58 protein-coding genes, 1 tRNA gene and 1 other RNA gene (2 of these 60 cut by a window edge) are annotated in these 56,183 nt (G+C 65.9%); 20 read left to right on the plus strand and 40 right to left on the minus strand.

Going from position 1 to position 56,183, the window contains the following annotated elements; all coding sequences use genetic code 11:
* Positions 1-316: the 3' portion of a hypothetical protein gene (locus EXQ71_00295; GenBank protein MSO85943.1), read on the plus strand. Its footprint begins 113 nt before the window's first position; 316 of the gene's 429 nt are visible here — the last part of the coding sequence; the start codon falls outside the window, past its left edge; the stop codon is at positions 314-316.
* Here EXQ71_00295 and EXQ71_00300 read toward each other — a convergent pair.
* Positions 313-888, minus strand: a complete 576-nt coding sequence (locus tag EXQ71_00300) for an ATP-dependent Clp protease proteolytic subunit (protein ID MSO85944.1) — start codon at positions 886-888, stop codon at positions 313-315. The two genes, EXQ71_00295 and EXQ71_00300, sit on opposite strands and share 4 nt — an antisense overlap.
* Before the next feature lie 84 nt (positions 889-972).
* Between EXQ71_00300 and EXQ71_00305 the strand changes: the two genes are divergently transcribed.
* Both EXQ71_00305 and EXQ71_00310 read left to right on the plus strand, forming a co-directional pair.
* Positions 973-1,060: transfer RNA gene (locus tag EXQ71_00305), tRNA-Leu, on the plus strand.
* Between the two features lie 29 nt (positions 1,061-1,089).
* Positions 1,090-2,094, plus strand: coding sequence for a metal-activated pyridoxal enzyme (locus tag EXQ71_00310; protein ID MSO85945.1), 1,005 nt, complete (start codon positions 1,090-1,092; stop codon positions 2,092-2,094).
* A 43-nt stretch (positions 2,095-2,137) separates the two neighbouring features.
* Here the strand turns inward: EXQ71_00310 and rdgB are convergent, their stop codons facing one another.
* From rdgB to EXQ71_00330, 4 genes are read right to left on the minus strand one after another with little or no spacing between them, the layout of a single operon-like run.
* Positions 2,138-2,689, minus strand: coding sequence for an RdgB/HAM1 family non-canonical purine NTP pyrophosphatase (gene rdgB / locus EXQ71_00315; protein ID MSO85946.1), 552 nt, complete (start codon positions 2,687-2,689; stop codon positions 2,138-2,140).
* On the minus strand, positions 2,689-3,429 hold the full coding sequence (locus EXQ71_00320) for a ribonuclease PH (protein ID MSO85947.1): 741 nt from the start codon (positions 3,427-3,429) through the stop codon (positions 2,689-2,691). Before EXQ71_00320 ends, rdgB begins: the two co-directional genes overlap by 1 nt.
* Positions 3,430-3,455: 26 nt before the next feature.
* Entirely contained in the window at positions 3,456-4,262 is an 807-nt protein-coding gene (locus EXQ71_00325) for a glutamate racemase (protein MSO85948.1), read from the minus strand.
* A gap of 9 nt (positions 4,263-4,271) precedes the next feature.
* The gene (locus EXQ71_00330; protein MSO85949.1) at positions 4,272-4,865 is read right to left on the minus strand and encodes an N-acetyltransferase; all 594 of its coding nucleotides are present in this window, start codon (positions 4,863-4,865) and stop codon (positions 4,272-4,274) included.
* Here EXQ71_00330 and EXQ71_00335 point away from each other — a divergent pair.
* Positions 4,864-5,280: an arsenate reductase family protein gene (locus EXQ71_00335; protein ID MSO85950.1), complete on the plus strand. Its 417-nt coding sequence runs from the start codon at positions 4,864-4,866 to the stop codon at positions 5,278-5,280. The two genes, EXQ71_00330 and EXQ71_00335, sit on opposite strands and share 2 nt — an antisense overlap.
* Before the next feature lie 60 nt (positions 5,281-5,340).
* On the opposite strand, the gene EXQ71_00340 is transcribed toward EXQ71_00335, so the two are convergent.
* Both EXQ71_00340 and EXQ71_00345 read right to left on the minus strand, forming a co-directional pair.
* The gene (locus EXQ71_00340; GenBank protein MSO85951.1) at positions 5,341-6,294 is read right to left on the minus strand and encodes a cysteine synthase family protein; all 954 of its coding nucleotides are present in this window, start codon (positions 6,292-6,294) and stop codon (positions 5,341-5,343) included.
* A gap of 43 nt (positions 6,295-6,337) precedes the next feature.
* A complete protein-coding gene (locus EXQ71_00345; protein ID MSO85952.1) occupies positions 6,338-6,745 on the minus strand; it encodes a M67 family peptidase in 408 nt (135 codons plus the stop codon).
* Positions 6,746-6,802: 57 nt separating this feature from the next.
* Here EXQ71_00345 and smpB point away from each other — a divergent pair, with 57 nt between their 5' ends.
* Positions 6,803-7,273 (plus strand): SsrA-binding protein SmpB, encoded by a 471-nt coding sequence (gene smpB / locus EXQ71_00350; protein ID MSO85953.1) that lies wholly within the window; start codon positions 6,803-6,805, stop codon positions 7,271-7,273.
* Positions 7,274-7,350: 77 nt separating this feature from the next.
* Positions 7,351-7,740: a transfer-messenger RNA gene (gene ssrA, locus EXQ71_00355) on the plus strand.
* 71 nt (positions 7,741-7,811) lie between these two features.
* Here the strand turns inward: ssrA and EXQ71_00360 are convergent.
* Positions 7,812-8,528, minus strand: a complete 717-nt coding sequence (locus EXQ71_00360) for an IS6 family transposase (GenBank protein ID MSO85954.1) — start codon at positions 8,526-8,528, stop codon at positions 7,812-7,814.
* Between EXQ71_00360 and EXQ71_00365 the strand changes: the two genes are divergently transcribed.
* Positions 8,527-8,889 carry a hypothetical protein gene (locus EXQ71_00365; GenBank protein ID MSO85955.1) on the plus strand — a complete coding sequence of 121 codons (363 nt, stop codon included), beginning with the start codon at positions 8,527-8,529 and terminating at the stop codon, positions 8,887-8,889. The two genes, EXQ71_00360 and EXQ71_00365, sit on opposite strands and share 2 nt — an antisense overlap.
* Positions 8,886-9,572 (plus strand): NUDIX hydrolase, encoded by a 687-nt coding sequence (locus EXQ71_00370; GenBank protein ID MSO85956.1) that lies wholly within the window; start codon positions 8,886-8,888, stop codon positions 9,570-9,572. Before EXQ71_00365 ends, EXQ71_00370 begins: the two co-directional genes overlap by 4 nt.
* 21 nt (positions 9,573-9,593) lie before the next feature.
* Here the strand turns inward: EXQ71_00370 and EXQ71_00375 are convergent, their stop codons facing one another.
* Positions 9,594-10,304 carry an NAD(+) diphosphatase gene (locus EXQ71_00375; GenBank protein MSO85957.1) on the minus strand — a complete coding sequence of 237 codons (711 nt, stop codon included), beginning with the start codon at positions 10,302-10,304 and terminating at the stop codon, positions 9,594-9,596.
* A gap of 345 nt (positions 10,305-10,649) precedes the next feature.
* Between EXQ71_00375 and EXQ71_00380 the strand changes: the two genes are divergently transcribed.
* Positions 10,650-11,555: a hypothetical protein gene (locus EXQ71_00380; GenBank protein MSO85958.1), complete on the plus strand. Its 906-nt coding sequence runs from the start codon at positions 10,650-10,652 to the stop codon at positions 11,553-11,555.
* Between the two features lie 6 nt (positions 11,556-11,561).
* On the opposite strand, the gene EXQ71_00385 is transcribed toward EXQ71_00380, so the two are convergent.
* Positions 11,562-12,437 (minus strand): enoyl-CoA hydratase, encoded by an 876-nt coding sequence (locus tag EXQ71_00385; protein MSO85959.1) that lies wholly within the window; start codon positions 12,435-12,437, stop codon positions 11,562-11,564.
* Between the two features lie 139 nt (positions 12,438-12,576).
* Between EXQ71_00385 and EXQ71_00390 the strand changes: the two genes are divergently transcribed.
* Complete coding sequence (locus tag EXQ71_00390; GenBank protein ID MSO85960.1) at positions 12,577-12,777, plus strand: hypothetical protein; 201 nt, start codon at positions 12,577-12,579, stop codon at positions 12,775-12,777.
* Between the two features lie 12 nt (positions 12,778-12,789).
* On the opposite strand, the gene EXQ71_00395 is transcribed toward EXQ71_00390, so the two are convergent.
* The 6 genes from EXQ71_00395 to EXQ71_00420 form a co-directional block, all read right to left on the minus strand.
* Complete coding sequence (locus EXQ71_00395; protein MSO85961.1) at positions 12,790-13,686, minus strand: ABC transporter permease; 897 nt, start codon at positions 13,684-13,686, stop codon at positions 12,790-12,792.
* 14 nt (positions 13,687-13,700) lie between these two features.
* Positions 13,701-14,378, minus strand: a complete 678-nt coding sequence (ftsE, locus tag EXQ71_00400; protein MSO85962.1) for a cell division ATP-binding protein FtsE — start codon at positions 14,376-14,378, stop codon at positions 13,701-13,703.
* Positions 14,379-14,430: 52 nt separating this feature from the next.
* On the minus strand, positions 14,431-15,534 hold the full coding sequence (locus EXQ71_00405; GenBank protein MSO85963.1) for a peptide chain release factor 2: 1,104 nt from the start codon (positions 15,532-15,534) through the stop codon (positions 14,431-14,433).
* A gap of 9 nt (positions 15,535-15,543) precedes the next feature.
* Complete coding sequence (gene secA, locus EXQ71_00410) at positions 15,544-18,300, minus strand: preprotein translocase subunit SecA (GenBank protein ID MSO85964.1); 2,757 nt, start codon at positions 18,298-18,300, stop codon at positions 15,544-15,546.
* 89 nt (positions 18,301-18,389) lie between these two features.
* Positions 18,390-18,743 (minus strand): ribosome-associated translation inhibitor RaiA, encoded by a 354-nt coding sequence (raiA, locus tag EXQ71_00415; GenBank protein ID MSO85965.1) that lies wholly within the window; start codon positions 18,741-18,743, stop codon positions 18,390-18,392.
* Positions 18,744-18,794: 51 nt separating this feature from the next.
* Entirely contained in the window at positions 18,795-19,298 is a 504-nt protein-coding gene (locus EXQ71_00420) for a ComF family protein (protein ID MSO85966.1), read from the minus strand.
* Positions 19,299-19,420: 122 nt separating this feature from the next.
* On the opposite strand from EXQ71_00420, the gene EXQ71_00425 reads away from it, so the two are divergent.
* Positions 19,421-20,164, plus strand: a complete 744-nt coding sequence (locus EXQ71_00425; protein ID MSO85967.1) for a hypothetical protein — start codon at positions 19,421-19,423, stop codon at positions 20,162-20,164.
* A 127-nt stretch (positions 20,165-20,291) separates the two neighbouring features.
* On the opposite strand, the gene EXQ71_00430 is transcribed toward EXQ71_00425, so the two are convergent.
* The 8 genes from EXQ71_00430 to EXQ71_00465 form a co-directional block, all read right to left on the minus strand.
* Positions 20,292-21,737, minus strand: coding sequence for an adenosylhomocysteinase (locus EXQ71_00430; protein MSO85968.1), 1,446 nt, complete (start codon positions 21,735-21,737; stop codon positions 20,292-20,294).
* Positions 21,738-21,851: 114 nt separating this feature from the next.
* Positions 21,852-22,883: an SIS domain-containing protein gene (locus tag EXQ71_00435; GenBank protein ID MSO85969.1), complete on the minus strand. Its 1,032-nt coding sequence runs from the start codon at positions 22,881-22,883 to the stop codon at positions 21,852-21,854.
* Positions 22,884-22,889: 6 nt separating this feature from the next.
* The gene (locus tag EXQ71_00440) at positions 22,890-23,126 is read right to left on the minus strand and encodes a Trm112 family protein (protein ID MSO85970.1); all 237 of its coding nucleotides are present in this window, start codon (positions 23,124-23,126) and stop codon (positions 22,890-22,892) included.
* 35 nt (positions 23,127-23,161) lie between these two features.
* The gene (manB, locus tag EXQ71_00445; protein ID MSO85971.1) at positions 23,162-24,511 is read right to left on the minus strand and encodes a phosphomannomutase/phosphoglucomutase; all 1,350 of its coding nucleotides are present in this window, start codon (positions 24,509-24,511) and stop codon (positions 23,162-23,164) included.
* A gap of 25 nt (positions 24,512-24,536) precedes the next feature.
* The gene (locus EXQ71_00450) at positions 24,537-25,721 is read right to left on the minus strand and encodes a glycosyltransferase (GenBank protein ID MSO85972.1); all 1,185 of its coding nucleotides are present in this window, start codon (positions 25,719-25,721) and stop codon (positions 24,537-24,539) included.
* A 7-nt stretch (positions 25,722-25,728) separates the two neighbouring features.
* Positions 25,729-28,461 (minus strand): hypothetical protein, encoded by a 2,733-nt coding sequence (locus EXQ71_00455; GenBank protein MSO85973.1) that lies wholly within the window; start codon positions 28,459-28,461, stop codon positions 25,729-25,731.
* Between the two features lie 38 nt (positions 28,462-28,499).
* Positions 28,500-29,240, minus strand: a complete 741-nt coding sequence (locus EXQ71_00460) for a CPBP family intramembrane metalloprotease (GenBank protein ID MSO85974.1) — start codon at positions 29,238-29,240, stop codon at positions 28,500-28,502.
* Positions 29,241-29,274: 34 nt separating this feature from the next.
* Positions 29,275-29,508, minus strand: a complete 234-nt coding sequence (locus EXQ71_00465) for a DUF3499 family protein (protein MSO85975.1) — start codon at positions 29,506-29,508, stop codon at positions 29,275-29,277.
* Positions 29,509-29,590: 82 nt separating this feature from the next.
* On the opposite strand from EXQ71_00465, the gene EXQ71_00470 reads away from it, so the two are divergent.
* Positions 29,591-31,588, plus strand: a complete 1,998-nt coding sequence (locus tag EXQ71_00470; GenBank protein ID MSO85976.1) for an ATP-dependent metallopeptidase FtsH/Yme1/Tma family protein — start codon at positions 29,591-29,593, stop codon at positions 31,586-31,588.
* Here EXQ71_00470 and EXQ71_00475 read toward each other — a convergent pair whose 3' ends face one another.
* The 3 genes from EXQ71_00475 to EXQ71_00485 all read right to left on the minus strand — a co-directional run bounded on the left by EXQ71_00475 (position 31,589) and on the right by EXQ71_00485 (position 36,927).
* Positions 31,589-32,047: a hypothetical protein gene (locus EXQ71_00475; GenBank protein ID MSO85977.1), complete on the minus strand. Its 459-nt coding sequence runs from the start codon at positions 32,045-32,047 to the stop codon at positions 31,589-31,591.
* Between the two features lie 63 nt (positions 32,048-32,110).
* Positions 32,111-33,733 (minus strand): hypothetical protein, encoded by a 1,623-nt coding sequence (locus EXQ71_00480; GenBank protein MSO85978.1) that lies wholly within the window; start codon positions 33,731-33,733, stop codon positions 32,111-32,113.
* On the minus strand, positions 33,730-36,927 hold the full coding sequence (locus EXQ71_00485) for a glycosyltransferase family 2 protein (protein MSO85979.1): 3,198 nt from the start codon (positions 36,925-36,927) through the stop codon (positions 33,730-33,732). Before EXQ71_00485 ends, EXQ71_00480 begins: the two co-directional genes overlap by 4 nt.
* Positions 36,928-37,027: 100 nt before the next feature.
* Between EXQ71_00485 and EXQ71_00490 the strand changes: the two genes are divergently transcribed.
* From EXQ71_00490 to cofE, 6 genes are read left to right on the plus strand one after another with little or no spacing between them, the layout of a single operon-like run.
* Positions 37,028-37,270 carry a hypothetical protein gene (locus EXQ71_00490; GenBank protein MSO85980.1) on the plus strand — a complete coding sequence of 81 codons (243 nt, stop codon included), beginning with the start codon at positions 37,028-37,030 and terminating at the stop codon, positions 37,268-37,270.
* Positions 37,271-37,292: 22 nt separating this feature from the next.
* Positions 37,293-38,231 carry a glycosyltransferase family 2 protein gene (locus EXQ71_00495; GenBank protein ID MSO85981.1) on the plus strand — a complete coding sequence of 313 codons (939 nt, stop codon included), beginning with the start codon at positions 37,293-37,295 and terminating at the stop codon, positions 38,229-38,231.
* A 9-nt stretch (positions 38,232-38,240) separates the two neighbouring features.
* A complete protein-coding gene (locus tag EXQ71_00500) occupies positions 38,241-39,176 on the plus strand; it encodes an NAD-dependent epimerase/dehydratase family protein (GenBank protein MSO85982.1) in 936 nt (311 codons plus the stop codon).
* Positions 39,173-40,165: a GDP-mannose 4,6-dehydratase gene (gmd, locus tag EXQ71_00505; GenBank protein MSO85983.1), complete on the plus strand. Its 993-nt coding sequence runs from the start codon at positions 39,173-39,175 to the stop codon at positions 40,163-40,165. Before EXQ71_00500 ends, gmd begins: the two co-directional genes overlap by 4 nt.
* Positions 40,162-41,085 carry a 2-phospho-L-lactate transferase gene (locus tag EXQ71_00510; protein ID MSO85984.1) on the plus strand — a complete coding sequence of 308 codons (924 nt, stop codon included), beginning with the start codon at positions 40,162-40,164 and terminating at the stop codon, positions 41,083-41,085. Before gmd ends, EXQ71_00510 begins: the two co-directional genes overlap by 4 nt.
* A complete protein-coding gene (gene cofE, locus EXQ71_00515) occupies positions 41,082-41,780 on the plus strand; it encodes a coenzyme F420-0:L-glutamate ligase (protein MSO85985.1) in 699 nt (232 codons plus the stop codon). The genes EXQ71_00510 and cofE overlap by 4 nt, the downstream gene beginning before the upstream one ends.
* A gap of 22 nt (positions 41,781-41,802) precedes the next feature.
* Here cofE and EXQ71_00520 read toward each other — a convergent pair whose 3' ends face one another.
* From EXQ71_00520 to EXQ71_00540, 5 genes are all read right to left on the minus strand, one after another.
* Positions 41,803-42,747, minus strand: coding sequence for an NAD-dependent epimerase/dehydratase family protein (locus EXQ71_00520; protein ID MSO85986.1), 945 nt, complete (start codon positions 42,745-42,747; stop codon positions 41,803-41,805).
* 8 nt (positions 42,748-42,755) lie between these two features.
* Positions 42,756-43,751 carry an NDP-sugar synthase gene (locus tag EXQ71_00525; GenBank protein MSO85987.1) on the minus strand — a complete coding sequence of 332 codons (996 nt, stop codon included), beginning with the start codon at positions 43,749-43,751 and terminating at the stop codon, positions 42,756-42,758.
* Positions 43,751-44,425: a hypothetical protein gene (locus EXQ71_00530; protein MSO85988.1), complete on the minus strand. Its 675-nt coding sequence runs from the start codon at positions 44,423-44,425 to the stop codon at positions 43,751-43,753. Before EXQ71_00530 ends, EXQ71_00525 begins: the two co-directional genes overlap by 1 nt.
* Before the next feature lie 150 nt (positions 44,426-44,575).
* Positions 44,576-45,700, minus strand: coding sequence for a glycosyltransferase family 1 protein (locus EXQ71_00535; GenBank protein MSO85989.1), 1,125 nt, complete (start codon positions 45,698-45,700; stop codon positions 44,576-44,578).
* On the minus strand, positions 45,697-46,776 hold the full coding sequence (locus EXQ71_00540; protein MSO85990.1) for a glycosyltransferase family 1 protein: 1,080 nt from the start codon (positions 46,774-46,776) through the stop codon (positions 45,697-45,699). The genes EXQ71_00535 and EXQ71_00540 overlap by 4 nt, the downstream gene beginning before the upstream one ends.
* Positions 46,777-46,856: 80 nt before the next feature.
* On the opposite strand from EXQ71_00540, the gene EXQ71_00545 reads away from it, so the two are divergent.
* Positions 46,857-47,909, plus strand: a complete 1,053-nt coding sequence (locus tag EXQ71_00545; protein ID MSO85991.1) for an NAD-dependent epimerase/dehydratase family protein — start codon at positions 46,857-46,859, stop codon at positions 47,907-47,909.
* Between the two features lie 13 nt (positions 47,910-47,922).
* Positions 47,923-49,131, plus strand: coding sequence for a glycosyltransferase WbuB (locus EXQ71_00550; protein ID MSO85992.1), 1,209 nt, complete (start codon positions 47,923-47,925; stop codon positions 49,129-49,131).
* A gap of 4 nt (positions 49,132-49,135) precedes the next feature.
* Here EXQ71_00550 and EXQ71_00555 read toward each other — a convergent pair whose 3' ends face one another.
* From EXQ71_00555 to EXQ71_00590, 8 genes are all read right to left on the minus strand, one after another.
* Positions 49,136-50,068: an SDR family oxidoreductase gene (locus EXQ71_00555; protein ID MSO85993.1), complete on the minus strand. Its 933-nt coding sequence runs from the start codon at positions 50,066-50,068 to the stop codon at positions 49,136-49,138.
* Positions 50,068-51,339: a UDP-glucose/GDP-mannose dehydrogenase family protein gene (locus tag EXQ71_00560; GenBank protein MSO85994.1), complete on the minus strand. Its 1,272-nt coding sequence runs from the start codon at positions 51,337-51,339 to the stop codon at positions 50,068-50,070. Before EXQ71_00560 ends, EXQ71_00555 begins: the two co-directional genes overlap by 1 nt.
* Positions 51,336-52,220, minus strand: a complete 885-nt coding sequence (gene rfbD, locus EXQ71_00565) for a dTDP-4-dehydrorhamnose reductase (protein MSO85995.1) — start codon at positions 52,218-52,220, stop codon at positions 51,336-51,338. The genes EXQ71_00560 and rfbD overlap by 4 nt, the downstream gene beginning before the upstream one ends.
* Positions 52,193-53,152: a dTDP-glucose 4,6-dehydratase gene (rfbB, locus tag EXQ71_00570; GenBank protein MSO85996.1), complete on the minus strand. Its 960-nt coding sequence runs from the start codon at positions 53,150-53,152 to the stop codon at positions 52,193-52,195. Before rfbB ends, rfbD begins: the two co-directional genes overlap by 28 nt.
* Positions 53,152-53,724 carry a dTDP-4-keto-6-deoxy-D-glucose epimerase gene (locus EXQ71_00575; GenBank protein ID MSO85997.1) on the minus strand — a complete coding sequence of 191 codons (573 nt, stop codon included), beginning with the start codon at positions 53,722-53,724 and terminating at the stop codon, positions 53,152-53,154. The genes rfbB and EXQ71_00575 overlap by 1 nt, the downstream gene beginning before the upstream one ends.
* Positions 53,724-54,620: a glucose-1-phosphate thymidylyltransferase gene (locus EXQ71_00580; GenBank protein ID MSO85998.1), complete on the minus strand. Its 897-nt coding sequence runs from the start codon at positions 54,618-54,620 to the stop codon at positions 53,724-53,726. Before EXQ71_00580 ends, EXQ71_00575 begins: the two co-directional genes overlap by 1 nt.
* Positions 54,621-54,732: 112 nt before the next feature.
* Complete coding sequence (locus EXQ71_00585) at positions 54,733-56,160, minus strand: LytR family transcriptional regulator (GenBank protein MSO85999.1); 1,428 nt, start codon at positions 56,158-56,160, stop codon at positions 54,733-54,735.
* Positions 56,157-56,183 carry the 3' end of an acyl-CoA dehydrogenase gene (locus EXQ71_00590; GenBank protein MSO86000.1) on the minus strand. It continues 1,116 nt past the right edge of the window, so 27 of the gene's 1,143 nt are visible here — the last part of the coding sequence; its start codon lies beyond the right edge, outside the window — the gene reads right to left on this strand; the stop codon is at positions 56,157-56,159. The genes EXQ71_00585 and EXQ71_00590 overlap by 4 nt, the downstream gene beginning before the upstream one ends.

A 56,183-nucleotide genomic window follows, 5' to 3' on the forward strand; every position in this document is an offset into this window, starting at 1 on the left:
GAATGGTCAGCAGTACCCCAGCGTGTTCGAGGGCTTCAACCCCACCGATGCCAACAACGCCCTCGAACGGCTCCGCATCGCCCGCGGGGACCTCGAGGAACTCGACGTCGATGCACCTCGCGAGATCCGCGACGACCTCCGGGTGGAAATCGACTATGTAGAGGCCCTCATCGACGGCGTCGCCGCCCTCGGCGCCGGGGCCGATTCGGACGACCTCACCGCCACCTTCCAAGCCGTGACCACCGATCACCCCAAGGTGCCGGCGGCGGCGGCCGCCTTGGAGACATTCGCCACGGCGGGTTGCCCGGCGGGCTAGAAGGACTCCCCGCGTTTCGTGGAGACGTGATCGATGATCCCGTACTCCTTGGCCTGCGGGGCGGTGAACCAACGATCTCGCTCGGAGTCGGCCTCGATCTGCTCCACCGGCTGACCAGTATGGAAGGCGATCCGTTCGGCCATAAGACCCTTGATGTAGATCAGTTGCTCCGCCTGGATGGCAATGTCACTGGCCTGACCCCGCACCCCGCCGGACGGTTGGTGCATCATGATGCGGGCGTGGGGCAACGCGAAGCGTTTGCCTTCGGCGCCGGCGCACAGCAGGAACTGGCCCATCGACGCAGCCAAGCCCATGCAGATCGTGGCTACGTCGGGCTTGATGAACTGCATGGTGTCGTAGATCGCCATGCCGGCGGTGACCGAGCCGCCGGGGCTGTTCACGTAGAGCCAGATGTCTTTGTCGTCCTCGCCTTCGAGGTAGAGCATCTGGGCGCAGATGATATTGGCGATGTCGTCGTTCACATCGGTCCCCAGGATGATGATCCGGTCTTTCAGGAGACGGTTGTAAATCTCAGAGGTGGGGTTGCCCATCGCACTTTGAGCGCTGGGCATCGGGGGGAAGGATTGGTCGTGGCTCACCCGGATGAGGTTAGCGGTGCGAGGCCGTACCCCCACGCGCTCTATCATTGGCGGGTCGCACCAGTGGCGTAATCTGGCAGCCGCGCAAGGTTTAGGTCCTTGTGAGCTAACGCTCGTGTGGGTTCGAATCCCACCTGGTGCACCCGCCGATAGTGATTTGCTAGCGTTAGCCGCGTGAAGGTCCACGACCTCCCCACCCCCGCGTTGCTCGTGGACATCAATGCCTTTGACCACAATGTGGCCACCATGGCCGCCCGGTGGCCGGGCCAGACGCTGCGCCCCCACGTGAAGGCCTTCAAGTCCACGGCGCTGGCGGCCCGCCTCGCAGCCCAGGGTCACACGGCGTTTTGTTGCGCCACCGTGCGAGAAATGGTGGGGATGGCCACCGCCGGTTTGGGCGATGACCTGCTCCTGGCCAACGAAAGCCTCGACCTGCACCGCCTCACCCCTGCTATCCGTACCGGAGCGGCGCGCATCACCGTGGCGGTGGACTCTGAGGCCACCATTGCCGCCGCCGTCGCCGCCGGGGTCGCGGAGGTGCTCATCGACGTGGAAGTGGGTCTCCCTCGCGGCGGTTGCGACCCGAGCGATGCCGCTCGCCTCGCCGACCTCGCCCGCGCCGATGGTCTGACCGTGCGCGGGGTGATGGGCTACGAGGGACACCTCATGCGTGAACCCGGCGACAGCAAAGCCCAACTGGTGGAGCGATCCATGGCGTTGCTCCTCGATGCCCACGCGGTCGTGGGCGGCGATGTGGTGTCGGGCGGCGGCACGGGCACCTGGGACACGAATACCTGGGTGACCGAACTGCAGGCGGGCTCCTACTGCCTCATGGACACCGAATACGCGCCCCACGCCCCGGCCTTTGCCCAGGCGCTGTTCGTGAACACCACCGTGATCTCGATCTCGGCTAAGGGATGGGCCGTACTCGATGCCGGGCTCAAGGCCTTCGGCATGGACCACGGCGATCCCACCGCCGTCGAGGTGGGGCCGATCTGGTTCGTGTCCGACGAGCACATCACCGTGGGGATCCCCGAGGGTTCCCCCGCACGGGTTGGCGACCGCGTGCGGGTGATTCCCGCCCACGTCGACCCCACCGTTTCGCAACACGAGCGCCTTCACCTCATCGACGGCGACGAGGTCATCGAGGAGTGGGACGTGGATCTGCGGGGCTGGTAGCACCCCGCCGGCCCAGCACCCCGGCCGGGGCCACGGGGCCGCCCTAGAGAAGAAGGGCCAGTTTCCCGAAGGCCCGGGACCGGTGACTGATGGCGTGCTTTTCCGGCGCTGTCATCTCAGCGAAGGTGCGACCGTCGCCCTCAAGCGGGGCCACGATCGGGTCGTAGCCGAAACCGCCCGCGCCCCGGGGGGCCTGAACGATTCGCCCCTCTACCTCGCCCCGCACCACCACCTCGCGGCCATCCGGCCAAACGGCTGCCGCCGCGCACACGTAGCGACAGCCCCGCGCCTCGGGGGGCTCCCCGTCCAGTTCGCGGAGGACCCGGGGGATCCAGTCCCCCTCGGTAGTCCAGCGCGCCGAGTGAATGCCCGGCCCGCCCTGAAGATGATCGATCTCGATCCCCGAGTCGTCGGCCAGGGCCACCTCGCTGACGATGGCCACCAACGCACGGGCCTTGAGCAAGGCGTTGGCCTCGAAGGTGACCCCGCTCTCCTCGGCGCCGGTGTCGGAGGCCACCACCACGTAGCGGTCGCCCAGGATCTCCTGCACCTCGCCCACTTTGTGGGCGTTACCGGTGGCCAACCAGAGGCGCATCAGCGAGGGGCGGGGGGCACGCTGAGCAACTCCCGCTGCAAGGCGAAGATCTCCTCGATGCCAGCGGTGGCTAGGCCCAGCAGCGAGTCGAGTTCGGCCCGGGAGAAGGGGGCGCCCTCGGCGGTTCCCTGCACCTCCACGAACCCACCGAGAGACGTCATCACCACGTTCATGTCCGTGTCGGCCGTCGAGTCCTCGATGTAGGGGAGGTCCAACACGGGCACCCCGTTCACGACGCCCACCGAAATGGCGGCGCACAATGCTCGCAGCGGGTTGGCCTTGATGCTGCCCGCCAGCACGAGACGCTCGAGCGCGTCGTGCAGGGCGATGTAGCCACCACAAATCGATGCCGTACGGGTGCCACCGTCGGCTTGGAGCACATCACAATCCACGATGACCTGCCGCTCCCCCAGCGCCGCCATGTCGCACACCGAACGAAGGGCCCGGCCGATCAGACGCTGGATCTCCTGGGTGCGTCCGGAGGGCTTGCCGTCTTTCACCTCTCGGCGGATTCGCTCCGGCGAGGCCCCCGGGAGCATCGAATACTCTGCGGTTACCCAACCCTTGCCCTTGCCCCGCATCCAGCGCGGCACGTCGTCGTCCACCGAGGCTGTGCACAGCACCCGGGTGTTGCCGAAACTGATGAGACAGGACCCCGCCGCCATGGCGGTGAAGTCCCGTTCGAAGGTGATGGGGCGAAGTTCATCGACGGCACGACCGTCGGGGCGGGAAGCAGACATGTTCGCATCCTCGCAGGCTCCGGGCGTTAGTCCCAGGTGACGGGGTGCACCTCGGCGAGTTCCGGGCCCAACAGCGTTCGGCCCAACTCCTGAAACCAGGCCACATCGCCACTCGAAAACCAGCGGTGATGGCCCGGACCTGACGAGGGCAGACGAGCCAAGGCGGTTCCCTCCAATCGGCGACGAACCTCGAAGGCGGTTTCGTCGGCCGAGGACACGAGCACAACATCACGGCCCATCACATCGCTCAGAACACGGGCCAGGAATGGATAGTGGGTGCAGCCGAGCAGGAGCGCATCCACCCTGGCCTCCCGCAATGGGGCCAGCAACCGCTCCGCCAACCGCGCCACCTCGTCGCTTTGGGTGTCACCGCGCTCCACGAACTCCACCAACCCCGGACAGGCGGCACTCGTGAGTTCGAGGTCGCCCGCCAGGGTGGCCACGGCGTCTTGATAGGCACCGGAGGCCACCGTGCCCGCCGTCCCAATCACCCCTACCCGGCCGCTCTGGGTGGCCAAGGCCAGCGACCGCACCCCGGGCTCAATCACGCCGATCAGCGGCACGTCGACATCCTCTTGCAGTTCGGCCAGACCGGTGGCGGCGGCGGTATTGCAGGCCACGATCACCAGTTTCACGCCGTGCTGCTGCACGAGGTACTCGATGATCTGGCGGGCGAAGCCCCGCACCTCGGCCTGGGGGCGAGGACCGTAGGGGTAGCGGCCGGTGTCGCCCAGATACACGAGGTGTTCGGCGGGCAGGAGGTCGATGAGCGCCCGAGCGACGGTGAGCCCGCCGAATCCGCTGTCGAACATCCCGATTGGGCGGTCGTCCACCCCGCCAGGCTAGGGGGTGCGGGCCGCCCACTGGGGTTCCGTGGTCACCCAGATCTGCATGGAACTCCCCGCGGTGGGACCGGTGGTGGGAACGATCAGACCACCAAAGGTGTAGCCAAGTTTTTCCGGTACCCGGGCGCTGCGATGATTGTGTTCCTCGCAGCGGATCTCGAGGCGCGCCACGCTCTCGAGGCCCAAGCCCGCCGCGGTGAGGGCGGCGGCGGCCTCGGTGGCAAGACCGCTCCCGGCGGCCTCCCGGCGCACCCAATAGCCAATCTCCAACGCCCCCGGGCCCAGGCGGTTGTGGAGCCCGCACCCCCCAATGACCGACCCGGCGGGGTCCAGCATGGAATAGGTGAAGTCCTGGCGTTGCTCCCACAGCAGATCCGCCGCGCTGAAGAAGGTGGCCATGCCCGCCACCGTCGCCGGCTCGGCGGCCCAGGGCATCCAGGGCAAGAGGTGCTGGCGGCTGGCGTTGATGGCGGCGGCCGCCGATTCGGCTCGCTTGGCGTCGGCTCGTTCGAGCGACCGGCCGCCGCGCAGAACAATGCGAGGGGGCGGCGCGACCGGGAGCGGCGGGAGTGACTCGGGGGCAGCGGGCATGACCCGATGCTGGTCGCCGGGCGGCCGCGATGGAAATGGATTGAGGCTCTACGCTGCCGGGGTGGGTGACTTTACGATCTGGCATAACCCCCGGTGCTCCAAGAGCCGGGCGGCGCGGGCGATTCTTGATGAGGCCGACGTGACCTTCGATGAACGCCGCTACCTCGATATGCCTCCCACCCCGGCCGAACTGGAGGCAGTGCTCGACGCCCTGGGCGCGGAGCCGTGGGAGATCACCCGCCTGGGCGAGGAGGCTGCAAAAACCCTCGGCCTACGAACCCTCCCGCACGACCGCGCCGTCTGGATCGCGGTGTTGGTGGCCCATCCGATTCTCATCGAACGCCCGATCGTGGTGAGTCGTGACGGGCGCGCTGTGCTCGCCCGCCCCCCGGAGGTAGTGCGCGACCTGCTCTGAGCAGACCGTCGGATGGCGCCGCCCGGCCGATGGCCGACCACCCCGCGACCAGGCGCAGAGCTAGAAGTAGATGGTGGCCTTGGCCCGGGCCTCGACGGTAGCGATGTCGTCGATCCACACCCCGGCCGAGAGGTACTTCCAGCCGCCGTCACACACGATCATGACAATCGTTCCTTCGTCGATGAGACCGGCGGCCTTCACCGCTCCGGCGAGGATGGCGCCCGAGGAGATGCCGGCGAAGATGCCCACTTCGGTGAGGCGGCGGGTCCATTCGATGGACTCACGCGGCCGCACGATGAGCCGGCGGTTCAGCAGGTCGTAGCCGTCGTTGTCGGTGAACACGGGGGGCACGAAACCGTCGTCGAAGTTCTTCAGCCCATCCACCATCTCCCCCGTCGGCGGTTCGATGGCCCAGAGTTGGACGTCGGGGTTCTGCTCCTTGAGAAAGCGACCCACCCCCATCAGCGTGCCGGCGGTGCCGAGGCCGGCGATGAAATGGGTGATCTCGGGAACGTCACGCCAGATCTCCGGACCGGTGCCCTCGTAGTGGGCCTTGGGGTTGGAAGGATTCCCGTACTGGAAGGGGAACCACCAGTCGGTGTGTTCGGCGGCCATCTCCTGGGCCCGCCGCATGGCGCCGTTGGATCCCTCGCCACCCGGGCTGTCGATGATCTCCGCCCCCCAGGACTCCAACAGTTGACGCCGCTCCACCGACACGTTGTCCGGGAGGACCACCTTCAGCCGGTAGCCCCTCACCTTGGCGATCATGGCGAGGGCGATACCGGTGTTGCCCGAGGTGGACTCCAAGATGACCTGGCCGGAGCCGGGTACCAGGATGCCCTCGCGCTCGGCATCGATAATCATCTGCCGCCCGGCCCGGTCTTTCACGGAACCGCCGGGGTTCTGCCCCTCCAGTTTGGCGAGGATCCTCACCCGCGGATTGGGGCTCAGCGGGGAGATGTCGACGATCGGGGTGTTGCCGATGAGATCAATGGCTGATGCGTAGACGGCCACGGGGGCGCTCCAAGGGGGAAAGTTGACTTCTTCACTAGGGATTCTAGTGGTCGCTTAGGGAAACAACCTCTTCACTGATCTGTCCGGAGACGAGTTGATAGCTGCGCAGCACGGGTGCGTCTTGGCGGAGCGACACGATGACGTAGTGCCATGCCGGGTCCGGGGCTTGCTCCACATCAGTGACCGACGGGTAGGCATCGGTGTGGGTATGGCTGTGCATCACCCCCTGGATCTGGAGGCCGGCCGCCTCGCTGGCCCGATCGATACGGAGGAAGTCCCCGCCGTCGATCGAGTAGACCCGGCTGGAGGCGGCGGCGTTGCGGCAGGGGTGAAATGCCGTCACGCGGTTCGTGCCGGGGGGACCGGCGAAGAGGCCACAGGCTTCGTCGGGTAGCCCGTCGTAGGCGTGGCCCACCATCTGGGCCCACACGGACCGGGTGAGAAAGAGCACGAGGGGCACAGTACCGGTCGGCGGCAGCCCCTCCGGGCCGGTAGCGTACGTAGCCCCATGAAGCCGACCGGCACCAAGCCGATCGCGAGCAACCGGCAAGCTCGCCGCAACTACGAGATCCTCGACACCCTCGAGGCGGGAATCGTGCTGCGTGGGAGCGAGGTCAAGTCGCTCCGGGAATCCAAGGTGCAGATCACCGATGCCTTCGCCCGCATCGACGGCCACCAGGTGTGGCTGCACCAACTGCACATCGCGCCGTGGCTCTACTCCCAATCCCACACCGGCCATGACCCCGACCAAAAACGCAAACTCCTCCTCCACCACCACGAGATCATGCGCCTGAAGGCCCGCGTCGACCCTGAACACCTCTCGCTCATCCCGCTGTCGATCTACTTCACGAACGGCCGGGCCAAAGTAGAACTCGCCCTGGCCAAGAGCCGACGCACGCACGACAAGCGCATCGTGATCACCGAGCGGGATGCCGCCCGAGCCCTCGCCCGGGCCAACCGGGGCGACCGGGGCGAATAACCGAGTGCAGTAGTCACACCCCGGCGGTAGATTGGGGTATCCCCTCGGTGAGGGGAGATCCTTGACATACCCATCCAGGGGCTGATCGGTTTCGACGTTGAGACTGCTCGGCGATTCGTGCGACCAGAGTTGCTCAGACTCTTAAAACGGGGCAAAAAAACAACTGCCAATGAGCAGTACGCCCTCGCCGCCTAGTTCATCTAGGTAGTAGAGAGCACCAGTGACCGGTGACGGCACACGGGGCCAGGCCGCTGCAGCCCGGCAACAGAAGCAGTGGCGGACCGTAGGGAGAGACCACTGACGGCGGGAAAGACCGCTGGCATCGAGGAAAGACTCGGCGGCGAGCACCTTTGCGTGTTCCCCCGACCCGGCGGTGCGCCAGCCGAAGTGGCGTGATCTCGGGAATGGTCGTATCGCGGACGTCGACCGCTTGGCGGACGAGGGTTCGATTCCCTCCAGCTCCACCAGAGAACGACGGGTCTGTTGCATCTGTGGCTCGTCGGGCGCGGCTGACTCCGGGTGGGCACTGGTTCTCGGCTCAGACCGCTCCTGCGAGCTCGTCGAACGCGGCGGCAACGGTGAGGCCCGGACGCGCTTCGATGCCGAGTTCGTAGTGGCCTCGCCGGAGGTTCTGCATGAACGCATGCCCCGACATCACCACCGAAGCCGTGCGGTCGCGTTTGAGGCCACGCATTGGTCGGAGCCAGGCCTTGAGGCGAGCGTGATCTGATTCGACCCGGTTGTTGGCGTACTGGGTGGTGTCATGGTGCGTGGCTGGCAGTTGCTCGACGATGGCTCGGGCCAACGCCCGAGACCGATCAGTGGTCACCTCCTCCGGCGCACCATGCGCCGTGATAGCCGTCGAGAAGAACCGAGACGCGGCCTTTGTGTCACGCTTCTTGGACACGTACACGTCGATGACCTGCCCGTATTGGTCGATCGCGCGGTACACGTATCGCCAGGTGCCAGCGACCTTCAGGTAGGTCTCATCCACGAACCATCGGTCGCCAACGGCGTGGCGACACGGCCGAGCCGCCTCCACTAGCAGCGGCGTGAATCGTTGCACCCACCGATAGAGCGTGACGTGATCGACCTCGATCCCACGTTCCGCCAGCAGCTCTTCAAGGTCTCGGTACGACAACCCGTACCGGAGGTACCAGCGGACGGCGAGGAGGATCACCTCCGGTGGGAACTGGAAGCCAGCGAAAGCTGAAGGCCTCTGCTGGATGGGGCGAACAGGCTGGCGACGCTTCATGCGACCAGCCTCACCCATCGACTGGTTCCCCTCTGACATCACGCCACGGCCAGATGCAACAGACCCGGTCTTCGTACTGGAGGGTTCGATCTGGTGCGGCGACCGCCTCTGCCCCGCCGGCACCCACATCGAACTCCCCCACGGCGCCGCCTTCGGCCCATTTCGCGCCGGACCGAACGGCGTCACCATGTTTGAGGTGATGCTGGGTGACCCCCGCTCCTGGGGCGATCAACCCGAACAGGTCGACGCGCTGCGGGCCGAACACGGCGTGACCGAGTTGCCCGATCCCGCCATCGACCTCCCCGGCTGGCTCCAGGACCTTCGCACGGCGTGGACACCCGATGGCAACATGCCCGAATGAGCGACACCCCCCCCACCGCCCCCACCCCCGCCATCCCCGCCGCCACCGTGGTTCTCGTACGCGACGGCGCTGATGCCCTCGAGGTGCTCATGCTGCACCGCACCTCTCAGGTGGCCTTCGGAGGCATGTGGGTATTCCCCGGCGGACGGGTAGACGACAGCGACCGTCGCGCCGAGGACCGCTCCGACGCCGCGGCCGCCCGACGCGCTGCGGCCCGCGAAAGCCTCGAGGAATGTGCCCTCGCCGTGGATCCGCACGACCTGGTGCCCCTCTCTCACTGGACTCCCCCGGCGATCACCCCGCGTCGCTACGCCACCTGGTTCTTTTTGGCTCGCGCCGGCGAGGGGAACGTGGCGGTGGACGGCGGCGAGATTCGCGACCATGCCTGGCTCGCCCCGGCCGAGGTGTTGGCCCGACGGGACCGAGGCGAAGTGGACCTCGCCCCCCCCACCTGGATGACTCTCACCGACCTCAGCCCCCACCCCGATGTGACCAGCGCCCTCGCCCACGCCGCCCAACGCTCCCCGGTGCCGCACTACGAAACCCGCTGGGCCGAAGTTCCCGGCGGAGCCGTCGCCCTCTGGGACGGCGACGCCGGTTACGCCTCCGCCAACCCCGGCCTCGATGGTCCCCGCCATCGGCTCTGGATGCTGCAGGACCGCTGGCGGCTCGAGCGCAGCTGATCCCCGACCCGCCGCCGCCTCCTACTTCGCCGCTTCTCGGGCCAGCCATCGGTCGATCAAGGAACGAGCGATGCTCATACCCGGCGGAATCATGGGCAGCGCATCGGGCCGGTACCAGTGGGCGTCCACGATCTCCACGCCGTCGACCACGATGTCGCCCGAAGCCCACTCCGCCTCGAAGCCAAGCATCAACGAGTGCGGGAACGGCCACGGCTGACTCTGCACATAGCGCACGTCGCCCAGCGCCACCCCCACCTCCTCACGCACCTCCCGGCGAACAGTTTCCTCCAAGGTCTCCCCCGGCTCCACGAAGCCCGCCACGCAGCTGTACATCGGCACCGGAAAGGCTCGCCCGCGCGCCAGTAACGCCTCCCCGTCGCGTTCGATGAGGACAATCACCGCCGGAGCCAGGCGCGGAAAGGCCAGCAGCCCGCACGCCCCACAACGCCTCGACCGCTCCCCCGGGGTCGGGTCCGTACCGGAGCCGCAGCGCCCGCAGAACCGCGTGGTGCGGTCCCACTCCACCAACTGCACCGCCCGTCCCGCCAACGTCCAGCGCAGATCATCCACCCGCCCGTAGAGACCCATCAGGGGCACCATGGCGTCCAGATCCACACCGGGCGCCGCGTTGCCATCCAGGTCGATCACCCAGCACGCCGCCCCATCCAGGATGCCAACCACCTGACGCAACGCCTCCGGCGCCACATCGTCGGGATGCTCGTCCACCACCATCACCTCGCCGCCCCGCACCACCACCGTGATGGCACCGGAAACATCCTCAGGAAGCACCAGCGCAGGCACAAAGCGGGCATCGGTCACGTAAGGATCCCTCCAGATTCGACGACGAGGCTCGCATCATCGCGGCTACGCACCACCACCACCACCCCAGCGACGATCAGCACCGCCGCCGGCCAAACCGTCGCCGGGGGCACTTCTCCGAACGCCAGGTAGGCAATCCCGGTGGCGCGAAGGATCTCGAACAGAACCGCCCCGGCTACCGCCGGTCTCTCGACGCAGGGCGAGGGGCAGACATCACGTTAGATTGTGGCATCACCACCACGAGCGAGAGCGATACCCATGGCGCCCCCCACCCCCGACGACCCCTCGCACACCAAGGCCCGCCGGCTCGCGCGGATCATCGAGCCCGTGGTGGGCCAAGTGTTCTTTTCTCCGGAATGCCACGCCCGTTACGCCCACTTGGGGTTCGACCCCAGTCCGGGGACCATGGACAACGGCGTGGCTCTGCCCGATGGTCCCGCCTATTTCACCAGCCGCGGATCCGCCCTTGGCCAAGCCCCCGGCGAAGTCGTGGCGGCCGCCTTCGGCGTGTTCAACCCGGAGATTGTGGTGTCCTCGGTAACCCTCGGGTGGACCCGCACGAACGCCGACACCATCGCCCATGAACGCCTGGCCGGGGCCGTCGAGCAACTCGAACGTATTCTCGGCCCCGCCCCCGCCGGGATCGAGCGGGCCGTGGCCCTCCTCACCAAGGCCACTGCCCCGCTCGATCCCTGTGGGCGGGCCCTCTTCGCCGGCACGCTCGCCCAACCGCTCCCGGGCACCCCGCTCGGCGACCTCTTTCGGCTCGGCGATCGCCTGCGCGAGTACCGCGGCGACAGCCACACCGCAGCATGGGTATCGGCCGGGCTCGATGCCGTCGAAATCGGGCTCCTGACCGAAGGGTACTGGGGCCTCCCGGCCCGGAGCTACATACGCACCCGGGCTTGGAGCACGACACAACTCGACGCCGCCCAAGCCCGCCTCGAGACCCAGGGCTACCTCCGCGACGGCGCCCTCACCACCGCAGGGCGGACCTTTCGGGAACAGATCGAACACGCCACCGATGCCCAGATGGCTCCCGCTCTGTTGGCCCTCGGCGACGACTTCTCCGACCTCGAAGCCATCCTCACCCCCTTGGACCATCAGGTGATGGAGGCCAACGGCTACCCGGCCTCCCCACTGGCCATCGCCCCCCGGTCCTGAGCGGCCCTAGCCCTCGAACTCCGGCTCCTCCCAAAAGGGCCACGGGGCAGGGATGTCGCGGGGGACCTCGTCGACGAAGGATGCCGGGCGCTTCTCCAGAAACGCCACCACACCCTCGACGGCGTCGCGAGAACGACCGAGGTTGGCAATCGCCGGTGAGTCGATCCGGTGGGCGGCCATGGGATGGCTTTCGCCGAGCATCCGCCACAGCATCTGGCGCGTCATCGCCACCGATACCGCCGATGTGTTGACGGCGATCTCGGTGGCGAGCGCGTAGGCCGCCGGGAGCAGATCATCGGGGGCATGCAGCGAACGCACCAGCCCCCGCTCCAAGGCTTCGGAGGCCCCGAAGACCCGGCCTGTCATTGTCCACTCCAGAGCCGTATTGATGCCCACCACTCGCGGCAAGAACCACGACGAGCAGGCTTCCGGCACAATCCCCCGACGAGCGAACACGAACCCGAAACGGGCGTTGTCACTGGCGAGGCGAATATCCATCGGCAGCGTCATGGTGGCCCCCACCCCCACCGCCGGGCCGTTGATGGCACCAATCACCGCTTTAGTGCACTGGTAGATCCGGAGGGTGAGCAATCCACCTTCATCACGGTGGGCCCGCACCGGATCTCCGCTACCGGTGGCAGGACTACCGGAGTTGACGTCGAAGGTCTCACCACCCCCACCGAGATCGGCCCCCGCGCAAAAGCCCCGCCCCCGGCCCGTTACCACCACCACCCGAACTTCCGGGTCTTCATCGGCCCGGTCGAAGGCCGCGCACAGCTCTCGTTGCATGTCCACGGTGAACGCATTCAACCGATCCGGACGATCCAGAGTGATCGTGAGGATCCGGTCTTCGAGGGTCGACGAGATGACAGTTTCAGGCATCTTCACACCCTTTCACACCCCCAGAACCGTGTCCCAACCAGCGAAATGGGCCATTCGGCCTACCGATTCGGCTCAAGGTCCGCCGCGGCAGGGCCCGATACCTAAAGGACAAGACAACCAACGAGGTGAATCCATGCCCATGTCGTCTCTCATCATGTTCAGACTCTGGCTCGCCAGCGTGGCCGACCGTCCTCGCCAGGACCGCGGTGCCTCACTGGTGGAGTATGTCCTTGTGCTTAGTTTCATTGCCGTCGTGTGCATCGTGGGGGTCACCCAACTCGGCATCGCGGTCGATGCGAGTTACGCCAACAGCAGCAACAACATCATCGCCTCCAACTAGCGGCGGCGCTGCCTAGACGTCAAGGAAGCGGCTCACGGCCACGGCCGAGCCGATGGCGCCGATGAGCACCGCCACCGCCACCACTAAGAGGTTCGTGAAAAGCAGGTTGGCGTCGGTCACGACGAAACCCTGAAAAATGGGCAGCACCCTGTCTTGCGAAAGCTCGTCGATGAACGGACGGATGACGAAGGTCATCGCCAGCACAGCAACCCCAGCACCGATCAGCGTCTGAATGATTCCCTCCACGATGAAGGGCACCCGGATGAACCAGTTCGTGGCCCCCACGAGCTTCATCACCTCGATCTCGCGGCGGCGAGCAAACATCGCCACCCGAATCGTGTTCAGAATGAGTAACAGCGCGGCCAGTAGCAGCAGGGCCGACGCCACCAAGAAGCGCACCCCGATCTTGTTGAACGTCTCCTGGATGCGCTTCACAACCTCGAAGGCAAAGATCACGTCGTACACACCGGCTTTTTGCCGATAGACATCGCCGATGGCCTGCACCACATCAGGGTCCTGAGTCTTAGGAGCAACCCGGAACGATGGAGGGAGGATCTCGGCCGTAATGGACTCGAGGAGTTGCCGGGAGTCTTTGAACAGGCGCCGGAATTCCACCAGCGTCTCGTCCTTGTTCACAAAGTCGGCCCGCTCCACATCCGGGTTTTCTCGCAGAGACTTACCGATAGAGTCGATGACCTCTTGGGAGGCATCCGGCTGCAGGTACACGATGAACTCGATGCCGCCCTTGAAGCGATCGTTGGCGTTATTGACGCCCTGGTTGAGCATGAAGGCCGACCCAAACAACGTGAGAGAAACCACCACCGTAAGGACCGAGGCCAAGGTGAGGGTGATGTTGCGGGTGAGGTTGGCCGCCGTTTCACGAACGACGTAGTCGACTTTGATGGCCATGGTTCAGGAGGCGGTCATTCGTAGACACCGCGGCTCTGGTCGCGAATAATCGAACCGCGATCAAGTTCGATCACCCGGCGGCGCATCGTGTCCACGATGGAGCGGTCGTGGGTGGCCATCAACACGGTGGTACCCGTGCGATTGATGCGGTCGAGCAGCCGCATGATGCCGACCGACGTGGCCGGATCGAGGTTCCCGGTGGGTTCATCGGCCAACAGGATGAGAGGACGGTTCACGAAGGCACGAGCAATCGATACTCGTTGCTGCTCCCCTCCGGACAACTCGTTGGGGAAGTTCCCCATCTTCTTGCCGAGGCCCACGAGTTCCAAAATGGCGGGGACCTGTGTTTTCACCACATGGCGAGGCCGCCCGATGACCTCCAGGGCGAAGGCCACGTTCTCATAGACCGTCTTGTTGGTGAGGAGTTTGAAGTCCTGAAAGACCGATCCGATATTGCGGCGTAGGTAAGGAATCTTCCAGGCCGACAACGCCGCAATGTCTTTGCCCGCCACGTAGATCCGCCCCTGTTCAGGCGACTCCTCCTTGTTGACCAGACGCAGAAACGTGGACTTACCCGATCCCGATGCCCCCACCAGGAAGACGAACTCGCCCTTCTCCACCTCCACCGAGGCGTCCTGAAGGGCCGCAACGTCGCCTTTATAGATTTTCGAGACGTTTTCGAGCTTGATCATGGGGCGAAGGCAAGAATAACAGCGCACCACCGGGCGCTCGCGCCACCCCCGGTCACGCGTTGGCCCGGCGCCACTGCAGATAGGCCTCCATGAACGGGTCCAGATCTCCGTCAAGCACACCACCAACGTTGCCAGCCTCGTGGTCGGTGCGCAGATCCTTCACCATCTGGTAGGGCTGGAGCACGTAGCTACGGATCTGGCTGCCAAAGCCCACGCGCCGCTGCTCACCGCGAATACCGTTGAGTTCGTCTTCCCGGGCCTGTCGCTCCCGATCAGCCAACCGGACCTTGAGCATGGTCATCGCCTTCGCTCGGTTTTGCAACTGCGAGCGCTCGATCTGGCACGACACGATGATTCCACTCGGCCCATGGGTTAGGCGCACCGCCGAGGAGGTCTTGTTGATGTGCTGCCCCCCGGCGCCCGAGGCCCGGAACACATCCATCTTGATGTCGGACTCGTCGAGCGTTACGTGGACCTCGTCGTCGTGGAGCACAGGAACCACATCGAGGGCGGCAAAGGCCGTCTGGCGCTTTCCCTGGGCGTTGAAGGGGCTCATCCGCACCAGTCGATGCACCCCCCGCTCAGCCTGCAGGTACCCGTAGGCATACCGGCCCTTCACCAAGAACTCCACCGACGAGACGCCCGCCTCGGAACCGGGGGTAGACCCCTCCTCCTCCACCTCGAACCCCCGCCGCTCCGCCCAGCGCACGTACATGCGGTAGAGCATCTCCGCCCAATCCTGGGCATCGGCACCGCCCTCCCCGGCCTGAACCGTACAGAGCGCATCGCGCTCGTCGTGATCGCCCGAGAACATCGAACGCAACTCCAGCGCTCGCAGTTCGGTATCGAGGCCCGCCACGATTTCCTCGATCTCGCCCTCTTGGCTGGCGTCGTCCACCTCGCGAGCCAAAACATGGAGCGTCTCGGCGTCTTCTAGCGATGCCAGCATCCGCTCGTAGAGCTCGATGTCGCCCAACACGACACTCAGTTCGCCGGTCACCCGTTTGGCTTCGTCAGCGTCGTCCCAGAGATCTGGACGCGAAGCCTCCGTCTCCAGTAATGGTCGTCGCGCCCGCAACTGATCGACCTTCAGGTAGACGGCCGCATCCCCCACCCTCTTGCGCATCTCAACTAGCGCGTCGGAGAAATCCCGCATCGCTTCCGTTCACGCCCTGCCGTGGCACATCTTGAACTTCCGACCACTGCCACACGGACACGGCGCGTTGCGGGGAGTCTTATCCCAATCAGATTTCACCACCGGGCGCAGGGCGGCAGGCTGATCGCCCGGGGCGGTTTCGGCCATGGCACCTCCCGCGCCACCCTCCTCGGGAGCGGAGTACTGCAGGTTCTGCACCCGTGGTTCCTCGCCGCCGACCGACAAGGCCGACTCCTCGGTGTCGCTGCTCGTCGGGGAAAAGTCGGTGCCGATAGCCGGAGCGGCCTGCGCCTGATCCACGGTGACCTGCACGTGCATCACGTAGCGCACGAGGTCCTGGGCCACGCCCTTCATCATCATGCCGAACATGTCGTAGCCCTCACGCTGCCACTCGGTGAGTGGATCGCGTTGGCCCATCGCCCGCAGGTTGATGCCCTCCTGGAGGTAGTCCATCTCGAAGAGGTGTTCGCGCCACTTCGTATCGATGATCTTGAGCATCACCTGGCGCTCCACCTGCCGCATGATCTCGGCGCCGAGTTCCGCCTCCCGGGCTTCGTAGAAACCGAGGGCATCGTGGGAGAGCAACGTTCGCAGGTCTTCCACGCGTTCGATGGCCGCCAGTTCCTCCACCAACAACAACGAGGGCCAGTAGGTAAGCAACTCCGCGTGGAGACCCGCCAGATCCCACTCCTCGTGATAGTCCGACACGCAGTAGGTGCCCACCAACGCTTCGATGGCCTCGGGGAGATGCTCGGTGGTGATCTTGTCTCGAAGATCGGCCTCATCGAGGACCTGATCGCGTAGCGCATAGATCACCTTGCGCTGCTGGTTCATCACCTCGTCGTACTTGAGAACGTTTTTCCGGATCTCGCCGTTCTTTTGTTCCACGGTGGTCTGAGCCCGCTCGATGGCCTTCGATACCATCTTCGCTTCCAAGGGCACGTCGTCGGGTAGGGCCTTGCCCATCACCCAGTTGATGGCACCGGTGGCGAACAAGCGCATGAGGTCGTCTTCGAGTGAGATGTAGAAGCGACTCTCGCCGGGATCCCCCTGGCGGCCGGCCCGGCCCCGGAGCTGGTTGTCGATGCGACGAGATTCGTGGCGCTCGGTGCCCAGCACGTAGAGGCCACCAAGAGCCCGCACCCGATCACCCTCAGCCTTGGTCTCATCCATGTGTTTAACTTCCAACTCCTTGAGCCGGATGTGGCCTTCCTTGCTCAGGGGATCAATCTCTTCGAGGCGAAGCTCACGGGTAGCCATAATCTCCGGGTTCCCGCCCAGCACAATGTCCACGCCACGACCAGCCATATTGGTGGCCACCGTGACGGCCTGGAGGCGCCCGGCCTGGGCCACGATCTCGGCTTCTCGCGTGTGCTGTTTGGCGTTGAGCACCTCATGGGAAATACCGCGCTTTTCCAACATCCGCGAGAGCTTCTCGGACTTCTCCACCGAAATCGTGCCCACCAGGACGGGTTGGCCCGCCTCGTAACGCTCGGCGATATCGTCGACCACGGCGCCAAACTTGCCGTCTTCGCTCTTGTAGATCAGGTCACCCTCATCGGCCCGGGCGGCCGCCCGGTTGGTGGGGATGGGCACCACCTGTAGGTCGTAGGTGACGGCGAACTCGGCCGCTTCGGTGGCGGCGGTTCCGGTCATGCCCGAGAGTTTCTCGTACATGCGGAAGTAGTTCTGGAGGGTGATGGTGGCGAGGGTTTGGTTCTCCTCTTTGATCTTCACACCCTCCTTGGCCTCCACGGCTTGGTGGAGCCCTTCAGACCAGCGCCGGCCTTCGAGGATGCGGCCAGTGAACTCGTCGACGATCTTCACCTCGCCAGCCTGGATGATGTAGTCCTTGTCGCGTTTGAACAGTTCCTTGGCCCGCAAGGCGGCTTGGAGTTGGTGCACCAGGTTTTGCGCCACGCCGTCGTAGAGGTTGCCGATGCCCAGCAACTCCTCCACCTTCTCGATACCCGGTTCGGTGGGCGACACCGTGCGCTTCTGCTCGTCTACCTCGTAGTCCTCCTCGGGTCGGAGACTGCGGACAATGGTGGCGAACTTGTAATACAACTGGGCGGCGTCGGCCACGCGCCCCGAGATAATCAGAGGCGTGCGGGCTTCGTCGATGAGGATGGAATCAACTTCATCCACGATGGCGTAGCGAAAGCCCCGCTGCGTTTGGCGAGCACGCGACAGCGCCATGTTGTCCCGGAGGTAGTCGAAGCCAAACTCATTGTTGGTGCCGTAGGTGATGTCGGCGGCGTACTGCGCTCGTTTGTACTCGGGATCGCTCTCGCCGGGGATGATGAGACCCACTTCGAGGCCGAGCCATCGGTGCAGACGGCCCATCCATTCAGAGTCGCGGCGGGCGAGATACTCATTCACCGTGATGAGGTGGGTGCCCTGGCCTCCCAACCCATTGAGGTACGCCGGGAGGGTGGACACCAAGGTCTTGCCCTCTCCCGTCTTCATTTCGGCGATCCACCCGAAGTGCAAGGCCGCTCCCCCGATCAACTGCACGTCGTAATGGCGCTGCCCCAGCACGCGACGGCCCGCCTCGCGTACCACCGCGAAAGCCTCGAGCAGGATGTCATCGAGGTCTTCGCCCGCCGCCAGGCGACCACGAAACTCGGGGGTCTTCGCCCGCAAGGCGGCGTCGTCGAGTGCCTCCATCTCGGCCTCATAGGCCCCAATATCGGGCACAAGGGCCTGGAGAGCCTTGAGCTTCTTACCCTCTCCCGAACGGAGGATCTTGTCGAAGATAGTCATGAGGACCCGACTCTACGACGCGTGGCGGCGCGAGCGGATGTCGAGCCGGGTGCCGCCGCCGCCGAGACCGCCAGACAGAGGCCGGGACGCTAGTGGTCGGCCTCGGCGGCCCCGGCGGTGGGAACCGGGCGGGAGTTGTGGGTGCGCTGCACTTGCTTGGTCTTGATCTTGTGCAGTTGATTCTCGAGTTTCTCCACGGCGAGATCCACCGCCGCGAATGCATCAGTGGCGGCCACCCGACAGCGGACGTGATGGCCACCCCCGTGCATGTCCACCTCGCACACCTCCTTGTCGGGGATGCGGGGGTTTCGCTCCTCGGAGAAATGCACCTCGGCGCGGTCCATGCCCCCCAGAAAACGGCCGAGGCGACCGATCTTGTCGGTCGCCACTTCCCGAAGGGCCGGTGAAATGTCCATGTGATGGGCGCTCACGGTGATTTCCAAGGGCAGGCCTCCCGGTATCTCGCGGAACCGCCGACCGTAGCGCGCGCAGGCTCATCGCGCTCGCGCCACCACCAGGCCGTGCACCTCGCCGCAGCCCGCAGCTCGCAGCACCCGAGCCGCCGCCACCAACGTGGCGCCGGTGGTGGCCACATCGTCGATCAGCAACACACACGACGGCATCGAGCCCGTCGCCCGAAAGCCCGGATTCCGTCGCCGATCGCTCCGAGATTGACCCGCTTGGGGGGGCCCCGGGAGCCGACGGAGGAGCGGTTGGCACCGCAGCGAGCGGCGGCGGGCCACCGCTCGAGCCAGCAGTTCTGCCTGGTCGAATCCGCGTTGCCGCCGACGAGCGGCCCCAGTAGGGGCCCAGGTGACGGTGAAGGAACCTCCCGGGGGCACCAGGAGCGCGAGCCGGTTGGCCATCTCGGTGATCAAACCACGATGACCGCGATTCTTGAGCGCGGTGATGAGAACCCGGGCCTCATCGTCATAGGCCATGAGCGCCCGGCAGGAATCCAGGCCGAGGGGGACAACCAGCGACGGCGGCGGCTGCATGGGGGCACCCTAGGCAGCGGGTGCGACAACCCCGGGGGGCCTGAAGCGGACGCATCCGTCCCTTTGCGCAGATCGGGAGGGAAGATGAACCCGGGCCACCCGCCCCGCTGCAAGGAGAAGCCATGGCCACCCCGTCTGAACCCAACCGTCGCCGCCCCCTCATCGCCGTTGGCTTGCTCGCCGTGCTCGCCGTCGGTGTGGTGGGAGTGCTCATCCTCACCGACGACGATGTCGACGACGGCGCCACCGCCGGCCCCACCACCAGCACAACCCTGGCCACCACCACCAGCACCGAGCCGACCTTCGACCCGACCGTGGACCCATCCGTGCCGATCTTCCCGGACCCGGGATCCTCCCAGCGCTTCGACGACCCCGTAGCTCTCGTCGCCGCCTTCGCCATCTTTCATCTCGGCTTCTCCTCACCGGTAGTGGACTCCTTCGTCCCTGAACCCGAGAACCCCAACGACGGTGACGTGGCCGTGCGCTCCTTGGCCGAAGGTGCCCCCACCCAGGTGCAAGTTCGCCGTCTCACCGACGACACCTGGTTCGTGGTGGCCGCCCGAACCGACTCCATCCAACTCACCACCCCCACCGTTGGCGCCACCATCGCCACGCCCCAGATTCTGGTTGGGATGGCCTACGCCCCCGAGGGCACGGTGGAGGTATCGCTCTACGCCGATGGCGAAAGCGAACCCATCGGCACGACGGTGGTCACCGGGCGCGGCGACGGGGTGCTCGGCTCCTTCCAGGGCCAAATCACCTTCACCATGCCCAGCGGAGTCCGGTACGGCTATCTCTTACTCATCAGCACCGGTGGTGAATCCGGGGGCACCGTGGCCGCGCAGGCGGTGCGGGTCGGCTTCTAACCGGCCCGCCACCTCGATACCCCCACCCGCTCGCCCGGACGACGCGTTGGGTCGCGTGGGCCAGAGGTAACTGGCCGACCGCAGGTTCCCGACGCGCCACCCGGGGATGGAGCGGAAATCGAACCCGCTAGTAGCGGTAGTTGTCGTGCTTGTACGGGCCCGACTCGGGAATGCCGAGGTAGTCAGCCTGCTCCGGAGTCAGCGTGCTGAGCTTCACCCCGAGGGCATCAAGGTGCAGCCGAGCCACCCGCTCATCGAGAAGCTTCGGGAGCACATACACGCCGAGGGGATAGGCCTCCGTCTTGGTGAACAACTCGATCTGCGCCAGTACCTGGTTGGTGAAACTCATCGACATCACGAAACTGGGATGTCCCGTGGCGTTCCCCAAGTTCAGCAGGCGACCCTCCGAGAGCATGATGATCGAGTGCCCGTCGGGGAACACAAACTCGTGCACCTGCGGCTTGATCTCGACCTTGCGGACATCACTCTGACGAGCCAATCCAGCGATGTCGATCTCGTTGTCGAAGTGCCCGATGTTCCCGACGATGGCGTTGTGCTTCATGTTGGCCATGTGCTCGGCAGTGATGATGCCCTTATTGCCGGTGGTGGTGATGAAGATGTCGGCGGTGCCCAGCACCGCCTCGAGGGTGTTGACCTCAAAGCCCTCCATCACGGCCTGCAGCGCGCAGATCGGGTCGATCTCGGTCACGACCACCCGTGCGCCCTGCCCCCGCAGCGACTGGGCGCTTCCCTTGCCGACCTCGCCGTAGCCACAGACCACCGCCACCTTGCCGCCGAGCATCACATCCACGGCACGATTGATGCCGTCGATGAGGCTGTGGCGACAGCCGTAGAGGTTGTCGAACTTCGACTTGGTAACCGAGTCGTTCACGTTGATGGCCGGGAAGAGCAACTGATCGGCTTCGAACATCTGGTAGAGCCGATGCACCCCCGTGGTCGTCTCCTCGGTGACACCCTTGATCTGACTGGCGATGGTGGTCCACCGATTCGGGTCCTCGGCGAGGGATCGCTTCAGGGTGTCCACGATGACGCCCCACTCCTCGGGATCATCTTCAGTGGCATCGGGAACTACCCCGGCCTTTTCGAACTCCACCCCCTTGTGCACCAGCAGAGTGGCATCGCCGCCGTCGTCGAGGATCATGTTGGGACCACCGCCATCAGGCCAGGCCAACACCTGCTCCGTGCACCACCAGTACTCCTCGAGTGTCTCGCCCTTCCACGCGAACACCGGCACCCCCTGAGGATTATCCGCCGTGCCCTCGGGACCCACGGCCACCGCCGCGGCGGCGTGGTCCTGGGTGGAGAAGATGTTGCAACTGACCCAGCGAACCTGTGCACCGAGGGCGGTAAGCGTCTCGATGAGCACGGCCGTTTGGATCGTCATGTGGAGCGACCCGGTGATGCGAGCGCCCCGGAGAGGCTTGCTATCGGTGAACTCCGCTCGCAGGGCCATGAGGCCAGGCATCTCAACCTCGGCGAGATCCATCTCCTTGCGACCCCAGGGGGCCAGAGAGAGATCGGCAACCTTAAAATCCTGATCAGGGTGGGACATTGGTTCCTCCTGCGGGGGCGCCAAGAGCGCGCCGCGTAGTTGTGGTTATGCGATGAGGGGCTGGCTGCCAACAAGCAGCACCCTGATCAGCCCGACCGAACACAATAGTAGCGATCAGGGGGCAAGTGCCGCTTTCAGGTCCACCAGCACCGGGATGGGGCCCGGATCTACCCCGGCGGTGGCGGCCATATGCAGGCTGACAAAGTCGGCTTGGATGATGAGATCGAACAACTGGGCCAGTGCCCCCTCCCCCCGTGCGTTGATGTCTACGACGGCGTGCACGACCTCATCGATGATGTCGAAGGTGAGGTCGAAGCGACGGGCCACCTGCGGGTGCTCGAAATCGTGGCGGAACCGCACGACCGTCATGATCTGACGGGTGACATCACCGTGCTGACCCCACCCGCAAATCTCGTTGTGGCACATCTCTGGAAGACCGGCGGCAAACGCCGGGGCCTTGGCGTTCTCGTTCACCTGGCACTTGAAGCGATAGGCCGCCACGGCCCCCAGCGCATCGCCGCCGTAGGCCACCGGGATGGTGCGGCCGATCTCACGGGCGAGCTGCTGCGCCGGGCCCCCATCGGTAATCAGCTCGTCGCGGCGGCGAACAAGTTGGGTGACGGCATCGGCAACCTGCTGCGTGGCCCCCGGGAACAACCCCATCCGTTCCAAGACAACCAGCGGCGGGATGCTCACCGCCCCAATCCCGGCGCGGGGCATGGGGATGTCGGGCAAGGCAATGGCGGGCGCACCCCATTCGGCGGCGAGGGCGGCCAGAGGACCGCCGTGGGATAGCACCACCATGCGGGCACCAGCCTCGGCGGCGGCACGAGCCGCAGTGAGGGTTTCCTCGGTGGCCCCCGAGTAGGAAATGGCGAAGCACAACGTGCCCGGCCCCACGAACGCCGGGATCTCATGGCCCTTGACCACCGTGACGGGCACGGACAGGAACGGGCCCGCGATGGCTCTGAGCACATCCCCAGCGATACCACTGCCCCCCATGCCAAGCACCACCACGTTCTGAATTGTTTGGCAGCCCGGGAGACCAGTGACCTCCACCGCCAACTCGGCGGCCTCGGCCACCTGATCTGGTAGCGCCGCCGCCAAGTCGAACATGCCGACGGAATCGAGAAGATCGCCGGTCATCAGGGCCTACACCTCGAAGGTGGGCCGGATGTTTTGGGCCTCCGCTTTGGCGAGGAGCCGATCGTGCTCGGCCTCGACCACCGTCTCCGCTTCGTCCACCAACATGATGGGGATGTCGTCTTTGATGGCGTACCTCCGCTGAAGCCGAGGGTTGTAGAGGGAGTCCTCGTCGGTGAAATAGAGCAACGGGCCCTTGTCGTCGGGGCAGGCGAGGATCTCGAGTAGTTGGGGGTCGAGGGCCATGATGGATCTCCTTGGATGGGGCTAGGCGGGGTCGGTCAGTCGAACAGGGCCAGTACTTCGGCCACACGCACCGCACAGGATGCCTGATCGGGCGCCTCAAGGTTGAGTCGGAGGAGTGGCTCGGTGTTCGACGGGCGGAGGTTGAACCACCACGAGCCCTGATCCACGGTGAGGCCGTCGAGGTGATCTTGGTGATCGACGGGATAGTGGGCGGCGACGCGGGCGATCACGGCATGGGCATCGGCGACCACCGTATTGATCTCGCCGGAAGCGGCGTAGCGGTCGAATGGTTGGCGCAACTCCGAGAGGGGGACGCCCGCCTGAGCGAGTTGCTCCAGCACAACCAGCGCCGCGATGGACCCCGAATCGGCCCGGTAGTTGTCTCGGAAGTAATAGTGCGCCGAGTGCTCGCCCCCGAAGGCCGCCCCCGTCTCGGCCATCACCGACTTGATGAAGCTGTGCCCCACCCGGGTGCGCACCGGGATGCCGCCGCGCTCGCGCACCACCTCGGCCACCGCCTTGGAGCAGATGCAGTTGTGCAGGATCGTGGCACCGGGATTCTTCTCGAGCACACCGGCCGCCACGATGGCGGTGGTGAGCGAACCAGAGAGAGCCTGGCCCTGATCGTCCACGAGGAACACCCGGTCGGCGTCACCATCGAAGGCCAGGCCCACATCGGCGCCCACCTCGAGTACCCGGGCCTGCAGGTCGCGGAGGTTTTCGGGCTGGATGGGATCGGCGGGATGGTTGGGAAAGCGGCCGTCGAGTTCGCCGTAGATGATCTCCAGATCCATTGGGAGGCCCTCGAACACTGCGGGAACCACAAGGCCCCCCATGCCGTTGGCGGTGTCGGCCACGATTTTGAGCGGTCGTAACGCCGCCGTATCCACGAAGGACCGCACGTGATCGGCGAAGGCGCCAAGCAGGTCGAGCGACCGGTACCCGCCTCGCGGGCCGGCGGCTGGCGGCACCCCCGCCTCCACCATCGCCTTGATGTCCCCCAAGCCCGTGTCTTCGCCAATCGGGGCCGCGCCGGCCAAACACATTTTCATGCCGTTGTACTGGGCCGGGTTATGCGATGCCGTGAACATCACCGCGGGCGCATCAAGCGAGCCCGCCGCGAAATACACGAGGTCGGTAGAGGCCAGGCCCACATCCACGATATCGAGACCCTGCTCCTGCACTCCCAGGGCAAAGGCAGCCGCCAAGGCCACCCCCGAGTCGCGCATGTCGCGGCCCATGATGACCGTACGGGCCCCGCCGGGCCGGCTGCTCACAAAACAGGCAAAGGCCCCGCCAACGGCGTGAGCCAGGGTCGGGTCGAGTTGATCGGGGGTGATACCCCGAATGTCGTAGGCCTTGAAGATGACATCGAGATCAGGCATGAAGGCTGCACCCTACCGGGGACCGTTAGGCCACGGAGGACTCCAGAACCCCCGATGGAAGCTCATAGACACCCGCAGCCGACCACCGGCGAATGCGCCAGATGTCGCGAATGAGGCGGGCCGTGTCCCGGACGAGCTGCACGGTGGAGTGCTCCGGGCTCCCGAGATGCACCGGCACTTCGATCAGCGAGAAGCCGAACCGTTCCACCAGGTGCAGTAGCTCGATGTCGAACGCGAAGCGGTCGACTCGGGCCACTGAGACGATGGTTTTGGCTACATCGGACCGAAAGCCCTTGAGGCCACACTGCGTATCGTGGGGATGACTCAGCAGCACTCCCATCGCCAGTAGGTTCACCGCCCGACTGCCCACCCCCCGCAACCAACCGGCACCGTCTTCGACCACCGTGTCGGGGTGTCGGCGGCTCCCCACCGCCACGTCCCATCCGGCCTCCACCTCCCGCAGCACGTTGCCAAGTTGGTCAGGCGAGTACGCCAGATCGGCATCGGTGAACGCGATTGCTCGGCCCCGCGCTACCGCCACGCCAGCACGAATGGCGGCCCCTTTGCCGCGATTTTCCGGAAGCACCAACACCTGATCGGCCCCGCCGACCAAGGCGGCATCGGCGGTACCATCCTGAGACCCATCGTCGACCACGATGATTTCCAGGCCGCCGTCAGCCCCGATCGGGGCCAGCGCGGCACGGATGGCACCGATGGTGCCCCCGATGCGAGTCGCTTCCCCCAGGGCGGGGATGATGACCGTCGCCCGCATCTGCCCCGGGGCCGGGGGCCGGGGCACCTGCTGTTGGAGCGCCCGCCGCACCGCGCCGAGGAGCACCGCCCGATACAGGAATAGCCGCAGCAAGCCCGCCATGGACAGCGACACCAACTTGGCCGCCACCAGACCGCCGGTGGTCTCGAAGCCATGGGCGGCGAAGAGCACCCGCAGGACCAGCACATCCAGGGTGCCCGCCAGCAACGCCACCACCACGAACGCCGCCGGGAACCGCACCCAACGCACGTAAGGGTCAGACCGAAACGTGACCGATGAATGCAAGAGGTAGGAGAGCACCGAGGCCACCGCAATGGCGGTCGCGTTGGCCACCACCAGAATCCAGCCAAGTCCTTGACGGAAAAACACCAGCAAGCCGATGTCCACCAGCGTGGGCACTACGGCCAAGAGCAGGATGCGTCGCGGACGCTGCGTCATGGTTGGCTCATTCGGTGAGCTTGAAGTGCCCCGGGGTCGCCGCAGGAGGCTCGTCTTCCTTGCGACCGAGCGGCACCAGCGGCGGCCGACAGGCCAGCAAGATGACCAGGCCCACCCCCACCGCAGTGATGGCGTAGGCGACGTACTCCACCGGCTCACGCCCGTAGGTCAGTTCCACCTGCGACGACGACGGAATCACCACCATGAGGTTCGGCGCCACCCGGTACGGGCCCGAGCCACCCCTCACCCGCCAGTTCGGGAAGTACGACGCCTTCACGAGTACCGGCACCCCCACGGTGTCGACGTCGAAGGAGATCGTGTCCGTACCGGCGGTGATGGCACTGACCACTACCGGCTCCAACGGTCGCACATCGGGTGCAAACCCGCCATCGGCGGCGAGGGCAGGATTGATTTTCTCCTGGAGGAGTTGACTCACCTGTTCGGCGATGGAGGGCACGGTGAGGCGCTGCCACGCCTTTGGGCCTGATGATGCCAGCATCACGTCCCACTGATCAGGATGGGTGAACCAGGTGATCGCCTTGCCCGCACAGGCACCCTCGGCGTCGCGTGACCCACAAATCCATTCCTTGTGATCACCGCCCCCTTCCTCGAGTACTGCCGGCTCATTCACGAGCGACGTAACGAGATCCGAGTTGGCCACCAAGAAAATCGTCCAGGGCCCCGACGTGGCGACCTCGGTCAGGTCGGGGTGAACCCGGGCCGCCTGGGTGGCCTGCAACGACGAGGAAAGGTAATACCGCACCCCCATGAGTTGCAGGTGCTGCACCCCCTGATCGAAGTTGAACCCGTCGTAGGGCAGCTCGCGTTGGGCGGCACTGGGCGCCGCCGACAACTCCACCTGGTTCAGGAAGTGAAACGGGGTAGTAGCGGAGGACTCAAAAAACAGGCCCTCCATTGAACCGATGCAGCCATCAGTCCAATGCGGCAGAAGCATCAACGCCATCGTTGTGCCGTAACGACCGATCTCCTTCTCGTACTCCCAGAACGACCGGCCGCACCCGTGGTCCCGACCCACCTGCTCCATCGTGGTGATGAGATCTCGATACTCGCCGTAGGCGCCCTTGGCCTCGTAGCCCGAGTAATTCCATCGCGCCCAACCGCCCAAGAAACTGTCCTTGCCTACCCCGTTGGTCAAGCCCAACCAGGTGTAGGAATTATCCGCTTTCGTTGAGCCACCCGGCAAGGAGCGCAGGGGCAGGCCGAGCATGACCAGCCCGAACAACAAGACCACCCCGGCGAACGCCGCGCTACCCCACGGACTCGGCCGATCCGGATCACGAGCGGCGAGTACCGAGATGGTGCGGCCGATCTCGGCTACCCCCACCGCGGCGAGCAGGTACAAGCACAGGTAATAAAACGGCAGCAACCGCGCGTTCCAGAGCCGCGCCTGAGGCAGGAACACAAACGCCGCCCCCATCACGACCGCCAAAGCGGCCATGATCAGCCCGAAGCGCACCCGAAAGAAGATCGACAACACGAAGCCCAGCAGCGCCAACGCCAGTACCCAGCGAAGGTCATCCGGGGACCCCAGCGACGAACGGGGAATCAGGTACTTCCAGTACGTCTCCCCGTCGAAGGTGAACAGCGTCCCCGACCACGATCTCAATCCGTTCTCGGCGACGGGTTCGGGCAGTTTTACCCAGCCCATGTCGTTGACGTACGCCCGTTGCCAGAGAAAGGGCAGAACCCAAAACGCCGATAGCGCGCCGGCCACGGGCAACACGGTGACCATCCAGCGAAAGGCCACCGAGTTCCGCCAGAAGCGCACGGGCACCGGGCCGTCTGCCCGTGCTCCGGTGCAGGCCCGCCACGCATCGCCGAGTACCGGAGCGGCGAGGATGACGGCGGTACCCACCAGGGCGAAGAAGGCCGGAATGAGGTGGCACAGGCCGGTAACGGCCAACAGACATGCCCCCAGCGCCCGGTAGCGGCCCGTGCGCGCTCCCCGAATCATCACCCCGAGATACAGCATCGCCAGGGAGAGGCTGATCGAGAAGGCGAACTCCCCGGCGAGGGTGGAGGCGATGTTGCCGCCGTAGATTGTGAAGTTGCGGTCGAAGAGGAAGAACAGCGACCCCACCGACAGCAACGCCGGTCCGGGAAAGCGCAGATCGGCCAGTCGACCAAAGGCATAGACCGCCACCGGCAGGCTGGCCATCCCCAAGATGGTGACCATCTTGAAGGCAGTGCCATAGGGAATCTCGACTCCCGCCACCACCACCAGCATCGCCACGACCACCAAGATCCGGCGCCGCCACCCCGGCCCCGCCCGCCACGCCGCTGCTGCCGCCCCGGCCGCGGCGGCGACGGGGATCAGCATCGCCCACCCGCCGAAGATCCCCACATCAAGGGCCACGATCAGCAGCGATGGGACCACCATGTAGAACTGATAGGCGGGGAAACCGGCGTACCAGTCGGGGGTCCAACCGGAGATCCGACCGGCGGGCAGGAGATAGTCGCGCAGGAACGCCGGGCCCCACACGTGCGCCCCCATGTCCCCCCCTGTCGGTACGGCACTGGAAAGCACCAGTTCCGGATGCAGGTTCGCCACCACGAAGACGACGCAGGCCCCCACCACGAGCGAATCGGTGACACGGCGCGCCACAACGCCACGATCGTCCAGGGGCGAGCCTGGATCAGGACTCGCCGCGGTGTCGATCTCGTCAGGGGATGGTTCGCGTCGAAGGTCTTCGTCTTTGGTCGGCCCGTGCTCCGTCATCGTGTCTATCGTGCCATCCCCACGTTGGCCTGCGGGACTCACCCCAGCAGAAGCGCAATAACGGTCACCATGTTGAAGGTGACATGGGCGCTGATGGCGGGTCCCAACCGACCCGAGCGATAGGCCAACCAGCCAAACACCGCTCCGGCAAGCACGAGGGCGGGCAACTGGAGCAACTGCCCATGGCTGGCCCCAAAGACCAAGGCGGTGACGCCGATGGCCGCCCACGGCGGGAAGCCGCGTTTGAGGAAGGCCCGCTGCATGAGACCCCGGAAGAAGAGTTCCTCAAAGATCGGGGCCATCACGCCGACGATCAGGATCAGCAACACAGCCCCGCCCAGGCCATCGGCGCGATCACCCAGCGAACGGGCGGGCTCCGCGAGATCGCTGGACGATTTGCCCATGAGTTGGAGAATCGGCCAGTAGAGGATGACAAGGATGGGCCACTGAAGCAGCGCCCCGATGATCCCTCCCCGCCAGAGATCGCCCCAGCGGACTCGGAAACCCAGGTCCGCCACCAGGCCATTGCCCTTGCGGTTCGTTATCGCGAACGGGACGATGAAGAACGCGAACGCCAGACCCACCTGGAGGAGCGCCACCACCTCGAGGGGAAGATCGGCCATCTCGTCGCCGGCGTGACCCGTAGCGATCAGCACACCACCGGCGACCACCTGTCCGATCAGCTGAACCAACAGCCACCCGACGAACGCATCGGGCAGACCCCATCTCTGCGTGGCGGGGTCGAGCCACCGCATCGGCTTGGCTGAGGTCATCACCATGAAAACTTACGAGGGCCTCAGCTGGCGCGAAGAATTAGGAGGCGACGGCGTGAGATAGGGCGGCGGGATAACGCACGCGGCGATCGTGGCGGGCCCAGCCCCGCGGTACCCGCAGCCCGGTGGCGTGTGGGCCACAGAGGTCGTAGCGCATCGGATGAGCCTCGGTGTGCAGCACCTCCACTACGGCCGTGCGCTCCCCATAATCGTAGGTGAGCGTAGCGGTAGCGGTGCTGTTGCACCCTGGCTTTGCGCACGTCCGACTGCTCATTTTTCCACGCTACTAGGCCGCGGCGCGAAGCCGTGGACCCCCTGGCGGTGATTCCGACGACCCGGCCGCCTATCCTGTTCATATGAGCCCCGACGGCCCTCCGCCGCCTCCCCCGCCGCCTCCCCCTCCGAATCGACCCGCGGGCGCTGGTCGGGGCCGAGGGCTCTCGGCCTCCGGTATTCCCAAGTGGGGAATCTGGGCCCTTCTGGCCATCACGCTGATGATCGTCGTGCTGCCAAACTTTCTCACCACCAGCGACTCCAACGCCGTGGCCTACTCGGACTTCATGGCCTCGGTGAGGGACGGCGAGGTAGAAAGCGTCGATATCGACAACACCAACGGCGACATCGGCGGCACGAAAACCGACGGCACCAAGTTCAGCACTACCGGTCCGCTTGATGGCGGTATCCCCGAAGCCGACCTTGCCACCTTGCGGGAGCAAAGCGTGGAGGTCACGTACAAGACGCCTACCCCCGGGTTGCTGGTGAGCATCCTCCCCTTCCTCATCCCGGTGGCGATCTTCGTAGGCTTCTTCTGGTTCATGCAGCGCCGGGCCCAGAGCCAGATGGGCGGCGTCATGTCAATCGGGCGTTCGAAGGCCAAGACCTATTCCGAAGAACGCCCCGGCACCACCTTCGCTGACGTGGCCGGCTACGCGGGGGTGAAAGAGGAAGTCACCGAAGTGATCGACTTCCTCAAGAACCCCACCCGCTTCGCCGAAATCGGGGCCCGCATTCCCAAGGGCATCCTCCTCGTAGGCCCGCCGGGCACCGGCAAGACCCTCATCGCCCGGGCCGTGGCCGGCGAGGCGGGCGTACCGTTCCTGTCGGTCACCGGATCAGACTTCATGGAGATGTTCGTAGGCGTGGGGGCCAGCCGCGTGCGAGACCTGTTCCAGAGCGCCCGTAAGATGGGTAAGGCGATCATCTTCGTGGACGAGATCGACTCCATCGGCCGCAAGCGCGGTGCCGGCCTCGGAGGTGGTCACGACGAGCGCGAGCAGACGCTCAATCAGATGCTGTCCGAGATGGACGGCTTCGAGGCCACCGAGGGCATCGTGATCATCGCCGCCACCAACCGGCCCGACATCCTCGATCCCGCCCTTCTGCGCCCGGGACGCTTCGACCGCCAGGTCGTGGTGCCCCTTCCCGAGGTCAGCGAGCGCGTTCACATCCTCGAGGTGCACTCCAAGTCCAAGCGGATGGCCACCGACGTCGACCTCAACGTGGTCGCGCGCGGTACCCCGGGGATGTCCGGAGCGGACCTCTCCAACCTGGTGAACGAAGCGGCCCTGTTTGCGGTACGCGACGGCAAAGATCAGATTTCCCAGCACCACTTCGAACTGGCCCGAGACCGAGTGCTGATGGGTGCCCGTCGCGAGTCCATGGCTTTGGCCCACCGCGAGAAGGAAGCCATCGCCTACCACGAAGGAGGCCACGCGGTGGCCGCCGCCGTGCTCACCCATGCCGATCCCGTCCACAAGGTGACGATCCTTCCCATGGGCATGGCTCTCGGGGTCACCCAGCAACTGCCCATGGATGATCGCCACATCTACCGGCAGGATTACATTGAGGACAGCCTGGTGGTGCGTATGGGGGGTCGTATCGCCGAAGACCTCGTGTTTGGAGTGGTTTCCACCGGTGCGAACAACGACCTCGTGGGATCCACCGAACTCGCCCGCCGCATGGTGCGCGAGTGGGGTATGTCCGAACGGGTCGGCCCGATGGCCTGGGGGTCGCAGGGCGCCGTCTTCCTAGGCGACGATCTAATGCAGACCCGGGACTACTCCGACGAAACCGCTCGCGTGATTGACGAGGAGGTCGAACGAATCCTGCGCCAGCAAGAACAACGGTGCCGCGAGACGCTCACCGAACACCGCAACGCCCTCGACCTAGTGGCCCGGGCCCTACTGGAACACGAGACGATCGACGGTCCGGAGGTCTACCGCCTGGTGGAACTCGGTCGGCAGGGCCGCACCGCGGTCGAGGAGTTTGGGCAATGGCAGGCCAGCGACGGCCGCGGCGAGTGCTCCGGTGCCTTTGGCGCCGCCCACGTGGCCACCGAAGCCCCACGCGAGTGACTACCCCGTCACCTCCGAGGGGCCGCACTCACCGGGCGTCGAGCCCGGAGAACGGGCCTCGGCGACGGCGGCCCACAAGTGTGTGGCGCTGACCGGACCCATGAAGCTGTGTTGCACCACCCCATCGGCATCCACGATCAAGGTGGTGGGTACTGCATCGATCTCGTAGCGGTCATGTAAGCCCCGCGCCGCGAGATACTCGAGTTCCTGTACCACCACCTCGGTGCTCTCCAGCACTGCGGCTCGATCCCATACTCCCGCGCAGGCCTCGCAGGTGCCGGAGGTGAACACGGCCACCAGCCACGGGGTATCGGGGCGGGCAAAATCAGCCCGGTCCACCTGCTCGGGTACGCTATAGCCTGTCCGCACGGGAACATCGGCCCGCTGACGCCGTTGCAACACCGCGGCGACGCCGAGCGCCACACCGGCCAGCACGAGGGCGAAGAGGACTCGTTCCATCCTCCGAGCATGCCGTCCCCCCGAGCCGGCGGCCACCCCAAGCGAACCGCAAGCGCCGGCTCGCTAGCGGCTGAAGGGCTCGGGCACCACTACATCGACCGCCAAGGGGATGCCCATCGACTGCGAAATGCCCCGGCCGTTGATGCGATAGAGCCCACGTTCGGCCACCACCGGACCATCGGCCTGAACCACCGCCGCCAAGCGTTCCAAGTTGGTGTGCTCGCTGAGCCTCACCGTCACACGGCCCCCCGGCCGAATTTCGAGACCCTGTAACCCCGACGGGGTGAACAGCCGACCATTCGCAAAGGGGGCCACGCTGAAAGTGACGATTTCCTCGCTCGACGCGTTGAACACGGTGAGGAACTCCTCGCGCTCCCCTTTTACGACTCCGCCCCCGGCGAAATACCAGGTAGGCGCCGCCACCGGCGAGCCCAGCGTGGCCCCCACTCCGAGGGTGGAACTGCCCGAGGACACGATCACCCGTTCGGCGGTGATAGGTGCGCCGTTGAGAGACCGAACCACCGCCGAGTGGGGAGCACCGAGGGGAACTCGCGGTGGATCATCCGGACCCGCCAGTGGATCGGGCAACGACACGATGGCAAAGCGGCCCGGTAAGACCGTGACCTCGTAGGGCTCGGGCGGGGCGCTGGCCTGGGGATCCTCGAGGCGGAACTCCACCTCCACCTCGGCAACTTCCTCACTCGGGTTGAACACCACGATCTCCTCGCGAATCCCCTCGGCAATGTTGCCGTCGGGGAACATCCAGGTATCCGCAGGCACCGGAGCACCGAGGCCGAGGGTGATCCCTTCGAGGTCGTCGTCGTCGGTCCCCCCGAAGAACTGGATGCGATCCACCACCAGCGAACCGCTACGCACAGTGACCTGGGCGGAGACCTGCGCCTTACGTTGTGCTCCCCCCGGATCGTCGACGTAGGCGCCGACCACGCTGCGGCCCGGCACGATGAAGTTTCTAAACCGCAGCGTGTCGCGGGCTCCCTCATCAGTGGCAAAGGCCACATCCAGCGAGGCATCCCCAGGGAAGGGGTTCATGAACACCAGGAGTTCGCGAGCGCCCCGGGCCGTTACCCCCCACGGGAAGGACCAGGAGGTGGCGGCGGTGGTGCTGCACGCGGCAGTGGCCCTTCCCCCGGCGGAGCCGGTGACCTGATGTTCAACCACTACCTGCCCACCGTCTATCTCCACTACGGCCCCCGCTAGTGGTGCCTTTACGAGGGTGGACAGCGGAAGTTCCACCCGGCTGTACGGGGGAAGCTTCACCACGGCGGGCACGATGGGAGCCGGGACGGTGGTGGGAACCGGCACGGTAGTCGTGGTGGGGGCGGTCGTGGTGGTGGCAACCCCAGGATTCACGTTGCCCGGGATGATCGCGGGCGGCGCGAAATCACCGGCCACCGCGGTGACCGTGGCGGTGCGATCTTCGTCGGTCGGATTGGCCATGAGGAGCACATGGTTGGCCACCCCACCTTCGGTGGCACTCCCACCAGCGCAATACCAGGTGGAACTGAGGCTTCCGGGCGGGGCCGCCGCGGGGATCGCCGTACCCGCTGTCACCGCAATCGCGCCAGTGTCGTCATCGGGAGCGGGCTGGTCCCCTCCCTGCAGCACGAGGCCTCCCGCCAGCACACCGCCGAGAATGACCAACGCCGCCAGCCGTCCTCCCCTCATGCCAGCACCGAGCCCTGATCGGCCGCGGGGGCCTCACCGGTGGGCCACGCGGTCCGCATCCCCTGGCGACGCCGCAGCAGCGAGCGCACAACCCACAACCACGCCATCACCTCAAGGGCCAGTAAGCCATAACGCACCGGGGAGGTGACATAGCGCAGCGTGGCGGTACCAGCGGAGGGCGCGGCGAAGGAACTGGCCCAACCAAAGGGCTCGGTGCGCTTCGTCTCGACACCATCAACCTCGAAGACCCAGTGTGGCGAGGAGGCCGCCGATTGGAACACCGAGGCATCGTCTGGCACCGGGCCGGAGTGTTGCTGATAGCCGTCGTTGGTGGGAAGGGCCGGCGCCAGGCCCGACAGGTCCAGACCCAGGGCGGCATCGATCCCGCCGTTCACCGGGAGTGTGGTGCCGGGGGGCAGTATCGCCAACGGGGGCACGAAGGCCTCATTGCGGTAGACCGTGAGCCCGGCGGGAATATCGATCCGAACCAAGTCGAGTTGGGCCGCTAACGCAGCCGAGAACTCGGCGGGCACCGGTACCGCTTCGGTGCCAAAGGCAAAGGGGGCGAGCGCTTCGGGCACCACCAGATACTGCACCCCCATCGGACCCAACAGCCGGCCCAGGCGCGTCGTCTGCCCCTCCCGAGCCAAGTCGAGAGCATCGGCAATCAACCCGGTGGGACCATCGTCAGAACCAACCCAAAGATCTTCCAACCCAGGCGCGCCGCCGCTGGTGGTGCCGTAACCCAGACCGTCGTCGAGGCGCCAACTACCCAACGGCAACACGGCGGGATCGCCCACCCACAGCACCCGGAACGGGGCCTGGTCGTTTTCGGTGTCGATGAACCGCAGCGCTTGCTGATGGTCGCTGGACGGCATCAACCAGCGGCCGTTGAACGATGCGCCGAGCACGGGGATAACCCCCACGACCACCGCCATTGCCGCCCCCGCCGAGGCCACCTGGCGCCAACCGAACCGATAGCCAGGCAGATCCACCTCGAAGGCGGCCATACCCATGGCCACCGCTAACGCCAGGCCGATGGCGGCCGGCGCCAGCAACACCTCCACCGGCGGCAAGGCGATCGGCGCGTTCCCCCGCTGCGCCGCCCACGCCGCCGCAAAGGACGCCACCGCCAGCGTCCACCCCCGCACCGCCCAGGCATAACGGGGCCCCCGGCCGATGAGTAACGGCAACAGGGCCGCCCCGAGGAAACACCAACCGATCGGCGCGCTCCCTAACGGACCCACCTGAAAACGCAACAGAGCCGCCAGATCGGAGGGGACCGCCGCCCGTTCAGGGCCCACCAACGCCGACAGGGACGCACCGGGACGCACAAAACCCAGGCTCCAGGGAAGATGGAGGGCGATCGCCAGGCCAGCGCCGCCCATCGCCGACAACAAGATGCGGCGGTTTCGCTGTGCACCCATAGCCAGGAGGCTGCCGATCACCAGTGCCAGCGCCATCGCCACCACGATCAGCGGGGCCACCGGCAGCAGCGCCGCGAGTATCGCGGTGACCAGACCGATCCCCAGGATGTGTCCGCCCAGGGATTGTGGACGCCACCCGGGACCGGCGGCTCCACCGGCGGCACCGAAGGGCGAGAGTTCACTGGCCCGGGCCAACATCCCCAGCAACGTCGGGGCCGCCGCGTACAGGCCCAGCGCCCCCCAACGGCCGTTGGCCAGCGCGTTGTACGGCAAAGGAATCGTGACATAGACCACCAGGCAGGCGATCTGGGCGTAACGCGATCCGATCGGACCGGCAAGCCGATACGCGCCCAGCGCCCCCAAGGGGATGAGGCCAACGATCACGATGGTTCGAAGCAATCCCATCGCCCCGATGACGGTGAAACCAGCTCCCCCAAGCAACCCCAGGGCGGTGGGGGTGGGCGAGTCGGAGCCCAAACCGGCAGAGCGCCAACCACCCGCCCAGACCCGCAGCAGATCAACCGGCGACGACGAGAACCGCACCATCTCCCCAATGGCGGGAACCCCGCGGGTGATGAGATGCCGACTACCCGCCAGTAACACCAGTGCCACCACGACCCCAGCCCAAACCGACGCCCGCAACGAACCGGACCGCCAGGCCCCCGCCACCTCGCGGCTGCCCCGAGCCAAGTCCGTGAAGCGATCGCCGCCTCTTCCGATCTGCCCCCGCAAGAACTGGCTCACCCGCGCGCTTCCCCGCACCATCGAGCGACCAACCTGACGGTCGCTCACGTGACGGAACCCCTTCACCTGTTGGCGGGCGGCGTGCAACGCCCGCGGGCGGCGCAGGTTCCAGGTCCAGGCGAACACCACATCCCCGGCCCGCTTTCGCCGACCCGCCAACAGCGCGTAGGTGATCTCCAGGAAACCGATCAGAATGATTTGCGGGAGTGTCCGCAGGAGCGCCAGCGGGCCGTAGCACGTCAGCAGAATGTGGAGACGGTGACGGGCCTGCAATCGGCGCCGCTCATCCAGTCCCCGGGTTAAGGCGAGAACGTCGCCGTGGCGCGCCACTGCGACCGGGGCAATCACCACCCGAGCTCCGGCGATCTGCGCTCTCCAGCACAGGCTCACGTCATCGAGGAAGTCGTCGATACCCTCGTCGAACCCACCGATCTCATCGAAGAGGTCGGCTCGCACCAACGTGCAGGCCCCGGGGATGGTGAACACGTCGCGCACGGCGTCGTGTTGGGATTGATCCAACTCACCACGCTCAACGAGCGGTACGCCAAAGCCGGCATGGTCCATTCCCTGACCTACCTGAAGGAGGCGGTGCGGGTCGTCCCAATCCACCAATTTCGGACCCACCACCGCAGCGTTCGAGCGAAAGGCTTCCTCCACTAGGAGGCGTATCGCACCCGATTCGGATGCCACATCGTCGTGGCAGCAGAAATAGAAGCCAGCTCCCTCCACCAGCCCCAGCGCCTCGTTGACCGACGCACCGAACCCGTGGTCGTGGGCGAGTCTGTACACGAGAGCATCGGGGGCCGCCTGGGTCACCCGCTCCTTCACCGCAACGGCACTGTTGGCGTCCACCACGAGCAACGACAGATTTGGGTAGTCCTGGGCGACGAGGGACGCCAGGACCTCCTCGAACCAAGCCCCCGGATCGCGCGCGACCACCACGGCAACCACCGCTGGAACAGGGGGTGTCGTGTCGGGGATCGCGTCAGCAACTGCGTCATTACTAGGGGGCGGAGTCTCCACGGTTGTTCAATAATAGTCCGATCGGCTGTGCGCCCCGACCCATCCCCGACGACCTGCGGCAGGGTTGTCCCGATTCATGAGCCACCACTATCGTGAGGACATGGATCGCCCCCAGATCGACGATGTGGCATCTATTGTCCAGGACCTTGCCTACGTGTCGGTCGGCCTTGGTGTCCTTGCCTTTCAGCGCCTGCAGGTGCGAAGACACGAGTTCACCCAGAGTCTCGAAGGCCACTCAGACGAGGCCCGGGGGACGCTTGGTCTCGTCGGGACGCTCGTGAACGAGCAGTTGAAACTGGTAGAGGAGCGGCTAAGCGCCGCTCTCGACATCACGCGTCGCTAAGCCGCTCCCCTACGATTAGCCGGTGATCACACGGGTGCGAGTGGTGGTGCTGTGCTGGAACAACCAGGACGTCTTGCCGCGTTGTGTCGAACACCTCCTCGCCACGCAATGGCCGGAAGGGGAACTCGAGATCGTGGTGGTCGACAACGGCTCCCACGACGGATCTGTCGACCACTGGACCGAGCGCTATCCCGACGTGCGCCTGATCCCCGCCGGCCGCAACCTCGGCTTCGCCGCCGGCGTAAACACCGGTCTCCGCGATCTTGGCGAGGTGGAGGCCATCGCGCTGGTGAACTCCGATGCCTTCGTGGACCCAGGGTGGCTGTCCCCGCTCGCCGCGGCTCTCAACGCCGATTCGGCCATCGGAGCCGCCTCCCCCAAGATCCTCTTCACCAGCCCCGACCCGAGCGGCCACGCCCGCATCAACAACGCTGGCAACGAAATCGGCGCCACCTGGGAACCCCGCGACCGTGGCTACGGTGAGACCGACCGTGGCCAATACGACCAAGCCGAAGACATCTGGGGGTGGTGTGGTGCCGCCGTGCTGCTCCGCCGCCGCTATTTCGACGAGATCGGCCCCTTCGACGAAGGGCTCTTTATGTACTGCGAGGACGTGGACCTTTCCTGGCGGGGCCGACGTGCCGGTTGGCGGTACCGCTACGTTCCGACCTCAGTGGTGCATCACCAACACCGGGGTAGTTCCGGCGGCGAACGCACGCCCCTTCTCGACCACCTCAACCGTCGCAATCGCCTCGTGGTGGTGAGCCGACATGGTGGTGCCCGGGGACGCGCGGTGGCCTGGAGCCGAGCGTTGGGCGGAATCGGCGCGGGCCTCGGGAAGGACATCCTGCGTCCGCTCCTCCGCCGGCATCAGCCCGAGGTAGCCGGGGTCCGACGGCGAGTGCGGGCCATGATTGACGCTGCTCGAATCCTGGGTGGCGGCCACCCCCCGTTGCCGTAAGGTCCAGACATGCGAGCACTGGTTACCGGAGGTCTGGGGTTCGTTGGTCGCCACCTGGTGGCGCACCTGCGGGCCATGGGCGACGACGTCACCATTGTCGACCATCACGGTTCCGATGCGGTGGACATCACAGACGGACCCGCAGTGAGCGCGGCCGTGACCAAGGCCCGCCCCGAGGTGGTGTACCACCTCGCCGGATGGGCCGATGTGGGGGCATCCTGGCGGGATCCGGTGGCCGTGTTCAGGGTAAATGCCGAGGGCACCCTGCATGTGCTGCGGGCCTGCAGCGAGGCCGGCGTGGAGCGGGTCCTCGCCGTGGCCAGTGCCGATGTGTACGGCGTGGTAGCCGAGGACGAACTGCCCCTCACCGAGACATCCCCACTACGTCCCACCAGTCCCTACGCCGCCTCGAAACTGGCGGCCGAGGCCCTCGCCCGGCAGGCCTTCCTCGGCAACGGACTCGGGGTGATCGGAGTGCGGCCGTTCAACCACCTCGGCCCCGGACAGTCGGAGCAGTTCGTCGCCCCGGCCATCGCTGCCCGTCTCGCCCGAGCCGAGCGAGACGGCACCTGCACCATCCCCATCGGCAACCTTTCCGCCCGACGGGATGTGACCGATGTACGCGACGTGGTGCGGGCCTACCGCCTACTCCTGGAACGGGGCGAACCAGGTGAGGTCTACAACGTCTGCACGGGGATGGACCTAGCCATCCAACGCCTGGCCGACCTGCTCGTGGCCCTGGCTCGATGCCCGATCGAACTGGTCATCGACCCGTCGCTTCTGCGGCCGGTAGACCTCCCCGTTCTGCGCGGTGACGCGTCGAAATTGCGGGCCGCCACCGGCTGGGAACCGGCCATCGCCATCGAACAAACCGTGGCCGACCTGCTCGATGACATGCGCGTCCGGGTGGGCGATGAAGCCATGCCGATACTGGAGGAAACTTGACAAACCGAGCGCTCATTACGGGCATCACCGGGCAGGACGGGTCGTACCTCGCCGAGTTACTCCTCGACAAGGGCTACGAGGTGGTGGGGATGGTGCGCCGCAGCAGCACCACGAACTTTGAACGCATCGCCCACCTGCAGGATCGCATCGAACTCGACCCCTACACCTCCTCGGGCGACCTACTCGACGAAGCATCCCTCATCTCGATCCTCCGGGATTGCCGGCCTACCGAGGTGTACAACCTCGCTGCGCAGTCCTTCGTGCAGACATCGTTTAAACAACCGGTGCTCACCGGGGAGATCACTGCGCTCGGCGTTACCCGCCTCCTCGACGCCATCCGCATCGTCGATCCCTCCATCCGCTTCTACCAGGCCAGTTCGAGCGAGATGTTCGGCAAGGTCCAGCAGGTGCCCCAGAACGAGGACACGCCCTTCTACCCCCGTTCGCCCTACGGCGTAGCCAAGCTCTACGGCCATTGGATCACCGTGAACTATCGCGAGTCCTACGGCCTGCATGCCTCCAGCGGCATCCTGTTCAACCACGAGTCGCCGCGTCGCGGGCACGAATTCCTGCCGCGCAAGGTGACCCACACGGTGGCTCGCATCAAGCTGGGACAGGCTCAGACCCTGGCCCTGGGGAACCTCGATGCCGAACGGGACTGGGGCTACACCGGTGATTACGTAGAGGCGATGTGGCGGATGCTCCAGCAGGACGAACCTGACGACTACGTGATCTCCACCGGCCAGACCCACTCCGTCCGCCAGTTCTGTGAGATCGCGTTCGAACATGCCGGTCTGCAATGGGAGGACCACGTGACGCTCGACGAGAAGTTCATGCGACCATCTGAGGTGGACCTGTTGATCGGCGACTCGACGAAGGCCCGGGCTGTGCTGGGCTGGGCCCCCCGCACCAGTTTTGAAGATCTCGTCACGATGATGGTCGACGCCGACATCGCCCTGCTGAGCGGCCGCCTTCGGGGGATCAGCTGATCACCGTCCTGGCCGGGGGGGTGGGGGCAGCCCGCCTGTTGGCCGGTCTCGTGAGGGTGGTCCCGCCCGCCGAGATCACAGCCATCGTGAACGTGGGCGACGATGTCGAACTCCACGGCTTGCATGTGAGTCCCGACCTCGACACCGTGACCTATACCGTGGCTGGCGCCATCGACCCCGAACGCGGCTGGGGCCTCGCCGGTGAGACCTGGCATGCCATGGAGGCCCTCGGGCGGTACCCGAGCTCAGTGGCCTGGTTCAACCTGGGCGACCGTGACCTTGCCACCCACTTGTTCCGCACCGACCGGCGGCGCGCCGGCGCTTCGCTATCGCAGATCTGCGGGGAAATCGCCCAGGCGTGGGATCTGGGCATCCACCTGTTGCCCGTCACCAACGACCGGCTCCAAACGAGGGTCACGATCGCCGATGGCACCGAGATCGGCTTCCAGGAGTACTTCGTGCAGCGGCAGCACTCGGTAGCGGTGACCGCCGTGCGCTTCGACGGCGCCGAAGCGGCCCGCCCCGCCCCCGGCGTGATCGAGGGCATCGCCACCGCCCAACGGGTGATCATCGCCCCGTCTAACCCTCTCGTGTCGATCGCGCCGGTCCTCGCTGTTGCGGGCGTTGAGGAAGCGGTTCGGGCCCGCCGGGCCGACACGGTGGCCGTGTCGCCGATCATCGCCGGGGCCGCGCTCAAAGGCCCCGCCGATCGACTCCTGCGGGAACTCGGCCACGAGTGCAGCGTGGTGGGAGTGGCCCGCCTCTACGCTCCGATTGCCGCCACGCTGGTGGTGGACGAAGCCGATGCCGATCAACTGGACGCGGTGCAAGCCGAGGGGATCCGCTGCGTGGTGGCCCCCACAATCATGCGCGACGGCCCGGCCGCCGCCGCACTCGGACGGGTGGTGCTAGGCCTATGAGTCTCGAAGTGTTTCCAATCCAAGGCATTCCCGAGGTGCGCGGCGGCGATGACCTGGCGGGCCTCATTGCGGCGGCCGAGCCCGACCTGCGTGATGGCGATGTGGTGGTGGTAACCCAAAAGGTGGTGTCGAAGGCCGAAGGCGCCATGGCGCTGATCGATGCCGATGATCCTCGCGGCCACAAGGCGCTGGTGGAGAAAGAGTCGGTGCGGATCGTTCGTCGGCGGGGCGAACTCCTCATCAGTGAAACCAAGCACGGCTTCGTCTGCGCCAATGCGGGGGTTGATCTGTCCAACGTCGACGAGGGCTGGGCCGCCCTGCTTCCCGCCGACAGCGATCGCTCGGCTCGACGCATCCGCGATGGGCTACGCGCCGCCCTGGCGGTGGAGGTGGGGGTCATCGTGTCCGACACCTTCGGCCGCCCGTGGCGCCGGGGCCTCACCGACGTGGCTATTGGTTGCGCCGGGATTCAGGCGGTGGTGGACCTGCGGGGTACCGAAGACTCCCGTGGCCGCATTTTGCAGGTCACAGAGGTATGCGTGGTGGATGAACTCGCCGGGGCCGCCGATCTCGTGATGGGGAAGGCCACCGGCGTGGCCGCCGCCGTCATTCGGGGTGTCGATCCGGGATGGCTGGGGCAGGGCAACGTGCACGACGAAATCGTGCGATCACCGCAGGAGGACCTGTTCCGCTGAGCCGGCGGCCGGTGCTGATTCCCTACTGCGCGCCGAACCAGCGCAGCACCTCGGCGGTCCCCGTGGCCAGATCCGTCCACGGTTCCCATCCGAGGTGAATAGCGGCTCGGCCTGGATCGAGCGCACTGCGGGCCAGTTCGCCTGGGCGGGCGGGCGCCATCACCGCCGCCTCACTCACCCCCGCCGCCGCCGCCAACGCCGCGTACAGTTCGTTCACCGACGTCTCCACGCCCGTACCAATGTTGCAGAGCAGACCGCTGCCCTTCTCGGCCGCCCTGACAAAGGCGTCGACGGCGTCGTCCACATAAACGAAATCGCGCGTCTGCGTGCCATCACCAAAGATCGTGCAGGGTCGGCCCTCGATCAGCAGGCCCGCAAAAATGGCCACCACTCCGGCCTCGCCATGCGGGTCCTGGCGCGGACCGTAGATGTTGGACATGGCCAACGAGGTGAACTCGATCCCGTGGATCGCCCGGTAGACGTTGAGATAATCAGTGACCACGCGCTTGGCTACGCCGTAGGGCGACAACGGCTGCTGCGGATGCGACTCCTTCACCGGTAGGTCCTCCGGCGCCGGTTCCCCGTAGATCGTCCCGCCGCTGGAGGCGAACACCACCTTACGAGTACCGGCGATACGGGCGCCTTCCAGCACATTGATGCTGCCGAGCACGTTCACTTCGGCGTCAAAGGCCGGTCGGGCCACCGACACCCGCACGTCGGCCTGGGCGGCGAGGTGAAAGATCACCTCGGGTGCTCGACGTCCAATGAGTTCCACCACCGCGGCTTCACGGATGTCGACCTGATGGACCTTGAGGTCATGGGAACGGTCGGCTCGGGCCTCGGCCAGATTGGCCAGGGAGCCGCTGGAGAGGTCGTCGACCACTTCGACGCTATGCCCCTCGGCCAGCAGTCGATCCACCAAGGTCGATCCGATGAAGCCCGCTCCACCCGTCACTAGTGCCCGCATTCGCTCTCCTAGGTCTCGTCGGGAATCCGCACGCCCCGGAGCACGGCCCCCGGCGGCACGATGGCCTCATCACCCACGACGGTGCCCGCTTCGAGCACCGCCCCCGAGCCAATCGACGCCCGGGTTCCAATGATGGTATCCCGCACCTGGGCTCCCGAATCGATGTGGGCGCCTGGGAACACCACCGAGTTCTCCACCGTGGCGCCCAGGCCCACATGGGCACCGGATCCCACCACCGAAGTGACAACCTCACCGTCGATGTGGGCCTCAGGGTGAATACCCGACTCCCGGGAACGCCGACCGTTGAGAAGATCGAGATTGGCGGCCAAATAGGTGGTGGGGGTGCCCGCATCGATCCAGTAGGCATCGCCATCGAGGGCGAAAAGCGTGCGATCAGCCACCATGGCGGGAAAGGTGACCCGCTCCACGTTCACCGGCCCGCCGGGGGCGATGCGATCGAGCACCGACGGCTCCAGCACATAGGTGCCGGCGTTGATCCGATTGGTAGGGGCTTGATGACGGGGCGGTTTCTCGATGAAGGCGGTCACCCGACCATCGGCCTCGGTAGGTACCACCCCAAAAGCGGAGGGATCCTCCACTGCGTGCAGCGCGATGGTGCCCTCGGCTCCTGATACCTCATGGAACGCCACCAGGGCACCGATGTCCAGATCGGTCAGCACGTCGCCGTTGACCACCAGGAAGCGCTCCGTTACACCGCCATCAATCGCCGCGAACCGAATGGCTCCCGCCGTGTCGAGCGGCTCAGATTCGATGGCGTAGTGCAACGCCACTCCGGCGCAGCATCCATCGGGGTAGGCATCCTGGAACGCATCAGGCCGGTACCCCAGCGACAGCACGGCGCGCTCCACGCCGTGGTCGCACAGGTGCTCAAGGACCCGCTCGATCATGGGCCGGTGGCCCACCGGCAGCATCTGCTTGGGGGTCGTGTTCGTGAGAGGGCGTAGCCGAGTACCGAAGCCCCCGACGAGGAGAACTGCCTGCACTAGCCCGCCGTAGTGCCGGGAGAACCTTCGCCCACCGTGGCGGTGGGCGCATTGGCGGCCACCGTGGTGGTGGTTCCGCCCGCCTTGGGCGGCACCTGTGCACCATCGGCTGCCCCGAGAGCCTCAAGGTCCGCCGCCGTGGGGGGCTTGGGAATGTCGGCCTTCGGGTCGCCGTAGAAGATCGTGATGCCGCCACCGTCGTTGGACAAGCGGCGGCCACCGAAATCGCCGGTGGTTATCACCGGCTGGGAGGCCTCGTCGGCCACATTCTCCCAGTAGGCCATGCGCAACTCCGGTTTGGTCACCCCTTCGCAGACGGTCTTTCCCTCAACCACGGTTTCCCCGCCGTAGACCAGTTCGGTGTCGCTGATGGACACGTTCTGCGGCGGGTTTCCGGTGCGGGCATCTTTCAGGAATCGCTCAAGGGTGGCGTTCGCGCCCACGCCTAGTGGCGAGAAGGGATGGATATGCATGACGCCATCACCGTGGGTGTGGACACCGATTGTGCTTTCGAACTCGGGGATCGGTTCCCGGAAGGTGCCACACACGTTGACGCCGTACGCGGTGTGAATATGCTCGCCCAATTGCGGCGTGCCACCCATGTCCTGGCTGTTGCGCAGATCACGGGAATACGTCACCAGCGACACGCCCAGTACGACGACGAGAATCAACACGCTGGGGAACAACAGGCTCCGAGGCTGCCGCGACGAACTGCTACCACCTGCTCGGGCTGCCCGGGAGACCTTTTTTGCTGACGATGCCTTGCCCATAGGATTTCAGACTCTACAAGGCCATGGCCGCCGTACCCATTCAGGGCCGGGGCATCAGGTCATCCGGGCGGCGCGGCGATACACCCCGGCCATCCCCTCCGCATTGGCCTCGGCCCCATAACGATCGGCCCGATGACGCCCCGCCTCGGCGAGTTCCTCCCGTTGGTCGGGGTGGGCCAGCAACGCGCTGATGGCCCGGGCCCACGCGGCGGGGTCGTCGGGGTCCACCAGCACACCGGCGTCGCCTACTACCTCGGCCAAAGCGGTGACGTTGGCCGCCACCAGCGCCACCCCATGCGCCATCGCCTCCACCGCCGGAAGCCCGAACCCCTCGTAGCGCGATGGCACCGCCACTACCGTCGCCAGGCCGTACAAACCGGCCAGATCGGCCGAGGAAATACGACCCACCCGGCGCACCGATCCGCTCAACCCGAGCGCTTCGGTCCGAACCCGTACCGCCGCCTCCTCGCTGCCCTGACCACCGGGCAGCACGAGGATCGCATCGGGGTGATGGACCACTACCACCGCAAACGCCTCCAGTAGGGTGCGGTGGTTTTTATGGGGGTAGGTGATGGCGGGGTAGAGCACCATCGGCCCGGTGATCGAATAGCGATTGATCACATCGGCGGGCGCGCTCACCACCGGGGGCACCCCCACCCCGTGCGGCACGGCCACCACACCGGCGGGATCAGTGTCGAAACGCGAAATAAGCGAGCGCCTGACGAACTCACTGGGGGTAATCACCAGCCGAGCCGCCCGCACCGAAGCCGGGATCGACATCCGCAAGTAGGCCCGCTTACCAGCGCCATGGGTGGCGCGGCGCTCGAGGGGTTGGAGATCGTGCAGGGTCACTACGCACGGGCAGCGGCGCCGCAAGGGCACGGTGCCGCCGGCGTGGTGGATGACGTCTAGACCCCCACTGCGGCCAGCCAGCCAGGTGGATTCGGCCAGGATCCGTCGAGCGCGCGACCGCCCCGACCCCCGCCACACCCGCGTGGGGAAGGCCGCCACCACCTCTGGATAGGCGGCCGCAAAGGACGCCGAGACAAACAGAACCACGTCGAGATCGGGCGCCGCGAGGGCGGCGAGGCCCAGCAGGCTCGCCACGGTGGACTCCTCGCTGCCTCCCACCTCCCCGGGCACGAGCCACAACAGGTTGATCCCCACCTTGATGGTCATGCGGTAGCAGCCGCCGCCGCGTACGCCGAGACCAGGGCATCAGCGGTGCGCTCCCAGGTGAAAGTGGCGGCTCGGGCCACCGCCGCTTCCCGCAAGCGGCCGCAGAGCGCCGGATCATCAAGGGCCTGACGAAGGGCCCCCGCGATGGCATCAGCATCCAGCGGGTCCACTAACAACGCCGCCGGTCCTGCCACCTCTGCGGTAGCGGTGGTTGCCGAGGTAACCACCACTGCCCCTTGCGCCATGGCTTCGAGCACCGGCAGGCCAAAACCCTCGCGCAGGGAGGGATAGGCCACCACCGCCGCCGCCGCGTAGAGAGCGTTCAGATCGGCCCGGGGCACGAAGCCCAGGCGGCGAACTCCCGCCGAGGGAAGATCCTCGCCCCATCCGTCCGGGCCCACCACCACTAGAGGCACTTGGCGGTCACCGAGTCGGCGGTGGGCCTCGGCCAGACGCGCGAGGTTCTTGCGCGGCTCCACCGTACCGGCGAACAATACGAAGGGATCCCCTAACCCGTAGGCGGCCCGCACCCGGGCCACCTCGGTGTCTCCCACGGCGGCCACCGCAGTGGCCCAGGGGGTAATCCGGATCCGGGAATCGTCGATACCCGCCGCCCGACAGTCGTGGCGCGTGGCCTCCGATGGGCACACCACGATGGCCGCTTCGTCCCGCACGATGGCCAGAAAGCGGGTAAAGAGGCGAATGCCCCGGGCGGTGAAGTGTGTGGGTTCGTGCAGGAAGTGCAGGTCGTGCACCGTGGCCACCATCGGGGCAACCGATGCCGAGGCCACATGGGCTGTGGCGTGTACAACGTCGACCGCACCGGTGGCCCGCTCCACCAACGGAAGCCGCCAACGCTGCCACGTGTCGTAGAGGGCCAGGCGGGGCAGGGGAAGGGCTCGCACGCCGATCGGGGCCCGCCAAGCCAACGGGGGCGGCTGCCGATGCCAGGCGCTCACGCCCACCTGCTCCACCCCGCCACGCTGAGCTACGGCGGCGATGGCATCCAAGGTGGCGCGGGCACTTCCGCCGGGCACTCGGTGCCAACACTGCTCGAGGGTGACGGCAACTCGCATAGGTACTGCGGGAGTCTCCCATGACAGCCGGTAGTGTCCGAAGCCATGCGCCCGCTCAGCCCTGCCATGGGGCCCCCGCGATGAAGGTCCTCGTCACTGGCAGTGCCGGCCTCATCGGCTCCGAGGCCGTCGAGTTTTTCGACGCGCTGGGCTTTGATGTGCACGGAATCGACAACAACATGCGGGCCAACTTCTTCGGGCCGGGCGGCGACACCACCTGGAACCGGCAGCGCCTTGAGGCATCGTGCCGGCGCTACACCCACCATGACCTCGACATCCGCGACCGTCTCGGCCTGGAGAAACTATTTCAGCGCAACGCCTACGAATTGGTGATCCACGCGGCCGCCCAACCCAGCCACGACCTCGCCGCCCTCCGGCCCTTCGACGACTTCGACGTGAACGCCGGTGGCACCCTGAACTTGTTGGAGGCAGCCCACCGCCACACTCCCGATGCCGTGTTCATCACCGTGTCCACCAACAAGGTCTACGGCGACAACCCCAACAAGATTCCGATGACCGAACACGAAACACGCTGGGATTACGCCGACCCTGCCTTCGCCGAGGGTATCGCCGAGACGATGTCGATCGATGGCTGCCTGCACTCGGTCTTCGGCGCCTCCAAGGTGGCGGCCGACTTGATGACCCAGGAGTACGGCCGCTATTTCGGGCTGCGCACCGGCACGTTTCGAGGCGGTTGTCTGACCGGCCCGCATCACGCCGGTGTGCCCCTCCATGGGTTCCTCAGCTACCTCGTGCACACCGCCCTGATCGGCACCAACTACACGATCTTGGGCTACCAGGGGAAGCAGGTACGGGATCAGATCCACTCGGCCGATGTCATCGGTGCATTCTGGGCGTTTGCCCAGAACCCCCGGGCGGGCGAGTTCTACAACCTCGGCGGCGGCCGCCCCAACGCCGCCAGCATCCTCGAGTGCGTGGAACTCATCGCCGAGGCCTCCGGGGGCCGGCGCCCCACCCTGACCTACGACCCCACGCACCGGGTTGGGGATCACATCTGCTACTACACCGATATGGGGAAATTCCGGGAGCACTACCCCGAGTGGGTGCAGCAACACGACCTACCGGCCATCGTGGACGAGATGGTGACCAACGCCATCGCGCGCCTCGACTGACCAGGGGGTCACGGTGCGCCTCACGATTCTCAATCAGTTCTACGCCCCCGACATCAGCCCCACCGCCCAGATGGCCGCTTCTCTGGCCGAGCATCGGGCCGCCCGGGGCGACGAGGTCACCGTCGTCACCGGCCAAGTTGGCTACCTCGAGGGTCGCCTCGCCCGTCGCAGCGCCCCGCAGCCCGGCCTGCGGATCCGCCGAGTCTGGACCCCCGACCTCGGCAAGGCATCTCTGGCTCGGCGCCTCGGTGGCTACGCCACCTTCTCGCTCGGCAGTGCCATCCGCCTGGCCCTCCTGCCCCGCCAGGACGTGATCATCGCCATGACCACCCCGCCACTGGTGGTGGTGGCGGCGGTGCTGCACCAACTGCTCCACCCCCAGACCCAGGTCGTTCTTTGGAGCATGGACTGCTACCCCGACGCGGCCGAACGTTTTGGCGAAATTGAGAGCGGGGGCGTGGCGAGCCGTGCGCTTCGCCGCCTCACCCGCTGGGCCTTTCGCCACCTCTCCGCCGGTGTTGTGCTCGACGGCGCCATGGCCGATCTCCTCAACTCGCAGTACGCCCCCCACCTAGGAACCCCTCCCCTCCACCTCATCCCCAACTGGGAACGCCAGGCGCTGCTACCCAATCCGACCCCCACCGACCCCGTGTGGTCGGGCTATAAGGCGCTGCACACCGACAACCGCTGCGTCTTGCTCTATCTCGGCAACACCGGCATCGGGCACCGGTTCGATACCGTGCTCGATGCGGCGGCGGAACTCGGCGACGAGGCCCTGTTCCTGTTCGTTGGCGGCGGGGCCCGGTGGGACGCCCTGCAGACGGCGGTCAACGATCAGGGGCTCACCAACGTCGTGTTTCGCGGCTATGTGCCCAAGGACGAAACCCCCGCGCTCATGGCCGGTGCCCACGGGGCCCTCATTACGCTCGACGATCGCGCCTTAGGGGTGATGAGTCCCTCCAAGATGCACGCCAACCTCGCCGCCCGCCTCCCGATCCTCTACGTCGGTCCCGCCGGAAGCAACGTGGACGAAGCCATCGAAGCGCACCGGTGTGGCATCAGCCTCCGCCATGGCGACACCGCCGGCCTGGTGGACGCCGTGCGTCACTTACGGGACGACCCCAACGGTCCGGATCGATCCCGGGCCGCCTTCGAGGCGGCCTACTGCGACACCGCGTGCCTCCCGGCCTTCGATGCCCTCCTGGATGGCCTCGGGGCCTAAGGAGTTATCGGAGGCGGAAGTAGTCGGCGGTCCGGGTCAAACCCTCCCGGAGGCCCACCTTCGGCTCCCACCCCAACAGGGACCGAGCCAGGGTGATGTCGGGCTGACGTTGGGTGGGGTCGTCGACGGGCAAGGATTCGTAGACGATCTCGCTCGATGATCCGGTGACTTCCACCACTAGTTCAGCCAGCTCGGACACCGTGTGCTCCGTGTAGGGATTTCCGATGTTCACTGGGGAGTTCACGTCGCTGTCCAGTAACGACAAGAACCCGCGAATCTCGTCGTCGATATAGGTAAAGGAACGAGTCTGGCTACCGTCACCAAAAATCGTGATCGGTTTCCCTGCGAGCGCCTGGGTGATGAAGTTAGAGACGGCGCGACCATCGTCGGGCCGCATCCAGGGCCCGTAGGTGTTGAAGATTCGTACGATCCGTACATCGATGCCATGGTGGCGGTGATAGGCCATCGTCATGGCCTCGGCGTACCGCTTCGCCTCGTCGTAGACCCCCCGGGGGCCAATCGGGTTGACGTTGCCCCAGTACGTCTCGGGCTGGGGGTGCACGAGGGGATCGCCGTACACCTCGCTGGTGGAGGCCAGAAAGAAGACGGCTCCCTTGGCCTTGGCCAGGCCGAGGCCGTTGTGGGTGCCCAGACCGCCAACCTTCAGGATTTGGATCGGGATTCGCTCGAAATCGGCGGGAGAGGCCGGGCTGGCGAAATGCATGATCTGATCCACCGGGCCGGGCACCCCGATATGGGTGCTCACATCGTGTTCCACGAACGTGAACCCCTTCCTGACCAGAAGCCGTTCGATGTTGCCGACCGCCCCCGTGATCAGGTTGTCGATGGCCACGACCTCGTCGCCCCGGTCGAGCAAGGCCTCGCACAGGTGCGAGCCTAAAAAGCCAGCCCCGCCGGTGACCACCACGCGGGCCATCAGCGCCGCCCGATCCCGTGGTAGTTGAACCCCCGGCGAATGAATGCCGTGCGGTCGAGCAAGTTGCGAGCATCCACCACCTCTTTGGCGGCCACCAGGCTGGCCACCTTATCGATGTCGAGCCAGCGGAACTCGTCCCACTCGGTGAGCACGGCCAGCACCGCGGCCCCCTCCACCGCCACGAAGGGATCATCCACGACCTCAATGCCGTCGATGGGACCAGGACCCGACGGGTCGTACCCCCGCACGATGGCCCCGAGGGCCAGCAGTTGGCTGATGATCGACAACGACGGCGACTCGCGCAGATCATCGGTTCGGGCCTTGAAGGTGAGGCCCCACACGGCGATGCGCTTACCGTCCACCGACCCACCCGCGGCGGCCACGACCTTCGCGGTGACCCGACGCAACTGTTCATCATTGACTTCCACCACCCCCCGGAGGAGGTGGAAGTCGTACCCCGCCGTCTCGGCGATGTGCACCATCGCCCGGGTGTCCTTGGGGAAACAGGAACCGCCCCATCCCGGACCCGGCTTCAGGAACTCATGCCCGATGCGGGAGTCGTAGCCCATACCAAGGGCCACATCTTTGATATCGGCACCCACTGCCTCACACACAGCGGCGACCGCGTTGATAAAGGAAATTTTGGTGGCGAGAAAGGCGTTGGCGGCGTATTTGATCGTCTCGGCGGAAGCAGGGTCGGTGACGATCACCGGCGCGGTGATCCCGATGTAGAGGGACGAGACCTTCACGGCAGCGGCCTGGTCTTCCGCACCGATCACGATGCGATCGGGATTGAGGAAGTCGTGGATCGCCGACCCCTCCCGCAGGAACTCGGGATTGGAGACCACGGCGATGTCGTCTCGGCCCAACGCGCGTTCCACCACCCGTGTGGAGCCCACCGGCACCGTGGACTTGTTGATCACGATGGCCTCGCTGGGCAACAACGGACCAATCTCCCGGGCCGCCGACTCGATGTAGGACAGGTCGGCGGAACCGTCAGCACCCTGGGGAGTGGGCACACAAAGGTACGCAAACTCGCAGTTCTCGACCGCCGCCGCCGCCCCCACCACAAACTCAAGACGACCATCCTCCAGTCCCTCTTTCACAAGGTTGTCGAGACCTGCTTCCAGGATTGGGATCTCACCACGTTGCAACCGCGCCACCTTGTCGCTATCGATGTCGGCGCAGATCACATCGTGGCCAATATGGGCAAAGCAGGCACCGGTGGTGAGCCCGACATAGCCGGTACCAATAACCGCAATCCTGCTCATGACACCGCCCCTACTTCCTGCAAGAGTCGCCCGAGCGATTCACGGTAGTGCGGCAGAAGCGGGAGATCCGAGAGGCGCAGCACGGCGTTGTCGAGCACGGAGTTCGCCGGACGCGGCGCCGGACGGGGCGGATCGAGGTCGGCCGTGCGGATGGCCCGCACGATTCCGGGATCGCCACCCACCTGTTTCAGGATTTCCCGCACAAACTCGTACCAGCTCACATCGCCTTGGTTGGTCACATGGAAGGTGCCCGGAAGCCGGTCCAGCGCCAGTCGCCGGATCGCCGGGGCCAGATCGGCGGTGAAGGTAGGGCAGCCCCGCTGGTCATCGACAAACGCCAACTCAGGTCGGTCGCGGAGGGCCAGAACCGTCTTCACCATGTTATTTCCGTGGGCGCCGCATACCCATGCCGTGCGGACCACGGCGTGAGCGGGATCCACCTCCTGCTCGCCTCCGAGTTTCGAACGCCCATAGGCCGAACACGCACTGGTGGGATCCCATTCGTGATACGGCTCAGGTTTGGTTCCGTCGAAGACGTAGTCGGTGCTCACCTGGATCACGTGAGATCCCACGGTGCGAGCAGCGTCGGTAACCCACCGAACCCCGAGGGCGTTGACCCGCCAGGCCCGATCCGGGTCGGCTTCGCAGGCATCCACCGCCGTCCACGCCCCAGCGTTGACCACCACGTCGGGACGGCTGCCGGTGATGGCCTGGGCCACCGAATCACGCTGAGAAAGATCGAGTTGCGCGGAGGAACAGGCAATGACCTCGTCGCCGGCTTCGGTGCAATGGCGCACGAGATCCGTGCCGAGTTGCCCCGCCGCGCCCGTGATGAGGATCCGCATACCCGCCGTCAACTCCCTGACTTCAGCGGACGCCACCACCAGGCGTTATCGCGATACCAGTCCACCGTCTCGACCAGTGCCTCGTCGAGGGTGCGTTGTTTGGTCCACCCCAGCGCGGTGATCTTGGCGATGTCTACCGAGTAGCGCCGATCATGCCCGAGCCGATCCTCCACGTAGCGGATTGAGGTCTCGTCCTTGCCCAACAGGGCGAGGAGTTTGTCTACCAGCACCCGGTTGGCGGTCTCGTTGCCCGCCCCGATGTTGTAGATCTCGCCCGGTAATCCGTCGTGCAGCACCAGGTGGACCCCGGAACAGTGGTCGTCGACGAACAGCCAGTCGCGCTCGTTGAGTCCGTCGCCGTACAAGGGGATGGACTCACCGTCGAGCAGATTGGTGGTGAACAGCGGAATGGCTTTCTCTGGATACTGGTACGGCCCGAAGTTATTGGTGCAGCGGGTCACCGAGACGGGCAGACCGTGGGTGTGGTGGTAGCTCAAGGCGATCAGGTCAGACCCCGCCTTGGAGGCGGAGTAGGGAGAACGGGGCTCGAGCGGGTCGGTCTCCTTGGATGAGCCCACCTCTACCGAGCCGTAGACCTCATCGGTGCCGATGTGCACCACCCGGCCGATCTCCAAACGGCGAGCGGTGTCCATCACGATGTTGGTACCAAAGCAGTTCGTGTTGACGAAGTCGTCGGAACCCACAATCGACCGATCTACATGACTCTCGGCGGCGAAGTGCACCACCGCATCGCAGCCGGCCATGGCGGCCTCCATTGGCCCCGGATCGCAAATGTCGCCGTGCACAAAAGAGTAGCGCGGGTCGTCGTCTACATCTTTGAGCGTGGAGAGATTCCCGGCGTAGGTAAGGGCGTCGTAGACGACCACTTCATCGTCGGTCTCGCGCAATACGTAGCGGAGATAGTTGGAGCCGATAAACCCGGCGCCGCCCGTAACGAACAGTTTCATCAATCCCCTCCGGGGAGGTCAGCAAAACGGGGGGCGTCCCGATCTTTTTCGGAAATCTGCTGGCGATCAGCGGGGTCGATGGGCAGGGGCCAGGGGATCCCCAGGGCTGGATCGAGTGGACCACAGGCCATACCGGCCATGCCCGGCACCCACTCCTGGTCGAAGCCGTACAGGTACTGGCAGGGCCCCTCGCCCGTGACCTGAAACCCGTTGCCAACCCCCCGCGGTACGAGCACCTGAGTACCCGGCGCCAGCACCGTGGTGACCAGGGCGCCGCGCGTGGGGCTCAGCGGCCGCAGATCTACGTAGGCGCCAAAGGCCTCCCCCGCCACCACCGCCACCAATTTCACCATGTCCTCGGCGTGCAAACCACGCAACCCACCGAGATGGGTTTCGGTGGCGTTGATCTGCAGGAAGGCTCCCATCGATGGCAGCCCCGCCTCGATGAAGGAACTCTCCCGGTAAAACTCGCGAACGGTGCCCCGCTCATCGGTCACCTGCTTCATCGTGATGATGAACAGGCCATCGATGGCCGTTGGCTGAGCCACGAAATCGATGATCTCCACGGCCATTACTCGCCGCCGGCTTCGAACTCGAGAAAACGCAGGAGATGGTCCCCGTAGCCGCTCTTGGCGAGATCGTCTCCGTGATCGGTGGCGGCGGCCAAGAACCGCAACTGCTCGGCGTCGATGAAGCCTTCGCGGTACGCGGCGGTCTCGGGCGAACCCACCAGCAGGCCCTTACGGCGCTGATGGCCGGCTACCCACTGTTGGGCATCCAGCAGGGCATCGAAGGTCCCCACGTCGAACCACTCGGTGGAGAAGGGAAGCTTGGAGACCTGCAGGCAACTCTCCCGCAGGTAACGGTTGTTCACCTCGCTGATCTCCAGTTCGCCTCGCTCACTCGGGGCGGTGGTGCGGGACACCTCGATCACGCTGTTGTCGTAAAAGTAAAGACCAGGGATCATGTAGTTCGACGGCGCCACCGCCGGTTTCTCCAACACGGCGATCACGGTGCCGTCCGCCGCGAGTTCGAGCACCCCATAGCGTTCGGGATCGGGCACCCAGAGCCCGAACACCACGGCCCCTTCCGGCTCCGTATAGCGCTGGAGCTGCTCGCCAAGGCCCACCCCGTAGAAGATGTTGTCACCCAGGATCAAGGCCACGCTGTCGTCACCGATGAACTCTTCACCGATGAGGAAGGCCGCCGCGATGCCATTCGGTTCCGGTTGGGCGGCGTAGGAGAACCGACACCCCCACGCCGAACCGTCGCCGAGTAACTCCTCGAACAGGGGCAGTTGATCGGGGGTGGAAATCACCAGGATCTCGTTGATCCGGGCATGCAGGAGGGTGCTTATGGGGTAATAAATCAGCGGCTTGTCGTAGACATGCATCAGTTGCTTGGAGGTGGCCCGACTCGCCGGGCTCAGCCGCGTCGCTCGCCCTCCAGCCAGCACGATGCCCTTCATCACAAGGCCCCCGGGCGCGACCATGGATCAGCGAGTTGGAGGAAGGCATCCATGGGAGTTGGATTCTGGCACGTGGCCCGCTGCCTACCCAACGACCCGCCTACCCAGGCCCTCAGCAGTTGGCCTCCGGCGGCGGATCGGGCACCTCCCCTACGACACTGGTGGTGGTAGTGGGCAGCGTGGTGGGGGTTGTAGGCGTGCTCCCCATTGAGGTGGAGGTAGACGGTGAGGGCGGCCGGGGCGTTGCGCGCACACCGAGATAGTCGAAGCCGCTCACCACCACCACATCAGCCGGCAGCTCCTCGGTCACCACCTGGAACTCGACGGCAGCATCGAGGTACCGAGCCACCAGCTCTGCCGCCGCTTCCTGACCAGCCTGGTACCGAACAATGGTGTGGGCCACGGCGCCGCCTTCATCTCCGGTACCCGCTGCGCCGAAGCCCGCCGCCGCCAGCGCCTTGCTCACCAAACCGGCCTCACCCGGACGACCGGTGCCGTTGAGTACTTGTACCCGCACGTCACCCGGGGTGACCTCGCCCGAGGGCGCATTCCGAAACAGCGCCAAGGTGGGCTGGGCCTCGTCGGCGATGAGCCGCAACACCGAAGCGCCGCCCACGCTGTCGCCCCGCACCGGAAGGGTGTAGGTGCCGAGACCATTCGGGTCGAAGTTTCGGAAAGCCGCCGCCAGGCGCACGATGTCACTGGCGATGAGAGTCTCGTCGACCGTAACCGTGTTCAATCCGGCGTCTACGAGACCGTCGAGGGTGACCGGATTCCGCACCCCTTTTTCGATGGCTCGCCGCACCGCCCGCACGATGAAGTCCTGCTGTCGGTTCACCCGCCCAAAGTCTGAGGTGGGATCGTTGCGCCAGCGCCCGTCCTCGGAGTACTCGTAATGGCGGGAGCGGACGTACCCGAGTGCCTGCGTCGGATCCAGAGTGATGCAGCCGGTTTCTTTGATGTCGAGGCCTGAGTTGCGGTCGCGCACCGGCGTGGCGAAATACACCTTCACTCCATCCAGCGCCTCGACGAGGCCCTTGAACCCGCCGAAGTCCACCTGAACGTAATGGTTGATCGGGATGCTGAGGTACTGCTCAATCGTGTCGATGAGATTTTCGGGGCCACCGACCTGGATGGCGGAATTGAGCCGCTGCGTCCCGCCGCTGGCCAGCGGCACCCAGAGATCTCGCGGGAGCGACAACAAGATGGCCCGGCGCGTCGTCGGGTCCACTCGTAACACCATCATCGTGTCCGAACGCAGGCCGCCCACCTCTCCCCGACCGACGGCGGCCGGATCGTCGGGATCCAAGGAGGCCGCACTATCTACCCCCACCAGCAGGAAGTTTTGGGGGGTGGCGGCGCTGGACTCAGTGGTGAGCACAGACCCAACCTCAATCCGAGGGAGTCGGCTGTACTTGGCGTAGCCGTAGCCGAGGCCGCTGGCCACCGCCAGCAACCCGACGACGAAGCACACGTTGAACAGCAACACGAGGCGCTGCGACCAAGGGCGTGGGTCACGAGCCGAGCGGCGGAACCTCATCGGACGGGCAGACCCAGTTCGCG

The organism is Acidimicrobiia bacterium (genome assembly GCA_009694375.1).
Lineage (GTDB): Bacteria > Actinomycetota > Acidimicrobiia > Acidimicrobiales > VFJN01 > VFJN01.

Excerpts from the sequence above, each read along its gene's own strand:
- EXQ71_00500 (MSO85982.1), top strand. The coding sequence starts at position 38,241 with ATGCGAGCACTGGTTACCGGAGGTCTGGGGTTCGTTGGTCGCCACCTG.
- smpB (MSO85953.1), top strand. The coding sequence starts at position 6,803 with ATGAAGCCGACCGGCACCAAGCCGATCGCGAGCAACCGGCAAGCTCGC.
- EXQ71_00560 (MSO85994.1), bottom strand. The coding sequence starts at position 51,339 with ATGAGCAGGATTGCGGTTATTGGTACCGGCTATGTCGGGCTCACCACC.
- EXQ71_00465 (MSO85975.1), bottom strand. The coding sequence starts at position 29,508 with ATGAGCAGTCGGACGTGCGCAAAGCCAGGGTGCAACAGCACCGCTACC.
- EXQ71_00430 (MSO85968.1), bottom strand. The coding sequence starts at position 21,737 with ATGTCCCACCCTGATCAGGATTTTAAGGTTGCCGATCTCTCTCTGGCC.
- EXQ71_00365 (MSO85955.1), top strand. The coding sequence starts at position 8,527 with ATGCGACCAGCCTCACCCATCGACTGGTTCCCCTCTGACATCACGCCA.
- EXQ71_00460 (MSO85974.1), bottom strand. The coding sequence starts at position 29,240 with ATGGTGATGACCTCAGCCAAGCCGATGCGGTGGCTCGACCCCGCCACG.
- EXQ71_00450 (MSO85972.1), bottom strand. The coding sequence starts at position 25,721 with ATGACGCAGCGTCCGCGACGCATCCTGCTCTTGGCCGTAGTGCCCACG.
- EXQ71_00425 (MSO85967.1), top strand. The coding sequence starts at position 19,421 with ATGGCCACCCCGTCTGAACCCAACCGTCGCCGCCCCCTCATCGCCGTT.
- EXQ71_00375 (MSO85957.1), bottom strand. The coding sequence starts at position 10,304 with ATGGTGGTGGACGAGCATCCCGACGATGTGGCGCCGGAGGCGTTGCGT.
- cofE (MSO85985.1), top strand. The coding sequence starts at position 41,082 with ATGAGTCTCGAAGTGTTTCCAATCCAAGGCATTCCCGAGGTGCGCGGC.
- EXQ71_00380 (MSO85958.1), top strand. The coding sequence starts at position 10,650 with ATGGCGCCCCCCACCCCCGACGACCCCTCGCACACCAAGGCCCGCCGG.
- EXQ71_00390 (MSO85960.1), top strand. The coding sequence starts at position 12,577 with ATGTCGTCTCTCATCATGTTCAGACTCTGGCTCGCCAGCGTGGCCGAC.
- EXQ71_00385 (MSO85959.1), bottom strand. The coding sequence starts at position 12,437 with ATGCCTGAAACTGTCATCTCGTCGACCCTCGAAGACCGGATCCTCACG.
- EXQ71_00300 (MSO85944.1), bottom strand. The coding sequence starts at position 888 with ATGCCCAGCGCTCAAAGTGCGATGGGCAACCCCACCTCTGAGATTTAC.
- EXQ71_00360 (MSO85954.1), bottom strand. The coding sequence starts at position 8,528 with ATGAAGCGTCGCCAGCCTGTTCGCCCCATCCAGCAGAGGCCTTCAGCT.
- EXQ71_00585 (MSO85999.1), bottom strand. The coding sequence starts at position 56,160 with ATGAGGTTCCGCCGCTCGGCTCGTGACCCACGCCCTTGGTCGCAGCGC.
- EXQ71_00405 (MSO85963.1), bottom strand. The coding sequence starts at position 15,534 with ATGCGGGATTTCTCCGACGCGCTAGTTGAGATGCGCAAGAGGGTGGGG.
- EXQ71_00440 (MSO85970.1), bottom strand. The coding sequence starts at position 23,126 with ATGGCCCTCGACCCCCAACTACTCGAGATCCTCGCCTGCCCCGACGAC.
- EXQ71_00520 (MSO85986.1), bottom strand. The coding sequence starts at position 42,747 with ATGCGGGCACTAGTGACGGGTGGAGCGGGCTTCATCGGATCGACCTTG.
- EXQ71_00335 (MSO85950.1), top strand. The coding sequence starts at position 4,864 with ATGACCCGATGCTGGTCGCCGGGCGGCCGCGATGGAAATGGATTGAGG.
- manB (MSO85971.1), bottom strand. The coding sequence starts at position 24,511 with ATGCCTGATCTCGATGTCATCTTCAAGGCCTACGACATTCGGGGTATC.
- EXQ71_00535 (MSO85989.1), bottom strand. The coding sequence starts at position 45,700 with ATGACCATCAAGGTGGGGATCAACCTGTTGTGGCTCGTGCCCGGGGAG.
- EXQ71_00540 (MSO85990.1), bottom strand. The coding sequence starts at position 46,776 with ATGCGAGTTGCCGTCACCCTCGAGCAGTGTTGGCACCGAGTGCCCGGC.
- EXQ71_00370 (MSO85956.1), top strand. The coding sequence starts at position 8,886 with ATGAGCGACACCCCCCCCACCGCCCCCACCCCCGCCATCCCCGCCGCC.
- ftsE (MSO85962.1), bottom strand. The coding sequence starts at position 14,378 with ATGATCAAGCTCGAAAACGTCTCGAAAATCTATAAAGGCGACGTTGCG.
- EXQ71_00545 (MSO85991.1), top strand. The coding sequence starts at position 46,857 with ATGAAGGTCCTCGTCACTGGCAGTGCCGGCCTCATCGGCTCCGAGGCC.
- EXQ71_00470 (MSO85976.1), top strand. The coding sequence starts at position 29,591 with ATGAGCCCCGACGGCCCTCCGCCGCCTCCCCCGCCGCCTCCCCCTCCG.
- EXQ71_00420 (MSO85966.1), bottom strand. The coding sequence starts at position 19,298 with ATGCAGCCGCCGCCGTCGCTGGTTGTCCCCCTCGGCCTGGATTCCTGC.
- rdgB (MSO85946.1), bottom strand. The coding sequence starts at position 2,689 with ATGCGCCTCTGGTTGGCCACCGGTAACGCCCACAAAGTGGGCGAGGTG.
- EXQ71_00330 (MSO85949.1), bottom strand. The coding sequence starts at position 4,865 with ATGCCCGCTGCCCCCGAGTCACTCCCGCCGCTCCCGGTCGCGCCGCCC.
- EXQ71_00320 (MSO85947.1), bottom strand. The coding sequence starts at position 3,429 with ATGTCTGCTTCCCGCCCCGACGGTCGTGCCGTCGATGAACTTCGCCCC.
- EXQ71_00395 (MSO85961.1), bottom strand. The coding sequence starts at position 13,686 with ATGGCCATCAAAGTCGACTACGTCGTTCGTGAAACGGCGGCCAACCTC.
- EXQ71_00435 (MSO85969.1), bottom strand. The coding sequence starts at position 22,883 with ATGACCGGCGATCTTCTCGATTCCGTCGGCATGTTCGACTTGGCGGCG.
- EXQ71_00490 (MSO85980.1), top strand. The coding sequence starts at position 37,028 with ATGGATCGCCCCCAGATCGACGATGTGGCATCTATTGTCCAGGACCTT.
- EXQ71_00580 (MSO85998.1), bottom strand. The coding sequence starts at position 54,620 with ATGAAGGGCATCGTGCTGGCTGGAGGGCGAGCGACGCGGCTGAGCCCG.
- EXQ71_00555 (MSO85993.1), bottom strand. The coding sequence starts at position 50,068 with ATGGCCCGCGTGGTGGTCACCGGCGGGGCTGGCTTTTTAGGCTCGCAC.
- EXQ71_00480 (MSO85978.1), bottom strand. The coding sequence starts at position 33,733 with ATGAGGGGAGGACGGCTGGCGGCGTTGGTCATTCTCGGCGGTGTGCTG.
- EXQ71_00475 (MSO85977.1), bottom strand. The coding sequence starts at position 32,047 with ATGGAACGAGTCCTCTTCGCCCTCGTGCTGGCCGGTGTGGCGCTCGGC.
- secA (MSO85964.1), bottom strand. The coding sequence starts at position 18,300 with ATGACTATCTTCGACAAGATCCTCCGTTCGGGAGAGGGTAAGAAGCTC.
- rfbB (MSO85996.1), bottom strand. The coding sequence starts at position 53,152 with ATGAAACTGTTCGTTACGGGCGGCGCCGGGTTTATCGGCTCCAACTAT.
- EXQ71_00575 (MSO85997.1), bottom strand. The coding sequence starts at position 53,724 with ATGGCCGTGGAGATCATCGATTTCGTGGCTCAGCCAACGGCCATCGAT.
- EXQ71_00455 (MSO85973.1), bottom strand. The coding sequence starts at position 28,461 with ATGACGGAGCACGGGCCGACCAAAGACGAAGACCTTCGACGCGAACCA.